This window comes from Streptomyces sp. NRRL F-5630, assembly GCF_000719475.1.
Lineage (GTDB): Bacteria > Actinomycetota > Actinomycetes > Streptomycetales > Streptomycetaceae > Streptomyces.
On record NZ_JOGO01000007.1, the window covers coordinates 1 to 53,743 of the forward strand.

Sequence of the window (53,743 nt, forward strand, 5' to 3'; positions counted from 1 at the left end):
CCGTCACCCCCGCCCCCGCCAAGTTCCCCGCCCGGAAGCGCCGCCGTTCGCGGTCCTCGCCTCACTCCGCGTCGGCGACCTCCCGCAGGTAGCCGCCCAGCCGCTCGATCGCCGAGGGGTTGCGCGGGCTCTCGACGAGGTCGGCGTAGTCCAGCACGTACACGTGCTTGTTCTTGATCGCGGACACGTTCCGCAGCGGCGGGTACGACAGCAGGAAGTCCCGCTTCTTCTTCGCGCTCGTCGCCCCGTAGTCGTTGATGACGATGACGTCCGGGTTCCGCTTCACGACCGTCTCCCAGCCGACCGTCGTCCACGAGTCCTTGAGGTCGTGCGCGATGTTGACGCCACCGGCCTCGCTGATGATCTGCTCGGGCGCCGCGTACCGGCCCGAGGTGAAGGGCTGGTCCTGGCCGCTGTCGTAGAGGAAGACGGAGGGCCGCTTCGCCGGGATCTTCGCGTGGACGCCCGCGACCGTCGCCTTGTACTCCTCGATCAGCTTCGTGGCCCGCGCCTCGACGCCGAAGATCTTCCCGAGGTTCTCCAGGTCGGTGTAGAGCGCGTCGAGCGGCGGCATGATGCCGCGCGAGGTACCGGTACGGGCGTTGCGGCAGGACTCGGTGAGCAGGTACGTGCCGATCCCGGCCTTGTGCAGTTCGTCCGGTGTCAGCGCGTTCTCGTTGAAGCCGTAGTTCCACCCGGCGAAGACGAGGTCGGCGCGCGCGGCGAGCGCGTTCTCCTTGGTGACGCGGTCCTTCGAGATCCACTTCACCTTGGCGTACGCGTCCTTGTACGGCACCTCCTTCAGCGAGCCCTTGTCGTCCGGCATGGCGTACCCGGCCATGCGGTCCTCCAGGCCGAGCGCGAACATCAGCTCGGTGATGCCGATGTCGTTGGTCACGACGCGCTCGGGCCGCTTGTCGTACGTGACCTTCTCGCCGCAGTTGGTGACGGTCACCGCTTCCGCCTTCGCGGCCTTGCCGTCGTCGTGCGCGACCTTCGCGCCGCAGCCGGTCAGCGTGACGGCGGCGGCGAGGCCGAGCGAGGCGGTGGTGAGGAGCTTGCGCACGGGAGAACCTCCGAAGGCAGGGGGCAGGGGGCAGGGAGTCAGGGGGCGAGGGGGTCGAACAGGAACTGGGTCGCGCCCGTCTCGGGGTGGCGCACGCGATGCGCCCGTACGCCGAAGACCTCCGCGAGGAGCGCGGCGGAGAGCACCTCGGCGGGCGGGCCCGAGGCGACCACGCGCCCGTGGTGCAGGACGTGCAGGAGGTCGCAGTGCGCGGCGGCGAGATTGAGGTCGTGCAACGCCGCGAGCACGGTCGGGCCGCTCGCGCGGACCTGGCGCAGGACATCGAGCTGGTGGGCGATGTCGAGGTGGTTTGTGGGTTCGTCGAGGACGAGGAGGCGCGGCTCCTGGGCGAGCGCGCGGGCGATGAGCACGCGCTGCTTCTCGCCGCCGGAGAGCGAGGTGAAGCCGCGCGCGGCGAGGTGCGCGACGCCCGCGTCCGCGAGCGCCCGCGCGCAGATCTCGCGGTCCCGCGCGGCCGAGCGCTCGCGGTGCGGGAGCCTGCCCATCGCGACGACCTCGGCGGCGGTGAAGCCGAAGTCGGCGGCCGTCTCCTGCGGCAGCGCGGCGAGCAGCCGCGCGGCGGCCCGGGGCGTGAGGCGGTGCACGTCCTCGCCCCCGACCCGGACGACCCCCGCGTCCGGCCGCCGCGCCCGGTACACGCAGCGAAGAAGCGTCGACTTGCCGCTCCCGTTCGGCCCGACGAGCCCCACGAAGGCCCCGGCGGGCGCGTCGAGCGCCACCTCGTCGACGAGCCGCGCGCCCGCCACGTCGACCGAGAGCCCTTCGATGTCGAGCCGCATGTCATCTCCTCCGCAGGGGACTTGGAAACGGGGACAGGGGAACGGGGGTACGAGGACAGGGCAGCGGGCCCGGCCCGCTTCGCGGGGCGTCCGCGCTCAGCGCCCCGCGAGCGCGTGCCCGCCGCGCCGCATGAGCAGCAGGAAGGCGGGCACCCCGAGCGCCGCCGTCACGACCCCGACGGGCAGTTCGGTGGGAGCGAGCAGCAGGCGCGAGAGCAGGTCGGCCCAGACGAGGAGCACGGCCCCGGCGAGCGGCGCGACCGCGAGAACCCGCGCGTGCGAGGCCCCGACGAGCATCCGTACGAGGTGCGGCACCATGAGCCCGACGAAGCCGATCGCCCCGCTCACCGCGACGACGCTCCCCGTCACGGCCGCCGTCACGACGAAGAGTTCGCGCCGCAGCCGGTCGGGCGGCACGCCGAGCGCGGCGGCCGTCTCGTCGCCCATCGCGAGCGCGTCGAGCGCTCCCGCCCGTGCGCCGAGCCACAGCAGTCCCGCGAGCACCGTCGCGGCGACGAGCGGCACCTTCGGCCACGTCGCCCCGCCGAGGCTCCCGAGCAGCCACATCATCGCCGAGCGCGCCGCCTCGCCCCGCTCCGCGCCGAACACCATGACCGTCGTGACCGCCTGGAACCCGTAGGCGAGGGCGGTGCCGCTCAGGACCAGGCGCAGCGGGCTGAGCCCGAGCGGGGAGCGGGCCACCGCGTAGACGAGGGCGGTCGCCGCGAGCGCGGAGACGAAGGCCGAGAAGGAGAGCGCCCACACGCCGAGGCCCGCGAGCGCCCCGAAGAGGATGACCGCGTTGGCGCCCACGGCGGCCCCCGAGGAGATGCCGAGCACGAAGGGGTCGGCGAGCGCGTTCCGTACGAGCGCCTGCACCGCGACCCCGACGGTGGCGAGCCCCGCCCCGGCCACGGCCGCGAGCACGACGCGTGGGAAGCGGATCTCCCACACGATCGTGTAGGCCCCCGCCTCGCCCGCGCCCACGCTCCCTCCGCTCAGCCCGGCCCACAGCAGCCGCAGCACCCGCCCCCAGCCGATCCCCGACGCGCCGAGCGCGACCCCGCAGACGAGCGAGGCGAGCAGCGCGAGCGCGAGCCCGAGGAGCAGTGGGGGCACGGGTATGCGGCGGGTGTCCCCGGCGCGGGGCGCGGTGGTGAGGGACATGACGGGCGCGCATCCTCCGGGAGGGCGGCCACCGGCGGAACGCGCAGGGCGCCGGTGGGGCCCGGAGGGGCTTCGTGGCGGTCCCTGCTCGCAGTCCACGGCGAGCGGTCGACGGGGTCGGTACTCCTGCCGCGGGCGATCGGGCTCGCGCGGCCCCCGGGACACCCCCGCGGGCCACGCACACCGTTGCGGGTCAGCGCCGGATTCCCACCGGCTTCCCCCACGAGAGGCCCGTGCAGGCTAACAAACCCCTGTCAGGGGCGAACCGCCGGGGCGGCACTTACCGCCCCGTACCCTCACTTCTCCGGCACCCGCCACCCCCGCTTCCCCGCCAGCTCCAGCGCCGCCGTGGGCCCGAACGACCCCCGCGCGTACGGCAGCGGCACGCTCCCCGCGCCCTGCACGTCCGCGCACACCTCCCACAGGCGCTCGATCTCCTCGGCGCCCGTGAACCACGTCGGGTCGCCCGCGAGCGCGTCGAGGAAGACCCGCGCGTAGGCGGTGAGCGGCGGGTCGTCGGGGAAGGCCGTGCCCTCGTCGAGCATGAGCGGCGCCCGGACGAGCCGGAAACCGGTCCCGGGCCGCTTCCCGTACGCCTCCACACCGAAGTGCGGCGGGTCGGTGAGGTCGAAGACCCACTCCGAGGGCCGGTCGCAGGCCGCGTCATCGGCACCGGGGACCCGCGCCGACTCGCGCAGCCCGATCGTCACCTGCTGCCGCGAGACGCCCATCGCCTTGCCCGTGCGCAGCAGGAACGGCACGCCCTCCCAGCGCGGGTCGTCGATCCAGGCGCGCAGCGCCACGAAGGTCTCGGCGGTCGAGTCGGCGGCGACGCCCTCCTCCTCGCGGTAGCCCTCGTACTGCCCGAACACCGTCTCGGCGGGGGAGAAGGGCCGCAGCCGCCGGAACAGCGCGGTCCGCGCCTCGCGCAGCTCGTCCGCCCCGTACCGCTCCGGCAGGTCGAGCGCGACGATGCCGAGCACCTGCCCGAGGTGCGTGGGGATCATGTCGCGGAAAGTCCCCGTGGACTCCATGAACGAGGCCCGGCCCTCGATGTCGATCTCCTCGGGCACGTCGATCTGCACGTACGCGAGGTGCTCGCGGTTCCACACCGACTCCAGCCAGCCGTTCGCGAGCCGCAGCGCGAGGAGGTTGCGCACCGCCTCCTTGCCGAGGAAGTGGTCGACGCGGAAGACGCGTTCCTCGGGGACGATCTCGTGCAGCCGCTCGTTGAGCGCGCACGCGCTCGCGACGTCCTCGCCGAACGGCTTCTCCATCACGAGGACCGCGTCGTCGCCGAGCCCGGTCGAGCCGATCATGCCGAGCATCCCCGACATGCTCGCGGGCGGCACCGAGAGGTACAGGAGGGTACGGGTGTCCGTGCCGAGCCCTTCGCGGGTCTCGCGCACGGCCCGGGCCAGGTCCTCGCCGTCCTCGGCCGACGAGGCCCGGAAGCGGAAGCGCGCCGTGAACTCGTCGAGCCCGGCCGGGGCCTCGCCGCCGTGCGCCTCCTTCACCGCGTCGGCGACGATCCCCCGGAAGTCGTCGTCCGAGCCGGGGGAGTGCCGCCCCGAGCCGATCACGGCGTACTCCTCCGCCATGAGGCCGCGCGCGTGCAACTGGAAGAGCGCCGGGTACAGCTTGCGCTTGGCCAGGTCGCCGGTGGAGCCGAAGAGGACCAGGAGCAGCGGACGGCCGTCGGCCGGGGAGTCGGAAGCCATGCGGGAAGCGCCTCTCGTACGGGAACGGGCCTGGCCCGGGGGCCGGGGCTGACCGGGGTCGGGTACCCGCTTTCCAGCCTTGTGCGCCTGGCGGCTCGTCACCTCGCCGCCGGGGCCGCTCGGGTGACCGCCGTGCCCCGGCCGGCGGATCAGCGCTGGTCGCGGGCGCGCTCGGGCCTTGTCAGTGGCGGGTGCCAGGATCGGCGGCACACGGCCGCGCGAGGCGCGAGGCCACGGGACGCACGGGCGAGAGGCGGGGCGCGCATGACGAGGACGGGCCGGGACGGGGCGGAGCGGGACGGGGAGAGGATGCCGGACGGTGGTGGTGCGTCCGATGGTGGCGGGGCGCCCGGCCGGGATGCGGAGACCGGGTGGGGCGCGGGCACGGACTGGGACGCGGTCGCGCCCGGGTTCGACGCCGGAGCGGATCACGGGATGCGCGATCCCGCGGTACGGGACGCCTGGGCGAGCCGCCTCACGGCCTGGCTGCCCGCCGCCCCCGCCGACGTGCTCGACCTCGGCTGCGGCACCGGCAGCCTCGCCCTGCTCGCCGCCCGCGCCGGACACCGCGTCACCGCCTCCGACCGTTCCCCCGCGATGCTCGCCGAGGCCCGTGCCAAGCTCGCGGGGACCGGCGCCCGCCTCCTGCGCGCCGACGCCGCGCACCCGCCCTTCGCACCCCGCTCCTTCGACATCGTCCTCGTCCGCCACCTGCTGTGGCTGTTCGCGGACCCGGCCGTCGTGCTGCGCCGCTGGTGCGCGCTGCTGCGCCCCGGCGGGCGGCTCGTCCTGGTCGAGGGCCGCTGGAAGGACGCGGGCCTGCCGCTCGCCGAGGTCACCGCGCTCCTCGCCCCGCTCGCCGAGCGCCTCCACACCGAGCCGCTCAGCGGGGACGCGCGCCTGTGGGGCGGCCCGGTCGACGACGAGCGGTACGCGGTCGTCGCGAGCCCCGCGCCACCCCGCAGGCACAGCGAGATCGTCGACGTCCACCTCTTCCTGCGCCGCGGCGACGAGGTCCTCCTCGCCCGCCGCGCGAACACCGGCTACGCGGACGGCCTGTGGCACGCGCCGTCCGGGCACGTCGAGGAGGGCGAGGACGTACGGACGGCGGTGCTGCGCGAGGCGTACGAGGAGACGGGCCTGCGACTCGCCCCCGAGGACGTCCGCGTCGCCCTCGTCATGCAGCACGCGGCCCCCTCGGGCGGGAGCCGTATCGGCTGGTTCTTCGAGGCCGTGCACCCGGCGGGTGGCGAGCCGCGCAACGCGGAGCCGCACAAGTGCGACGCCCTGGAGTGGTTCCCGCTCGACGCCCTCCCCGAGGGCCTCGTCGCCTACTGCGCCGCCGGGCTCGACGCCTACCGCGCGGGCGACCGTTTCGTCCTCCACCGCCATGCCCCGGACGACCCGGTGGCACGGGTAGCGGGGGTACCGGGGCGGGCGGTGGTGCTGCGGGAGAGCCCGGGGCCGCCGGCCGGGTGAGGCGCGGGGGCGGGGGCCGGTGGGGGACGGGCGGTGCGGGTGCGGTGCGGCGGGCCGGGAACGGGCGCGGCCCGGGGGCAGCGGGCACGGGCGCGGCCCCGGGGTCAGTACGCGAGGAGGGCGCGGAAGGCCGTGCGGTCCCTGTCCCGGTGTGCCAGGGCTTCGAGACCGGCCTGGGCGGCGCGGGCCCGTTCCGCCGCGTGCGGGTCCGCCGTGGGCAGGCCGCTCGCCAGGAACTCGTCCTCGTCGAGGCGGAGGGCGGGGCCCCGGCCCGGTGGCGGGACCCACAGGTCGAGTTCCAGGTCGTCCACCCGTACCGCCCCCTCCTCGCGCACCGCGGGACGGGTCATGTCGCAGTACCAGCCCTTGAGGCCGCCGTCCGACGCCCGCACCTCCTTGACCGCGTACCACGTCGTCGTCCAGTAGTGCTCGGTGAAGACGTCGCCGGGCGCGAAGCGGACGAAGCCGAAGTCGCGCGCCTCGGGCGAGGCCCACGGGGCCACCACCACGAGGTGCGTGCCGTCGTCGGCGAGCCGCCGGGCCGGGTAGCGCTTCTTGACGCGGCCCGCCTTGGTGAGCACGACGGTCAGGGCGTCAGCCGAGGGACTTGGCATGCCGCACCTCCGCGGCCGCCGGGACGTACCCGAACCACCTGTTGATCGCGAGCATCGGCTCGTTCCCCGTGTCGTTGTTCGTGAACGCCTCCGTGAACCCGGCCGCGCGGGCCCGGCTCAGCGAGTCGTGCTTGGCGAGCTTCGCGAGGCCCCGGCCCCGGTGGGCGCGCGCGGTCCCCGTCATCCCCGTGAAGTACCGGCTCGCGCCGTCCGTGTGCGCGAGGCTGAACGCGGCGGGCACCCCGTCCACGAGCGCCACCGTCGTCAGGTCCCGGTCGAACAGCGGGTGTCCCCAGGTGGACGCGAGCCAGTCCTCGTAGTCGTCCAGCGCGGCGCCGACCTCGCTCGGCTCGTCGGCCGCCGCCTCCGCGTCCAGGAGGAAGAGCGGTCGGGGGTCGTCGGCGAAGGCGGAGGCGGGCCGCAGCGCGACGCCCGGCGGGGGCGGCGCGAACGGGAGCAGTGGGGCCGTCAGGTCCAGGCGCAGGAAACGCGCGGAGCGGCCGGGGGACCAGCCCGCCCGGCGCGCGAAGCCGAGGTTCCGCTCCCCGTCGAGCACCCAGCTGAAGGCTTTGCGCGCGCCGATCGACGTCAGGTACTCCTCGGCGGCCGTCACGAGCGCCGTGCCCACGCCCCGGCCCTCGTGCTCCGGATGGACGTACACGTTGCAGAAGGCGAGGCCCGGTCGGGGGCTCTCGTGCGCGAGCCCCGTACTGCTCCGGCCGACCACCCGCCCCTCCTCGTCCTCGGCGAGCAGCAGCCGGTGGCGCTGCGCGGCGGGGGCGGCGGCGGACTGCCACCGCAGCAGCTCCGGGGTCACCAGCATCGGGGGGACGGCGGCCCGCAGGACGGCGGTGACGCCGTCGAGGTCGGCGGGGTCGTCGGGATCGAGGTCACGCACACGAATCGTCATCGGCGCGAACGGTAGGCGGGGGGCGGGGGCGGCGCATCCGAATTGATGCGGCGCCCCGGTCCTGCGGGGCGCATCCGCAGGGGCGGGGCGCCGGGGAGCCACTGGCCTCCGGGAGAGAGCCGCTGACCTGCGCGAGCGGCGCCGGGCTGCCCCACCCCGAACAACCCCGGCTCCGCTCAGCCCGGCACCGGTCCCGCCGCTCACCCCGAGGCGCCCGGCGCCGTGCCTCCCCTCGTCCCCGTCCCCAGGTCCTGGTTGCCCAGCACCCCCGCGAGCGCCAGCCGCTCCGCGTCCGTCGTGCCCGGTTCCGCCGTGTAGACCATGATCCTGAGGTCGCTGTCGTGGACCGTGAGGACGTCGCAGTCCAGGCGGATCTCGCCGACGTGCGGGTGCGCGATGATCTTGCGCGTGCTGAGGTGGGCGCCCACGGCGCCCTCGTCCCACAGCTCCGCGAAGCGCGGGCTGCCGGCGCGCAGCGCGGCGACGAGCGCTGCCGGGCGGGGGTCGTCCGGGTACCGCTGGGCGACCGTGCGCAGGTCGGCGGCCATGCCCGCCTCGAAGGCGGCCCGTTCCGCCGGTGTCATGACCGCGCGCGAGCCCGAGCCGAGGAAGGTGCGCCACACCGCGTTCCGCTCCCGGCTGCCGAGCGCCGAGGAGTCGCCCATGAGCGCCTCGTACGGGCCGTTGGCGAGCAGCAGCGTCCACAGCGCGTCGAAGACCGCGACCGGGACCCCGGCGAGGCGGTCGAGGAGGCGCTGCACGCTGGGCGGGATCCAGCCGGGCACGGTCCCAGGGCCCGGCGGGACGAGCCCGGCGGCGCGGTAGAGGTGCGCGCGCTCCTCGGGGGCGAGCCGCAGCGAGCGGGCGAGCGCCTCGACGACCTGCGCCGAGGGGTGCGTGGCGCGGCCCTGCTCCAGGCGCGTGATGTAGTCGGCGGAGATCCCGGCGAGCTGGGCCAGTTCCTCGCGGCGCAGCCCGGGGGCGCGCCGCCTGCCGCCCGCGGGGAGCCCGGCGGCCTGCGGGGCCACCCGGTCGCGCCAGCGCCGTACCGCCTGTGCGAATTCACCCGTCGCCATAGGGGCAGTGTGCACGCGCGCGGGGGCATCGTGCCTGGTACCGCTGTGCCCAGGAAAACGGGACCACTGGCCGGGGTGCCTCCCCGGCCGCACCGTGGAGACATGACCACTTCACTGATCACCGGAGCCAACAAGGGCATCGGCTTCGAGACGGCCCGCCAGCTGATCGCCGCGGGACACACCGTGTGGCTCGGCAGCCGCGACCCGGAGCGGGGCCGCGAGGCCGCCGAGAGCCTGGGTGCCAGGGCGCTCGTCATCGATGTGAGCGACGACGCCTCGGTGGCCGCCGCCTTCCGCACGGTCGAGGAGGCCGGCACGGGCCTCGACGTGCTCGTCAACAACGCGGGCATCGAGCCGCGCGCCGAGGATGGCGGGCCGCTCGCCGCGCTCGACGCGAGCGCGGACCGGCTGCGCACCGTCTTCGAGACGAACGTCCTCGGCCCGCTGCGGGTCACGCAGGCGTTCCTGCCGCTGCTGCGCCGCTCGGCCTCCGCCGCCGTCGTCAACCTGAGCAGCGGTCTCGGCTCGCTCGCGGCCGGCGGCGGGGCGCCGTACTACCCGAGCGTCGAGTACCCGGTCTCGAAGACGGCCCTCAACATGCTCACCGTCAAGCTCGCCCAGGCCCTGCCGGGCATCCGCGTCACGGCCGTCGATCCCGGCTTCACCAAGACGGACCTCAACCACCACGCGGGCACCCAGACCGTCGAGGAGGGCGCGGCGGCCCCGGTCCGCGAGGCGCTGGCCGGCAACGAGGGCGAGAGCGGCACCTTCGTGTCGGCCGAGGGCCCCGTCGCCTGGTAGCACCCGCGCGGAGCGGCTCCGCCGCACCTCGTACGGCCCGGGGGCGAGTCGTCGCCCGCACCGGCGCCGTGATACCGACCCGATGGAGGCGGCCGGCGTCCGCGAGGGTGCGGACCGCCTCCGGCGCGCCGGGCGCGACCTCGGCGGAGCGACGACGGACGCCGAGGGCCCGTGCTCAGTCCCCGTACGCCGCCCGCACGGCGTCCTCGATCAGCGCCCGCGCCTCGCTCTCGTCGAGCCCGAGGCGCCGGGCCCGCTCCGCGTAGGCGAGCGCCGTCGCCGCCGCCTCCCGGCGCGCGGAGTCCCCGGCGGCGGCCACCACCGTGCCGTGCCTGCCGCGCGTCTCCACGACCCCGTCCGTCTCAAGGGCCCGGTACGCCTTCGCGACCGTGTTGGCGGCGAGGCCCAGCTCCTGCGCGAGACCCCGCACGGTCGGCAGTCTGTATCCGGCGGGGAGCGCGCCCGAGCGCGCCTGTTCGGCGATCTGCGCCCGCAGTTGCTCGTACGGGGCGAGGGCGGAGGCGGCGTCGACCGCGATCTTCAGGCTCACGCCCCGATTCTGCCCCACGTGTCCCTCCGCTGACGGCCGGTCACCGGCCGCCGCACGCGTATCGCCGCGCGATGACGTCGCCTACCGAGGGGCGGGGGACCGCCAGGCGGCCGAAGCGGCAGCGGACACGACCGCGCCGTACTCGGCCGCCGACCGGGCGACCTCCTGGCGTGCGAGCCCGAACTCCCCTTCGACGACTGAGCGGACACCCGGTCGGGGGGACACGTGACCGGGTGGACACCCGACTGAGCGGACGCCTGACCGGGTGGACGTCCGCGTCGCGCCCTCCGCTCGCCCCGTCAAGGGACGTCCACGGCGGGGGAGATGGGGAGACACAGGCTTCTGAAGGCCATCTGGCCCAAGAAGAAGGCGAGTTGAAACCCAGTCCAGGTGAAACTTTCCGCCCGGTAACTTCTTGGCATGCACACTCCCGCGACCCGTCCGCGAGTGGTACGAACAGGAGGGCAGAAATCCTGCTACACGGAGGTCCCATGAGATTCCCCCGCGTCACCGCGATCGTGTCCTCGCTCCTCCTCGCCGCCGGTGCCACCCTCGCCTCGGCCGCCACCTCCCACGCCGCCGCCCCCACGGGCTACGTGGCCCTCGGCGACTCCTACTCCTCCGGGGTCGGCTCCGGTTCCTACGACAGTGCCAGCGGCGACTGCAAGCGCAGTTCCAAGGCGTACCCCGTCCTGTGGAAGAACGCGCACTCACCCTCCAGCTTCAACTTCGACGCGTGCTCGGGCGCTCGTACGGGTGATGTTCTCGCCAACCAGCTCGGCCACCTCAGCGCCTCCACCGGCCTCGTGACGATCTCCATCGGCGGCAACGACGCCGGGTTCGCGGACGTCATGACGACGTGTGTCCTCCAGTCCACCGACACGTGTGTCGCGAAGGTCAACACCGCCCGCGCGTACGTGCAGAACACGCTTCCCGCCGCCCTCGACAACGTCTACGGCCAGATCCGCGCCAAGGCACCGGCGGCGAAGGTCGTCGTGCTCGGCTACCCGCGCTTCTACCAGCTCAACGGCACCTGCGTCGCGGGCCTCGCCGAGGCCGAGCGCTCCGCCATCAACGGCGCGGCCGACCTCCTCGACTCCACCATCGCGGCCCGTGCCGCGAGTCACGGCTTCTCCTTCGGGGACGTCCGCACCACCTTCGCGGGCCACGAAATCTGCTCCGGCGACGCCTGGCTGCACAGCGTCGACTGGCTCAACATCGGCGAGTCCTACCACCCCAAGCCGGCGGGCCAGTCCGGCGGTTACCTCCCGGCCCTGACCAAGTACGCCCCCTGACCGAGCCGGTTCCGTACACGCCGGTACGGACCGGGCCGCCCACGCGCGGACGCTACGCGCGTGGACGGCCCGGTGCGGTTACCGGTCCGCCCGAGCCCCGCAACGCCCGGCCCATGGCGGTCCCGTGCCGCCCCCGGGCCCCGCGTCAGTCCCGTACCAGCACCCAGACCAGCACAGCCGCGGCCACGAGTACCGCGAGCCCCGCGCCGAGCAGCGCGGAGTACGGGGTGGCGCGGCCGTGCCGGGGCTCCTCCGGCGTGATCGGGGCGGGAGTCGTCCCCGAGGGAGCCGCCGCGCCCTCGGCCGTCGCGTCCTCCGCCCCGCGCCCGGGCCCCGGTTCCGCGTCCCGCTCCTCCGCCGGTTCCCTGCCCTCCGCGACCTCGCGCAACTGCCGTGCCGCCCGCTCCGCCGGGAGGCGCAGCGCCGGGTCCTTGCGCAACAGCCCTTCGAGCACGGGCGTGAGCGGGCCGGCCTGCACCGGGTGCGGCAGCGGGTCCTCGACGGCGGCCCGCACGGCCGCGAGCGGCGTCGCCCCCCGGAACGGCGGCCCGCCCTCGACGGCCGTCCACAGCACGACGCCGAGCGACCACAGGTCTCCCTCGGGTCCCGGCTCCGCCCCTTCCGCGCGCTCCGGCGCGAGACTCGCGGGAGAGCCCACGACCTCGCCCGGGAGGGTGAGCCCCCGCGCGCCGCGCAGCGCGGCGGTCCCGAAGTCGGTCAGCACCACGCGGCCGTCGTTGCCCAGGAGGATGTTCGCCGGGGTCACGTCACGGTGCACGACACCGACCGCGTGCGCCGCGCCGAGCGCGTCGAGCACGGCGAGCCCGACCCGCGCCGCGCGCGCGGGCGGCAGCGGCCCTTCCGCTGTGAGCACGTCGGCGAGACTCAGGCCGCGTACGAGTTCCATCACGATCCACGGCCGCCCGTCCGCCACCACGACGTCGTACACCGTGACGATCCCCTGGTGGCCGGAGCGCGCCGCCGCGAGCGCCTCGCGCTCCACCCGCGCGTACTGGCGCTCGCGCTCCGCCGCGTCCACGCCGGCCGGGACCCGTACCTCCTTGACCGCCACCTCCCGCGCCAGGTCCTCGTCCCGCGCCTGCCACACCGTCCCCGTACCGCCCGCGCCGAGCACGGCACCGAGCCGGTACCGGCCCGCGAGCAACCGCCCCGCCGGGTCCTCCGCCCCAAGACCTCCCGCGTCGCGTCCGTCCATCGCCCCGCCTCTCGTCGCGCCGTCCACTGTGACGACCTGTGACGACCGTTCCCGCACCGGACCCGAACTACTCGGCGGTACGCGGGATTCGGGCGGACCGTCCCTATTTCCACCCTCTGGCGGGACTCGCCCCGAAATGCTCCCCACGACGTGAGGATGCGTCAACCCCCTTACGGGGTAGGTGAATCACTTGACCGGGATACAAGGTGTCAGCCGGGGGCGATAGGGTTACCCTGCCCGGGGCCGGGTGCCTGACGACGGGTGGGGAGTGACATGGAACAGATAACGGTCCGCAGCAGGCCGCGCGTGCCTGCCATCACGTACGGGAGCGGTGCGAGCAGTTCACGGCTCGACCGGCACCTCGCGGTGCTCGGTGGTCCCGCCATCCCGCAGCGCGAGGCGGCGGAGGCCACTTCCCTGATGCGTGAGATCACCTCGCGCAAGGCGGCGACCGGGCTCGCGGCACAGCCCGACAGCAGGACGCGGATGAGCAAGGTCTCACTCCTCGCCCCGCTCAAGAAGCTGCGCCGCACCCTCTTCGGCGGGCGCTGACCGGGGCTCCCGCCCCGGCTCGCCACCCGCGCCGCCCACCGCCGGGCCGGCCGCCGCCCCCAGCCGGGCGCCGGCCGGTCCGCAGCCCCGCGCCCCCACCACGCCCCGCCGCATCTCCGGACCGCGCGCCGCGCCCCCGCACCCACCCCGGCCCCGGGCCACCTGGCGCGGTGTCGGCCGCGCGGGGCGCGGTGCGGGCGCCCGCCCGGAGCGGGGCGCTTCTCGCGTTCCGTCACGGAACAGAACACCCGGCCCTCCTCCGGCCCGCGCCCCCGCCTCCGGCCGCCGCCCCCCGCCCTCCTCGGCCGCGCCGCCCCGAACCTGGCGCCCACGCCCCCTGTGACCTGCCCCGATAGGGTGACGAGGACGATTCCGGACTGGCAGGGGACCACCTGGCGGGCACGAGGAAGGGGGCGGCGGATGAGCGGCGGCGGGATTCTGCGCTGGGAGGACTACCGCGCCATGCCGTGGCGCAACGGGGGCGGCACGACGCGGGAGGTCGCCTCGGGCGCGATACCGGGGACGGGGTCCGGCAAGGGGGCGTCCGGGGCGCCGGTACCCGGCGGCGAGGCGTCCGGGCCGGACGCGTTCGACTGGCGCGTCAGCATCGCGGACGTGGACGCGGGCGGGCCCTTCTCGGCGTTTCCCGGGATCGACCGCGTGATCACCCTCGTCGAGGGCTCCGGCATGGTGCTGACCGTGGACGGGGCCGCGCCCCGGCGCGTCGATCCGCTGGACCCCTTCGCCTTCCCCGGCGACGCGCGCACGGACTGCCGCCTGGAGGCGGGGGCGGTGCGCGACATGAACGTCATGACCCGCAGGGGCCGTGCCACCGCACACGTACGGATGCTGCGCGTCGGCGACGGCGGTACGGAGGTCGTGGCCGCCGCCGACGAGGTTCTGCTCGTCCTGGCCGTCACCGAGGGCGTCACCCTCGAAGAGCGGGGCGTCGCGACCCCGTTCGGCCGCCTCGACTGCGCCCGCGCCACACCGCGCGTCTCGCTGCGCGGCGAGGGCAGGGTGGCCGAGATCCGGATCGCCCCGGCCCGCTGAGCGCCGGGGGAGGGCCGGAGAGAGCCCAGGAGACCGAGAGGGGCCGGGGAAGACGGGGGGGAAACGCTCACAGCAGTACGAACTGCCCCTCCGGCCCCTCCTCGCGCGTCTCCAGGACGGTCGCGGGCCGCCGCGCCGCGGGGAGCACGGGGAGCACTCCGGCCGCCCGCAGCGCGGCCCCCCCGATCCCGTGGCCCTCCTCCTCGCCCGCCGCCGCGAACTCCGCGCAGTGCGCCGCCCGTTCGGCGTGCAGCGTGAGATCCGTGAGCAGCCCGAGGAGGTCCGAGGTCCACTCGCGGGGCCACGCGCGCGGCACGACCGCCGCCAGCCCCTTCGCCGCCGGGTCGCTCACACGGGCGCGGAACCACCGGGCGAGAACGCGTTCGCCCTCGTGGTGCGCCTCCCAGGCGGCGGGCGCGACCGGGGCGAGCAGGCCCGTGTCGCCGACGCGCAGGGCCTGGTCCCCCGCCTCGTACGAGAGGGACGGGAGCGCACCGCGCGGTGAGAGTTCCAGCGCCTCGCGCACCCACGGACGGCGGCCTCCCGGCAGCCGGGGGCGCGGCCCCGCGTGCGTCCCGTGGCCCCGCAGCGCCACCTCGCGCAGCCCACGCCCCAACGCGGTGCCGGCCGCCCACTCCTCGTACCTCCCCGGCAGCCGCACCTCCCGGCCGCGGTGGGTGGGGCGCGCCGTGGCGAGCAGCCAGTCGAGCACGTCGAGCGGGGCCACAGGCCGCCCGTAGCGGTCCGAGAGATGGGCGAGGAGGCCGGGGGAGAGGTTGGGCTCCCGGCCGCCGGGGCGGCGGAAGAGCGGGTGGACGCGGCTGCCGGGGCCCGCGCCGAAGGGGAGGAGCGCGGTGACGGCGAGGCCGGTGGCACGCGGGTCGTGCACGAGGAAGAGCTGGGAGGCGTCGGCGACGCGCCACAACTCGGGGCGCGGGGCGTCCAGGAGACGGTGGTCGGGGAGCAGGAAGCGCTCCTCGTAGGGGCCGAAGGCGACTCGTACGGGCTCGGGAGCCGGACCCGACTCGCGCGCGAGCCGCCCCGTCCCCGTGGACTGGCCGGGCAGTTGCGCGACCGTCGTGTGCAGCGTCCTGGCCCGGCTCGGCACCAACAGCGCCTCGCGCGCGCCCTCTTCGCTCGCGGCGAGGAGCGCGGTCCAGCGGGCGCGCGCGGTCGCCCGGTCCGTGGCGAGCGGCCAGTCGCGCCCGGCCCTGGGGGCGGGGACCGACCACGGGAGGACGGCGTTCAAGGGCAGCCGGTCGTCGTCGCTCACACCATCCCTCGCACGGTCGCTCACACGGCCCATCGTAGGCAGCCGCTCGCGCGCGGGCAGGAGGGTGAGCGGAGGCGGGCGGCCGGGCCGGAGGCGACCGGTCTCCATCGCCGCGGCGTCCGGCCCCCGGCAGCGGAGGACGTCCTGTCCCCGGCGCGCGGGCATCCTGCCCCCGGCGCCGGGCGCGTCCGGCCTCTGGCACGTGAAAACTAACGCCGCTAGTTTGGCTTCGGGTTCACCGGGTCACCCGGTGGTCCTGGGCCGGGGAGCGCGAGCGATGTCGAGCGGCACCCCGCGACGCGAGGAACACGAGCAACGCCGAGGAACGGAGACAGACCGTGGTGCGTGCAGCCGTCCAGCCCGCCGTGGGAGCGCCCCTGGAGATCACCCGGATCGACCTGCCCGAACCGGGCCCCGGGCAGGTGAGGGTCCGGCTCGCGGCGGCCGGGGTCTGCCACTCGGACCTCTCGCTCTCCCAGGGCACCCTGCGCGTCCCCCTGCCCGCCGTGCTCGGCCACGAGGGCTCGGGGACCGTCGTGTCCCTCGGCGAGGGCGTCCGTTCGGTCCGCCCCGGCGACCCCGTCGTCCTCAACTGGGCCCCCTCCTGCGGGACCTGCGCCTCCTGCGGGCGCGGCGAGGTGTGGCTGTGCGAGAACGCCCTGACGGGCGCGGGCGCCGCGTACGCCCGTACCGAGGACGGCACGACCCTGTACCCGGGGCTCAACGTGGCGGCGTTCGCCGAGGAGACCGTCGTCTCCGAAGCCTGCCTGCTGCCCGCGCCCGAGGGCGTCGCGCTCGACGAGGCCGCGCTCCTCGGCTGCGCGGTGCTCACCGGCTACGGGGCCGTGCACCACGCGGCGCGCGTGCGCGAGGGGGAGTCCGTCGTGGTGTTCGGCGCGGGCGGCGTCGGTCTCGCGGCGCTCCAGGCGGCGCGCATCGCGGGCGCGGGGAGTGTCGTCGCGGTCGACGCCTCGCCCGCGAAGGAGGACCTCGCCCGCCGCGCCGGAGCCACGGACTTCGTGCGCGCCTCGGAGACCACGGCCAAGGAGGTGCGCCGCCTGACGGGCGGCGGCGCGGATGTCGCGATCGAGTGCGTCGGCAGGGCGGTGACGATCCGTACCGCGTGGGAGTCGACCCGGCGCGGCGGGCGCACGACGGTCGTCGGCATCGGACCGGCCACCGAGGAGGTCCGCTTCCACGCGCTCGAACTCTTCCACTGGGGCCGTACGCTCTCCGGCTGCGTCTACGGCAACAGCGACCCGGCCGCGGACGTGCCCGTCCTCGGCGAGCACGTCCGCGCGGGCCGTCTCGACCTGAGCACCCTCGTCACGGACCGCATCCCGCTCGACGCCGTCCCCGACGCCTTCACGGCGATGCGCGAGGGGAGGGGCGCGCGGGCGCTGGTCGTGTTCTGAGGGTCAGCGCCGGGGCAGGGCTGGGGGCAGCGCGGGGGTCGCCGTCTCCGCTCTCACGGCCGCCCTCACCCCGGCACCTCCACCGTCGACACGACCCGCACCAGGCACGGCCTGCGCGGCGTCTGCGCGAAGCCGAAGCGCGGCGGCGGCGCGAGGGGGCCCGGCGCGCCGAGGTCCGCGCCCTCCCAGCGCGCTCCCGCGGCGGCGAGCCCCCACATGTCGCGCGCCGCGTACCACTCGCGCCGCCCGTTCCCCACCGTGCCGTACGTGCGCACCCCGGGCAGCAGCCGCGCGGGCAGGTCCGTCAGGCGTGCCCAGGCGGGATGTTCGGCGAGCGGCGGCGGTACGGAGCGCAGCAGCGCGCCGAGCGGCGTGCGGTGCCCGGCGCGCAGGCGCAGCCGCAGCGGACCCGCCGTCACACTCCACTCCGGCCCGTCTTTCGCGACCTCGACCGGTACGACGCGCACCTCGTCGAAGCGGTACGTGGCCGCGACGAACTCCGCGACGTCCGCGCGCGGCGCGAGCAGCGTCCGCCGCCCGCCCGGACGCGCCACCATGACGTCGCTGAAGGCCCCGAAGGGGGAGCGCGGCCAGTGCCCGAGCACGAGCCGGGTCCCCGAGGCGGTGCCGAGCCCGGCGATCCAGCCGTCGAAGCGGAGCCGGCGCGGCGGCGCGGTGGGGGAGGGGCGCGGTGCGGTCATGCGGGGAAGTCTGGCGGGCGCGCGGGGCCCGGGACGGGAGCACACGCGGGACCGCGCGCGCTTCAGGCGGTGCGCGGCGGCAGTTCCCCGTACTGCCGCTCGAAGCCGTCGAGCAGTGCGCGCAGCCCCGTCGCGAAGGCGCGTTCGTCGACCGTGCCGCCCCGTCCGGCGAGGAGGTGGGCCTGGCCGAGGTGCGGGTAGTCGGCCGGGTCGTAGGCGTTCTCGTCGGGGACGAAGCCGCCCGCGAAGGAGCCGAGGGCCGAGCCCACCACGTACCAGCGCAGCGCCGCCCCGATCGAGGTCGCCTGCGCGGGCGGCCAGCCCGCCTCCGTGAGCGCCCCGAAGACCGCGTCCGCGAGACGCAGCGCCGCCGGGCGGCGCCCCGGCCCGCGCGCGAGGACGGGGGCGAGGTGGGGGTGGCGGGCGAGCGCGGCGCGGTAGGAGCGGGCCCAGTCGTCGAGCGCGGCGCGCCAGGGGCGGCCGTCCTCGAACATCGACAGGTCGACCTGCGCGCTCACCGAGTCGGCGACGGCGTCGAGCAGTTCGTCCTTCGTGCCGAAGTGGTTGTAGAGCGAGGGCCCGCTCACACCGAGTTCGGCCGCGAGCCTGCGCGTGGACAGCGCCGCGAGCCCCTCCGCGTCGACGAGCGCGCGAGCGGCTTCGACGATGCGCCCCGTGCTCAGGAGGGGCTTGCGCGGTCGGGCCATGCGGCACATAGTAGGGCCGGGACGCTAAAACTAGCGGTGCTAATTAAAGTGCTCGTGGAACGGTGGAGGCACGGCGTGGACCTGCGGCTGAGCGAGGAACAGGAAGCGGCCCGCCGCCTGGCGCGGGACTTCGTGGAGCGCGAGGTGGTCCCGTACGCGCGCGAGTGGGACCGGGCCGAGAGCGTGGACCGCGGGATCGTCGCGAAGCTCGGCGAGGTCGGCTTCCTGGGCCTGACGCTCGACGAGGAGTACGGGGGCAGCGGCGGCGACCACCTCACGTACTGCCTCGTGACGGAGGAACTGGGCCGCGCCGACTCCTCGGTGCGCGGCATCGTCTCCGTCTCGCTCGGGCTCGTCGCGAAGACGCTCGCCGCGTGGGGCGACGAGGAACAGAAGCGGCGCTGGCTCCCGGGGCTGACGTCCGGGCGGTCCGTGGGCTGCTTCGCGCTCACCGAGCCCGGCACCGGGTCGGACGCGGGCGCGCTCACGACGCGGGCCGTGCGCGACGGGGACGACTGGCTCCTGACCGGCGGCAAGATGTTCATCACGAACGGCACGTGGGCCGACCTGGCCCTCGTCTTCGCCCGCTCGAACGACGCGCCCGGGCACAAGGGCGTCTCCGCCTTCCTCGTCCCCACCGACACCCCGGGATTCGAGCGCCGCACCCTGCACGGAAAGCTCGGCCTGCGCGGCCAGGCGACCGCCGAACTCGCCCTCGACGGGGTGCGTGTGCCCGGTTCCGCGCTGCTCGGTCCGGAGGGCAAGGGCTTCTCGGTCGCGATGTCCGCGCTCGCCAAGGGGCGCATGTCGGTCGCGGCGGGCTGCGTCGGCATCGCGCAGGCCGCGCTCGACGCCGCGCTCGGCTACGCCACGCGGCGCGAGCAGTTCGGCAAGCCCGTCGCGGGCCACCAGCTCGTGCAGGAACTCCTCGCCGACATCGCCCTCGACGTCGACGCGGCCCGCCTGCTGACCTGGCGCGTCGCCGACCTCGTCGACAGGGGCGAGCCCTTCACGGGCGCCGCCTCCCGCGCCAAGCTCTTCGCCTCCGAGGCCGCCGTCCGGGCCGCGAACAACGCGCTCCAAGTGCACGGCGGCTACGGCTACATCGACGAGTACCCGGTGGGCAAGCTCCTGCGCGACGCCCGCGTCATGACCCTCTACGAGGGCACGAGCCAGATCCAGAAGCTCCTCATCGGGAGGGAACTGACGGGGATCTCGGCTTTCTGAGCGGCGGCGGCGCACAGGCTGGGCCGCCCCAGGAGGGGCGGCCCCGGAGGGGGGATACAGGCGCCGCACACATCGCCCGCCACGACCCCGCACGGGCGGCCCGCCGGACGCGGGGACACGAGCGGGCCCGGCACGTCCACCCACGCGGTTACGGCGCCCCCGGAGGCGCGGGTACGGGCGCACCGGTCCCCGGCCTCGTGCTCACTCCCGTATGAGTAGCCGCGCGGATGTCCCCCGGGGCTCCGCGCGGCACGCTCGTGCCATGACCGACACACCCGCCAAGGCCGGGCCCACCGGGGCCTATTTCGGCCAGGCCATCGCCTCCTTCGCCGTCGCGCTCGTCGCCACGGCACTCGGTATCCTCCGGCTCGAAGCGGACGCGTGGGTACGGGGTTTCCTCGCCGTCGCCGTCCTCTTCCTCGTCACCTCCGCTTTCACCCTCGCCAAGGTCATCCGCGACCGGCAGGAGGCGGACCAGCTCATCAACCGCGTCGACCAGGCCCGCGTCGACAAGCTCCTCGCGGCGAACGACCCCTTCCACTGAGGCGGGCGGGGGGCGCCCGCTAAGCGCCCGCTCAGCTTTGCGGTTAGGGTGTGTCTCCGTGAAGCGGTTCCGTACGGGAAGAGGTGGGCGATGAGCGCGGCGCGGCGGCCCGAGGACGGACTGTCGGCCGGGGAGACCCCCGCCGGCGAGGCGGAGGACACGCCCTGGTCCGACGTGACGCCCGACGCGGCACGGCGCCTGCTCGTCGCCGCCGTGGAGGCGTTCGCCGAGCGCGGCTTCCACGCCACCACGACCCGCGACATCGCCGGGCGCGCGGGCATGAGCCCCGCCGCCCTCTACATCCACTACCGCACCAAGGAAGAGCTGCTCCACCGGATCAGCCGGGTGGGGCACGACAAGTCCCTCGCCGTCCTGAGCGAGGCGGCCGAGGGGCCGGGCGGCGCGGCGCCACGCCTCGCCGAGGCCGTCCGGGCCTTCGTCCGCTGGCACGCCGCGCACCACACCACGGCCCGCATCGTCCAGTACGAACTCGACGCGCTCGACCCCGGGCACCGCGCCGAGATCGTCGCCCTGCGCCGCCGCACCGAGGCGGTCGTGCGCGGCGTCATCGAGGACGGTGTGCGCAGCGGGGCCTTCGACGTGCCGGACGTCCCGGGGACCACGCTCGCCGTGCTCTCGCTGTGCATCGACGTCGCCCGCTGGTTCAACGCGGCCGGGCGCCGCACCCCCGAGCAGATCGGGGACCTGTACGCGGACCTCGTGCTGCGGATGGTGGGGGCGGCGCCGGGGGAGGGCGGCGAGGAGTGAGCGGCCCGGGGGCGGGCGGCGCGGAGTGAGCGACTGGAGGGCGCGCGGTGCCCCGGAAGTGCCCCGGAGGCCGCCTCAGAGGTAGAAGCGGCTCACCGACTCCGCGACGCACACCGGCTTCTCGCCGCCCTCGCGCTCCACGGTGAAGGCGACCGTGACCTGGAGCCCGCCCGTCACGTCGCTCACGTCCGTCACCGTGCCCGTCGCCCGCAGCCGGGAGCCCACCGGGACCGGGGCGGGGAAGCGGACCTTGTTGGTGCCGTAGTTCACGCCCATCCTGACCCCCGCGAGGTCCATGAGCTGGGGCGCGAAGAGCGGCAGCAGCGAGAGCGTGAGATAGCCGTGCGCGATCGTCGTGCCGAACGGGGACTCCTTCGCCGCGCGCTCCGGCTCCACATGGATCCACTGGTGGTCCCCGGTCGCCTCCGCGAACAGGTCGACGCGCCGCTGGTCGATCTCGATCCAGTCGGTGTACCCGAGCCGCTCCCCGACCGCGCCCTTCAGCTCCTCCGGTGAGGAGAAGACCCTCGGCTCCGCCATGACTGCCACCTTCCGCGAGTATGTCTAAGCGCTTGCTCAGCATTATGGGTGCGGGGCCCGCTGTCAACGGCCGTGGGCGCACGCGCTCCCGTACGCTGGGCCGGGTGCCGCAGATCCCGGAAACCGTGCAAGAACTCAGCGTCGGGCAGCTCTCCGCGCGCAGCGGGGCCGCCGTCTCCGCGCTCCACTTCTACGAGACCAAGGGGCTCATCACGAGCCGCCGCACCTCGGGCAACCAGCGCCGCTACTCGCGCGACACCCTCCGCAGGGTCGCCTTCGTCCGCGCGGCGCAGCGCGTCGGCATCCCCCTCGCCACGATCCGCGAGGCGCTCGCCGACCTCCCCGAGGAGCGCACCCCGACGGAGGAGGACTGGGCCCGCCTCTCGGAACGCTGGCGCACCGAACTGGACGACCGCATCCGCCGCCTCCAGCTCCTGCGCGACCACCTCAGCGGCTGCATCGGCTGCGGCTGCCTGTCCCTGGAGACCTGCGTGCTCTCCAACCCGAACGACGTCTACGGCGAGCGGGGTGCCGGGTCCCAGCTGCTGCGGACGCGGCGGGAGGGGAAGTAGCGCGAGGGGGGCGGGCGAGGGGTGCGCGCGACGCGCTTTCGTCGCCCCGGCGCCACGCTGATCCCCGCCCCGCCGGGCAGGAGGGGGCCGTGTCTCTCTGCCCTGCCCGCGCCCCCCTGTGCGGGCAACTCCCCCTGTCGCGGCGCCTTCCGCCCCCCGTGAGGCGGGCGGCGAACGCGGCGGGCTCTCGCCGGTCAGGGCGGAGGCGACGAGGTGGCCCCCTTCGGCGTCGTCATTCCTTCACCGTGAGCCGTCCGGCCCCCCGGTGGTGCGGTCCGGGGAGGCGAGCCTGTCCCCGAGGACGTCGGCGAGCAGGTCGATCTGCCGCGGGTCGGTGGCATTGCCCACGAAGACGAGTTCGTCGAGTCCGGCCGCTTCGTAGGCGGTGACGACGGCGTGGACCGCGTCGGCGGTGGTGGCCGCTGTGTCGATGACGGTCCGGACGTAGTCGGGGCCGGCGAAGGCGTAGTAGTCGGTGACGGCGCGGGCGAGGGACGGGCGCGCGTGGTCGCCGAGGGCGAACATCGCCGTGGCCCTGATGCGTGGACGTCCTTGCCTCCCGGCCTCCTTCCAGCGGTGGTGGAGGCGGGTGGCGAACGCGAGGAACTCCTCGATGTCTCCGTCGGTCCCGGCGATCCACCCCGTGCCGTGGGAGGCGACACGCCGCAGCGTCGCCTGGGAGGTGCCGCCGAACCACAGCGGCGGCCCGCCGGGGGTGACCGGCGCCGGACCCACCTCCTCCTCGCCCCGCCAGATGGCGGTGACGCGTTCCACCAGCGCGTCCAGGGCACGCCCGCGCGTACGGAAGTCCAGGTGGCTCGCCCGGTAGTCGTCCTCGCGGGCTCCGGGGGCGAGGCCGAGATGCAGCCGACCGGCGCCCGCGATCCGGTCCAAGGTCGCCGCGGCCTTGGCGAACAACGCGGGGTTGGCGTGCAGCGGGGCCAGCAGCACGCTGGTGACCAACCGGATGCGTTCGGTCGCCCCGGCTGCCGCCGCCAGTGTGATCAGGGGATCGGGGGTGGACCAGGCCAGGCGGTCACTGGCGATCAGCGAGGCGAACCCCCGCTCCTCGGCCCGCCGCGCCCACGTCAGCAACGTGCGCTCCTCGACCCCGGTGACGTGCCCCGGCAGCCCTACGCCTATCTCCATGTGCCGCGCCTCTTCCTCGATGACGGCCGGGGTGGCGCGCGCCTTCCACCGCTGCCGCCTGTGTTGCGTCGGCGCGGTGGAAGGCGGCGGCCTCCGGCCTCCTTGACGTGGGTGGGGGGATTCCCGCTTCCGGCTCAGTTCTTGAGCGTGCCGCCGTACTCCTCCGGGACGAGGTCGGCCTGCGCGGCGCCGCTCCTGATCAGTTCGAGGATCGTGTCGGCGGCGCCCTCCGGCGACTGGGGCACCAGGCCGCTGTTGCCCTCCATCTCCAGCGCGCCCGCGACGTCGCCGCGCACCGTCCTGGCGAACTCGGTCTCGGTGATCGCCGGGAACATCATCGACACGGCGATGTTGTCGGCGGCGAGTTCGGCGCGGGCGACAGCCGAGAGCTTGGCGAGGGCGGCCTTGGAGGCGGAGTACGCGCCGGAGCCGGGCAGCGACGACCAGATGATCCCGGAGCCCACGTTCACGATGGCCCCGGCCCCCTGCCCGCGCATGTGCGGGAGGACCGCCTGCGTCACGGTCAGGGGAGCGATCACGTTGAGTTCGAGGACGGCCCGGAAGTCCGCGAGGTCGATGGCCTCGACGGTCGCCTGCAAGCCCTGCCCCGCGTTGTTCACCAGGACATCGATCCGCCCGAACTTCCCGATCGCGGCCTCGACGGCCGCCGTGACCTGGGCCTGGTCCGTCACGTCGCACGGCACGGCCAGGGCCGAGGACTCGCCGAGTTCCTCGGCGAGCTGCCGGATGCGCTCCTCGCGGCGGGCGAGGAGCGCCACCCGGGCACCGGCACGGGAGGCGGCGCGGGCGGTGGCCGCTCCGATGCCCGACGACGCTCCGGTCACGACTACGACGGCTCCGCTGATGTCCATGGGGGTTCCTCATCCATGAGTCGGTGGACTGCCTGAACGACGCCGCGGCCATCGAGGCGCGGGGCGTCCGCTGTTCAATGCTATCAAGTGACAGCTATCAGGCAATAGGAAAGGTATCCTCATGGCATGAGTGATGTCGAAGCCGCCGGCCTCCATGAGCTGGCCGACCTGGTCTTCGCCGTGGGACGGCAGCTTCGGCCGCCCGCGGACCCCGCCTTCGAGCCGTGCACGCCGATCGAGATCGGCGTCATGCGGTTCATCCACAACCATCCCGGCACGTCCGCGCGCGCCGCGGCGGAGGCGACCCTGCTTCCGTCCAGCAACTTCAGCCGGGTGCTGCGCGGCCTGGAGAAGCGGGGGCTCGTGGACCGCGTCGTGGACGACCGCAACGCGCGGGGCGTGCGCCTCTATCCCACCGAGAAGGCCCACCGCAATCAGCGGATCCTCCGCGACAACTGGGACCGGACCCTCCGGGGCATCATCGACGACCCCGCCACCCTCGCGACCGTCAACGCCGCCCTCCGGCGCATCGAGGACGAACTCATCGCCCGGCGCGCGGGAGCGGACGCCGGGGGCGCGTCGACCGGCTAGTGCTCTGACCGCATAGGTTCGCCGGGGTGGCGGTTGGATGTGGGGTGACGTCCGATCCGACCGCTGGAGGCGCGGTGGCCGAGCCTGTCCGTGTGCGCAGACTGACCGACCAGGAAGGGCAGCAGCTGCAGCAGATCGTGCGCCGGGGCAGGACGAGTTCGGTGCGCTACCGGCGTGCGATGATGCTGCTGGCCTCGGCCGGCGGGAACCGGGTGCCAGTGATCGCGCAGCTGGTGCAGGCCGACGAGGGCACCGTCCGGGACGTGATCCACCGGTTCAACGAGATCGGTCCTGCCTGCCTGGACCCTCGATGGGCGGGAGGCTGTCCCCGCCAACTCAGCCCTGATGACGAGGACTTCGTCGTTCAGATGGCCACCACCCGCCCCACCAAGCTCGGCCGGCCTTTCAGCCGCTGGTCACTGCGCAAACTCGTCGCCTGCCTGCGGAAAGTCCACGGCCGGGTGATCCGCATCGGCCGCGAGACGTTACGCGTCCCGCTCGCCCGCCACGGTGTCACCTTCCAGCGCACCAAGACCTGGAAGGAGTCCCCCGATCCGGAACGCGAGGCGAAGCTGGACGGGATCGAAAAGGTACTCGACCGCTTCCCGGACCGGGCGTTCGCCTTCGACGAGTCCGGCCCGCTCGGCATCCGGCCCACCGCAGGATCCGGCTGGGCCACGCGGAAGCATCCCGACCGGGTGCCGGCCACCTGCCACCGCACCCACGGGGTGCGCTACTTCCGCGGATGCCACTCGGTCGGCGACGACCGTCTGTGGGGCGTCAACCGCCGCAGGAAAGGTGCCGCGAACACGCGGGCCGCGCTGAAATCGATCCGCGCCGCCCGCCCGGACGGCGCACCGATCTACGTCATCCTCGACAACCTGTCCGCCCACAAGGGCACCGACATCCGCGGCTGAGCGAAGAAGAACAAGGTCGAGTTGTGCTTCACCCCGACCTACGCCTCTTGGGCCAACCCGATCGAAGCCCACTTCGGACCACTGAGGCAGTTCACCATCGCCAACTCCCACCACCCCAACCACGCCGTGCAGACCCGGGCGGTGCACGCCTACCTGCGCTGGCGCAACGCCGACACCCGCCACCCCGACGTCCTGCCCGCCGAACGTAAAGAACGCGCCCGCATCCGCAGCGAGAAAGGCACCCGCTGGGGCGGACGCTCCCTCGTCGCTGCGGCCTGAACAACCCGGCGAACCTATGCGGTCAGAGCACCAGTGTGATGTCACGATCACCGTACAGCACCGATCACGCGACCCACCATCTCGCGCAGCAACCCTGCAGCAACCCCGCCTCCACGAACGGCACTTCGGGCGCCAGCGCCGACTTCTGCTTCAACGGCCAGGTCAACGCGCGCACCCTCGCGACGCGTGCGGCGTCGAAGTGGACGCCGACGTGACCGAGGCCGCGACCGGCGGCCGAAATCCTGCCCAGGAAGCCCCTCCGATTGCCGTTGACAACCACCCGCGCCCCCCTCCATCATCATTCCACTAATCAAGTAGCGAAATGGTGGTGGTAGTCATGGAGTTCCGCATCGACAGGCGGAACGGAGTCCCCGCCTTCCAGCAGATCGTGCAGCAGACCAAGCAGGCTCTGCGGCTGGGCGTACTGGTGCCGGGCGACCGGCTGCCGACCGCCAAGGACGTCGCCGAGGTCAGCGCGGTCAACCCGAACACCACCCTCAAGGCGTACCGCGAGCTGGAGCGTGAGGGCCTGGTCGAACCGCGACCCGGCAAGGGCACGTTCGTACGCCGCACACTGGCCCGCCCCTCAGCAAGCACCGACTCACCGCTGTACGGGGAGCTGGTGGCGTGGGTGTCCCGGGCGGCCGGGGCGGGCCTGGAGCAGGAGGACGTGGCCGCGCTGGTCGCGTCGGCCATGGAGAAGCAGTACGCCGCCGGTACGGAGACGGCGGCCACGACAACTAGGAGCACTGGTGAGTAACGGTATGTACGCGGGAGACTCGGCGGTTGAGGCGCACGGCCTGGGGATGCGCTACCGGCGGGGATGGGCACTGAAGGACTGTTCCTTCCGGCTCCCGGCGGGACGGATCTGCGGGCTGGTCGGTCCCAACGGGGCGGGCAAGACCACGCTGCTGAGCATCATGGCCCACGTACTGGAACCGACGGAGGGCACGCTCAGTGTGTTCGGCGCGGCACCGGGCTCGGTGGACTCGGGGTGCACCTCGTTCCTCACCCAGGAGAAGCCCCTGTTCCGCGGGTTCAGCGTGGCGGAGACCCTGAGGCTGGGGCAGGAACTGAACCCGGGCTGGGACCAGCGCACCGCCGAGGACATCGTCCGCGCGGGCGATGTGCCCTTCGACGCGAAGATCGGCACCCTCTCCGGCGGCCAGCGCACCCGCGTCGCCCTCGCCCTAGCCGTCGGCAAGCGGCCCGACCTGCTGCTGCTCGACGAGCCGATGTCGGACCTCGACCCGGTCGCGCGTAAAGAACTGACAGGCACCCTCCTCGCCGAGGCTGCCGAGCACGGCACCACCGTCCTGATGTCCACCCACGTCCTGGCCGAACTGGAGAACGTGTGCGACTACCTCGTCGTCCTCTCCGGCGGCGGAGTACGCCTCGCCGGTGACGTGGACGAGCTGCTGTCCGTACACACCATGGTCGCCGGCGCCAAGGAGGGCGAGGACCTGCCCGCCTCCCTCGCGCACCACCCCCTCGTCGAGTCCCGGATCAGCGGACGGCAGTTCACCGCCCTGATCCGCTCCGATAGCCCGGCCACCGGCCCCTGGGAGACGGACAAGCCGAGCATGGAAGAACTCCTGCTCGCCTATCTCCGCTCACCCGACGCGCTCCCTCTGATCACCCCCACCGCCCAGGCCCAGGACCAGGCGTACAACATCCGGACGGTGGCAGCATGAGCTCTCTCGCCAGCACCTCGACGACGACCAAGTCCGGGGCCCCGGGCACCACCGGCACCGGCCGGCTCCCTCAGCTCCGCCAGCCCCTCAACGGCATGACCTGGCTGGTCTGGCGCCAGCACCGCGCCGTGTTCTGGGCCGTCCTCGGCGCCTCCGCGCTCGCCGTGGCGTTCATCGTCTTCCAGCGTTCCCAGCTGCATACCGCCGGGTACGACCCCACGTCCACGGGACTCCGGCTGATGCCGATCCTGCTCGGCGTCCTCCTCGGTGCCCCGCTGTTCACCGGCGACCTGGAGAACGGCACCGCCAAGCTCGTCGCCACCCAGTCCATGAGCCGGACCCGCTGGCTGACCACGAAACTGGCCCTGACCGCACTGGTGGTCGTGGTGAGCACGGTCGCGCTGTCGGTCGCGTTCGGGTGGTGGTGGAACCTCTACGACAAGTCCACGAGCGCGGAGTGGACCTCCGGAGCCACCTTCAACAACACGGGACCCGTGCCCGTCGCCCTCGCCCTCTTCTCCGTCTTCGGCGGGGTGGCGATCGGCGTGGTGCTGCGCCGCACGCTGGTGGCCATGGTGGTCACCCTCGGTTTCACCGTCGTCGTCCAGATTGTCTGGTCCCACTTCCTTGCGCACTTCCTGCTGTCGCTCGCCAACGTCGTCACGATCACGACGAACAAGGGCGTCACGTTCGAAGGCGTGATGCCGACGTTGCCCCCGGGCGCGCACCAGGTGAACTGGTCGAACCCCCCGTACATCACCGGCGACGGGGAACTCCTCGGCTGGGGTACCTGTAATGAAGTGCAGACGGAACAGGCGCATGACCTGTGCATGAAGAAGGCCGATGTCGTGGGCTGGTCGGTCGATTACCTGCCGATCTCCCAGATGAACGGCCTGCAGTGGTTCGGCGCGTCGATCCTGCTGGCCCTGACGGCCGCCGTCACGGTGTTCCTCTTCTTCTGGGGCCGTAAGCGCCTCGTCTGAGACCCGCCCCCGGTCTGTGCGGGAGCTCGGACGGCTCGGGCGTCTCGAGAGGTCACCGTGTGGTCGGCTCGCACCACCAGCACCAGCGAGTCGTCAAGGCAAAGGGCGTTGACGCTCGACGGCGCCGGGCATCGCCGCTCTGCACGGAGGCATCGTGGCCAGGCAGAGCAGAGGCGTTCGCCCGGCGCCCACGAGCGGCAACGCCTCGCCTTACGGTGGTGACCGCGAGGACGCCGAACGCCACCGCTCTGTTGTGAGACGTCGAGGCCAGGGCCTCTTGAGGCGTCCGTCCGACAGCCCATGCGACCACCACCATGACCATCGGGGCCCACACCCCTCCCCTGTGAGGCCTCAACGGCCAGGGTCCGGAAAGGCGTCGCAGCCCTCAGTCTGGCGCGAGTGTGGTCCCCGCTACTGGCGCTGTTAACAAGGGCTTAGGGTCCAGGCAGGCCAGGCCGATCTCGTTGAACCGGTGGATCACATCCCGGACGGTGTCCTCACCGGCCCGCACCAGCTGGGCAACCACCGGCACCCGGTTGCCGCCCGCCGAGGCAAGCAGCAGCATCGCCCGCCGGTAGCGCACCGAACTCGTGCTGCCCCGGCGCACGATCTGCTGCAGCTTCTGCCCCTCCTGGTCGGTCAGCGCACACGGACAGGCTCGGCCACCGCACCTCCAGCGGTCGGCACTGACATCACCCCACATCCAACCGCCACGACCACCGACCCGGCGAACCTATACGGTCACAGCACTGGAACGCGCCGGCGGGGGAGTGTGCGTCAGCCGTCCTCGTCGCGGGCCCGCAGGGAGTGGACCATGCTCCTCAGGGCCCGGAACGCGTCCGCTTGCTCGTCGTCGGTCATGCCGGCGAGCATCCTGGCCTCGACGGCGCGGACCGCGACGGTCGCCTTCGCCAAGCTCTTCCGTCCACTGGCCGTGAGCCGCGCCGGCAGGGCCTTCCCGTGCGGCGCCCGCGCGGGCCTGGTCACGTAGCCGTCCCGCTCCAGATTCTGCAGCAGCACGTTCATCGACTGCCGCGTCACGAAGGCGCCGCGCGCGAGCTCCGAGTTCGACAGACCCGGCCGTTGCGCCAGCAGTTCGAGGCACGAGTAGTGCGTCACGGTCATCCCGAGCGGTCGCAGTACCGCCTCCATCGCCGTGCGCAGCGCGCTCGACGCCTCTTTCAGCAGGTAGCCCAGTGACGTGTCCAGGTCGATGCCGGAATCCTTTTGACTCATGTCAGAAGTCTGACATACGGTGGTGCGTGTCAGGCATCTGACACGAACGAAGGAGTACCGCCATGCCCGCCACAGGCCCCGACTTCATCTCGCTCCAGGTACGCGACCTGGACGCCTCGCAGGCGTTCTACGAGCAGTACCTCGGCCTCGTCCGCTCGCAGGCCGGGCCCCCGCACGCCGTCGTCTTCGAGACGAAGCCGATCGCGTTCGCCCTCCGCGACCTCGTGCCCGGCACGGATCTCGACGCCGTTCCCCAGCCCGGCCTCGGGACGGCGATCTGGCTCCACGCCACCGGTGTCCAGGCCATCCACGACGCCCTCGCCGCCGACGGCCACCCCATCACCTCCGCGCCGGTCGACGGACCCTTCGGCCGCACCTTCACCTTCGCCGACCCCGACGGGTACCGGATCACCCTCCACGACCGCGCCTGACCCTCCCGCCCCGGCGGGAGGCCCGCGGCCGGCCCGCGCGGCGTGTGGCCTGGCGGAGCCGCGGCGGCGGGGGCAGAGTGGACGTGCCCGCGAGCCTCCGCCGCGCGGGTGCGCCCCCGCCCGTCACAGGAGCCCCCATGACCCCCGGCATCCCGCCCGCCCGTCCCCCGCGGCCCCCGCTGTTCCTCAGCGGCGTCGTGCTCGACGCGCCCGACCCGCAGGCACTCGCCGGGTTCTACCAGCGCCTGCTGGGCTGGCCGCTGACGCAGCAGGAGGAGGGCTGGGCGAAGCTCGTCCCCGAGGGCGGCGGCACGGGGATCTCCTTCCAGGCCGAGCCCGCCTACACCCCGCCCGTGTGGCCCGCCGAACCCGGGGCCCAGCAGATGCAGGTCCATCTCGACTTCCAGGTCGACGACCTGGACGCCGCCGAGGCGCACGCGGTCTCCTGCGGCGCCCGCCTCGCCCCGCACCAGCCGGAGGACGACGTCCGGGTGCTTATCGACCCGGTCGGCCACCCGTTCTGCGTGTTCCTCTAGGGTTTGCCCGGTCGATCATGCGCGGAGCCGGATGAGGGCTGCGGCGGTCGCGGTCCCGAGGAAGACGTAGCCGCCGCGTTTGTCGTAGTGGGTGGCCACCGCTCCGGCTGCTTGAGCCGGTTGCTGACCGGCAGGAACACCGCAGCCGTTCCCACTCGGCATCTGTCAGCCAGGGCGCCGCGGTTCCGACCGCGGCGAGCCCAAGGGCGTCATCGATGCGCTCCCGGCCCTCGGCCTTGTACAGGTGCCCCTCGTGGACCTTCGTTGCGCTGCCAGTCGCGCGCGGAAGCCGAGCCGAGAGCAGGGTGGGAGGCCGGCCAGTGGCCGGCCTCCCACAGCTCACCCAGCGAGAGGACAGAACCTATGTCCCACAGGCGGCGGGCCACGACGCGCGCTCATCCGCGAAGAAGCCGGACATCCGCGCGAGGACGTGCCGGGCGCGGGAGTCCTGCGCCGTGGTGGGAACCATCCGGGCACTGTAGGGAATCGCGGTCCCGGCGTCAGAGGACGACATCGGCGACGCGGTGAAGTTCGTCGATGTCGTCGCTGGTCGGGTTGAGGATCAGCTCATCCGCTCCGATGGCCTCGAACTCGCCGACGGTCTTCTTGATCGACTCCGCCCCTCCGCTCACCGCGGACGCGATGAAACCGGCGGTCTCCGCTCCCGCGGTGGAGTAGTAGTCGTAGACGTTCGCGCGGCCGCCCTCGGTATCCGCGACGGCGTAGTAGGCGATGGCGACCAAGTACGGAGAGCCCTCGCGTCCGGCCTCCTTCCATGCCGCGCGCACGCCGTCGAAGGCGCCGGCGATCATGTTTGCCGGTACCGAAGCGCCGACGTAACCGCGGCCGGAGCGCGCCACCCGGTTGTACGAGGCCTGGACCATGCCGCCGAAGAGCAGAGGCACCTCACGGCTGCCCCGGGGCACCAGCGGGTTGTCGCAGCCGGCGGGGGTCTCGCCGCGCCACACGCTCTTGTAGGTCTCGATGTCGCGGTCGAGCCGCTTACCTGTGCCGCGCGGGCCCAGGCCCTCCACGACGAAGTCGTCGGGCCGCCCTCCCAGGCCGATGCCGAGGGTGAGACGGCCGCCCGAGACACCGTCGATGCTCTGCGCCTCCTTGGCCAGGAGGTGGGCGGGCCACACCGGGCCGAGCAGGACGTTGCTGATGAGCCCGATCCTGCTGGTGGCGCCTGCCGCCGCCGCGAGCGCGACCGTGTCCATGACCCCCGGGTAGGCGATACGGCCCACGCTGCCCAGGGTGGAGAAACCCGCCTCCTCGGCGCGCCGTGCCCATTCCGGAATGACGTCCGCTTTCACATCGCGTATTTGATTGGGGATCCCGATACCGATCTTCATGGGCTGTGCTCCTTCTATGAGGGGTGAATGGGTCGGACGGCCATGCACTCCCCACGGGGATCGCCCTCGCGAAGCATGCTGCTCCGCCGGTGACTCGGGCGTGCTGAGCGGTGGGGGTGCGAGACGTCCGGTGAGCCCGGGGCGCCGGCGGAGAACGGCGGCGCGGCGTGCCCGGACTCACGGATCTCTGCGTGCCCTACGGATGCCCCCCGTCGAGGGGCAGGTCGATCCCGTTGGCCAGCCGGTTCTCCAGCAGGAACCGGCAGGCGTCGACGACGTCGGCCATGCGGCCGAGTTCACCGGTCAGCGTCTGCGCCCGGAACGTGGCCAGAGTGCCGCTCAGTTCCGCCTTGCCTTGCCAGAACGGGCTGTCGCCGATCGGCCCGGGGTGGATCGCGTTCACCCGCACCGGCGCCAGCTCGGTGCTCAGTGTCCGCACCATCCCGGTCACGGCGGCGTTGACGGCCGTCAGGGTCGTCGAGCCGGGGTACGGGTAATCCTTGGCGCCACCGCCGAACAGCAGCACCGCCGCGTCCGGTGCCAGGCGTTCCGCGAGAGCGGATACGACGGCCGTGTACCCGACGATCTTGGTCACGGCCAACGTGCCGGCGGCCGCTATGTCGAAGCCGGACAGAGTGTTTCTGTCGCGGACCATCCCGGCCAGGACGAGCCGGTCGAGCCGCTCGACCGGAGCGAGCGCCGCGGCCACGGTCTCCGGGCGGCTGAGGTCAAGTGCCAGGCCGGTGGCCGTGCCGGGCGAGGGCCGGCCCTCGCCCGTGGTGAGGGCCGGTGGACGGCCGGGCGCGGTCGGGGTGGTCTGAGCGGCTTTCCATGCCTCCGCTGCCTCGGCGGTGAGTTCGGAGGCCACGGTCTCGGCCCGGGTGGCGTCGCGCCCGGTGATGACGACATTCGCGCCGTCGCGCAGGTAAGAGGCGGCCAGTTCGCGGCCGGTGCCCTGGGTGGCGCCGACGATGAGGACATTCGTCAACTCGTGTTCAGCCTTTCATCGAGGTGTGTGGTGCTGCGGTCCGTTTCGCCGAGTCACGTCGGCTGCCCACCCGAAGGAGCCGTCACGCCGCCGCTGCCAGCCGACGCTGGTAGCGGGCGTATTCCTGCGGGCCGCTGACGGCGAGCTGCGCGAACAGATCGGGAGGCAAGGAGGCTTCGAGCACCCCGTACAGCTCCGGATCCAGGTCGTGCAGCAGCATGCCGAAGAACAGGGGGTACTGCTCCGGCCGCAGGCTGGCGATCCCGTGCATCCCCACCTCGCCCCACTCCGGCGCGCTCAGGCACGTGTCGATGAGGACGAGGGCGTCGCTTTCCTCGGCTTTCAGGTGCGCCTCCACGACGGGCGTCAGCTCGCGCAGCGCGTCCACGACGGCTTCGCGGTGCACCGCGTCGGGGTTCGCCCGCCAGGACGCGGCCGCGCCGGTGAGCGTGGCCAGCCCGCGGTCGATCCCGGCGTGGTCGGCCTGCATCGCGGCCAGCACGGGCGCGGCGTCTGCCGGGGCGCGTTCGGCCAGCTTCGGCCAGACGAGCACGTCCTCACCCTCGTGATGGGCGTGCAGGATCAGGGCGACGAAGTCGATGTGGTCGGCGACGACCTCGGCGCGCCCACCGTCCCCCGCCCCTGTGGCCGCGACGTACGCGGGGAGATCCGCCAACTCCCGGCGCAGCATCGCGTGGATGGCGTACATGTCCCGGCTGTCGGCCGGTGCGGCGTTGCCGTCCGGCTCGTGGTGGGCGGCGGGCGCGCTGCCGGGTGCGGAAACGGATTCGGGCTCGATCACGGACGCTCTCCAGTGTCGTCATGGAGCCGGCCGCGGCGGACCGGCCGGTCCGCCGCGCGGGCCTGATGCGCAGGCGCTTGCCCACGATCGACCGTGCTATGCGTCACCCGCCAACTTCCCACGAGCAAAAGGAAATCCGTCGTCAATCCGTAGAGGGAGAACGTGCGCTCACCTCCTTGAGACCGGCCGTGCGAACGGGGGCGGTCCTTCTTCCTGGACGACGCGGACCCGGCGCCGATCGAGTCCGAGCGGCGGTCCCGCAACCGCCTTGGCTACGCGGTCCAGCTGACGACCGTGTGCCGTCCGGGGTGTTCCTGGACGATCAGATCGATCCCTGGGCCGAGGGGCCCCTGGTCACGGCTCGACGGGGAGCAGAAGTCCGCCCGTGAGCCGGAGGAGTTCACCGGCAGTGGTCGGGAAGACCGTCCGCGGCGTCCCGGCGGCAGCCCATAGCTGGGGGTAGTCACTCAGGGCCGCGTCGACCACGGTGGGAAGCGCCTGGGGGTGACCGACCGGAGCCACGCCTCCGATCGCCTGCCCGGTGGCCTGACGCACCTGTTCCGGGGTGGCGCGCCGGAGCTTGCCGCGTCCCCACCGGGCGGCGAGTGCTGCGGTGTCCACCTTGTGCCGGCCGCTGGTCAGGACGAGAACGGGTTCGTCGTCGGAGATGAACACCAGGCTGTTGGCGATTGCGCCCACATCGCACCCCAGGGCCTCCGCGGCCTCGGCGGCCGTGCGCGTCGACTCCGCCAACTCGCGTACCTCACCCCCGATACCGGCCTCGGCGAGGATGCGGGCCACCTCCATACTGCGGACGGGCAGGGACGTGCCTTCCTTGGGCGCCATGTGACTCCTTCATCCAACGTCGCACCATCGTGCGTTCCGTATACGGAACGTTCTGTATGTGGAACGATAGATCCCGCAAGAGGCTTCGATCAACCGGCCTCCACGGAGGGGAAGGGACTTCATGGACCTGGCCACCAGCGTCGGCTTGCGCGTGCGGGAGTTGCGCGAGGCGCAGGGCATGTCACTGTCCGAGCTGGCGCGCAGGTCCAAGATCGGTAAGGGGACGCTCTCCGAACTGGAGAGCGGGCGACGCAACCCCACTCTGGAAACGCTCTACGCTCTGACGACAGCGCTCAAGGTGCCTCTGAGCACCGCTCTGAACGATCTCTCGTCTCCCGCCAAGATCTCCGGCCACGCCGTCGAAGCCGTCCTCATCGAGCGATTCGAGGCCGATACCTCCGTCACGGAGACCTACCGGGTTCGCATCCGCTCCGGAGCGACACAGGAGTCCGCCGCCCATTCCCCGGGCACGACAGAGCACATCATCGTCTTCACCGGCATGGCGCGCGTCGGCGGGCTCACCGATCCTGTCCTGATCGGCCCTGGCACGCACGGCAGTTGGGCCGCAGACGTGCCGCACCTGTATCAGGCACCCGCCGGAGACGTCGAGGCCCTGCTGATCGTGCGCTACCCGCAGTGACGCACCCCCGGCGTCGCCGGGCCGACCGCGGTCGGCGCTTGCCGCCGCCGGGCGCGAGGAGGTTCGTGATCTCGGCGATCGCCCCCGGCGAGGGATGGGCGAACCCGGCGTCCGGGCACACGTCGCGCGGGCGGAGAGCGGTACAGGAAACGCACCACCGTCGAACGGGCCTTCAACCGGCTCAAGCGCGCCAGAACGGTAGCCGCCCGCTGCGACAAACGCGGCTACGTCCTCCTCGGGACCGCGACCGCCGCAGCCCCTCGTCATCCGGCTCCGCGCATGAGCGACCGGACAAAGCCTGGCCTCACACCCCCACCAGCGCGCGTCCCTCCCCCCGCGCGCGCCGCACCGCCGCCGGGCTCAGCGTGGGGAGCGGCACCGTGATGCCGCAGCCCGTGCAGAGCGGCGCCACGTCCTCGCGCCACCGCAGCGCCTCGCTCCCGCACACCGGGCACCGCTCGCCCGGCTCCCGCTCCAGGGCCGCGATGAGCCGCCCGAGCACCTCGGGCAGCGGCGCGTCCGGGTGCGTGCCCGGGTCCGCGCACCACGCGATCCCGAAGCCGCCCCACGTGCGCCGGTGCCAGTCGTCCACCGCGCCCGGGCGGCGCAGCCCGGCCCGCTTCTCGGCCCGCCGCCGGGCCGCGAAGTCCCGCTCGTAGGCGAGCCACACCTCGCGCGCCCGCTCCAGCTCGTCCACCGCGCCCCGCAGCCGCACGGGGTCGGGCGCGCGGTCCTCGGGGCCGAAGCCCCAGTGCGCGCACAAGTGGTCCCACGTGGCCCGGTGCCCGTAAGGGGCGAAGATCTCCAGGCACTTGCGCAGGCTCCAGCGCCGCAGCGCCAAATCCGCCCGCGGGTCGCGGGCCTGTCTCGCGAGACTCCGGAATCCGGCCATCAGCCCTGCACCTCCGTCATCCGTACCGGCACCACTCCCGGGGTGCCGTCGTTCCGACGAGGCAGCCCCTCGTTCGGCTCCCTCGGACGAGGGACGGCTTTGCGTCGATCCTGCGAACAGGCCCACCGACCCATCCCCCCGTGGGGCATACCGGCGGTAACCTCCCGTTCACCCTCGTCGGGAGCTTCACCCCTGTCGGGAGCTTCACCCTTGTCGGGAGCGATTGGAGCCAGGATGCGGAGCCGCACCCCCCACCACGGCCGACTCGTCGGCCGCAGCTCGACGCCCAAAGCCCGTACCGCCTCAGCCCGTACCGCCGTCTCGTCCCGCGTCACCCGTACCACGCGAAGAACCACCACCTTCGTCGCCGCCGCCGTGTTCGCGCTCACCGCGGGTCTGCTGAGCCCGCTCGCGGCCGGGACCGCCGTCGCCGCCGGGGACCCGGACGACTACTGCGACCAGCAGTGCGCGGACATCCTGCCGCCGGGAGCCAACGGCAGCGCGACGCTCGCGGAGATCCTCGCCCACAAGGTCTTCGGCACCCAGCCCCAGCACGCGGAGGACCAGCTCGCCGCCTACGACTCCCTGTCGTCCGGGTACCCCTCCCTCACGGACGCACAGCTCGGAGATTTTTTCGACGACGCCTCCTTCGGGGTGAGCAAGGCGGAGACCGAGTCCGTGACCTCGCCGCGCGCGGACGTCACGATCACGCGGGACAAGAAGTACGGCATCCCGCACATCAAGGGCACGACCCGCTACGGCACCGAGTTCGGCGCCGGGTACGCGGCCGGGCAGGACCGCATGTGGCTCATCGACCTCTTCCGGCACATCGGCCGCGGCGAGCTGACCTCCTTCGCGGGCGGCGCGCTCGCCAACCAGGGCCTGGAGCAGGAGTTCTGGCCGCAGGCTCCCTACACCGAGGACGACCTCCAGAAGCAGGTCGACTACATCCGCGCCCACAACGGCGCGCGCGGCGAGCAGGCCATGAACGACGCGCAGGCGTACATCGACGGCCTCAACGCCTACCGCGAGAAGGCGAAGAAGGGCCGTTACTTCCCGGGCGAGTACGACCTGACGGGCAAGATCGACCCGATCACCAACGCCGGTGACATCGAGCCGTTCAAGGTCACGGACATGATCGCGCTCGCCTCCGTCGTCGGCGGCCTCTTCGGCAACGGCGGCGGCGGCGAGGTCGACCAGGCGCTCTCGCTCCTGTCGGCGCAGCAGAAGTACGGTGTCGAGAAGGGCACCCGGGTCTGGGAGTCCTTCCGCCAGCGCGACGACCCCGAGACCGTCTCCACGATCCACGACGGCACCGCCTTCCCGTACGCCGGGAAGCCGGAGAACGCCGCCGGGCTCGCCCTGCCCGACGCCGGTTCGGTCACGAAGGAGCCCCTCCTCTTCGACCGCACCGGCAGCGCCGCGCAGGCGGAGCCCGCGAAGGACCCGGTCGAGGCGCCGAAGGAACTCAAGCCCCTGCAGGGCGTCTTCGACGACGGCGTCCTGCCGAGCGACCTGTTCTCCGGGGACGCGAGCAGGAAGGGCATGTCCAACGCGCTGCTCGTCTCGGGCGAGAAGACCGCGAGCGGCCACCCGATCGCCGTCTTCGGCCCGCAGACCGGCTACTTCGCCCCGCAGCTGCTCATGCAGCAGGAACTCCAGGGCCCCGGCATCAGCGCGCGCGGCGTCTCCTTCGCGGGCGTCGGCATGTACGTCCAGCTCGGGCGCGGCCAGGACTACTCGTGGTCGGCGACGAGCGCGGGGCAGGACATCACGGACACGTACGCGGTCGAGCTGTGCGACACGGACGGCTCGGCGGCCACGAAGGACTCGACCGGCTACCGCTACCACGGCACCTGCACGCCGATGGAGAAGCTGGAGCGCGTCAATTCCTGGAAGCCGACCCTCGCGGACTCCACCGCGAAGGGCTCCTACCGGATGCGGGTCTTCCGCACGCACTACGGCATCGTGACCCACCGCGCGACGGTCGGCGGCAAGCCCGTCGCGTACACCTCGCTGCGCTCCACGTACCGTCACGAGGCCGACTCCATCGTCGGCTTCCAGATGCTCAACGACCCCGGCTACGTCAAGGACGCCGAGAGCTTCCAGGACGCCGCGAGCCACATCGCCTACGCCTTCAACTGGTTCTACGCCGACTCGCGCGACATCGCGTACTACAACTCGGGCTCCAACCCCGTGCGCGCCGCGAACGTCGACGGCACCTTCCCGGTGAAGGCCGAACCGGCTTACGAATGGAAGGACTTCGACCCGGCCGACAACACCTCGGCCCTCACCCCGCCCGAACAGCACCCGCGGTCGGTCGACCAGGACTACTACGTCTCCTGGAACAACAAGCAGGCCAAGGGCTACACGGCGGCCAACCTGAGCCTCGGCTCCGTGCACCGCGCCGACCTGCTCGACGACCGGGTCAAGGCCCTCGCCGACAAGGGCGGCGTCACCCGCGCCTCGCTGACCCGCGCCATGGCCGACGCGGCGGTCACCGACCTGCGCGGCGAGGACGTCCTGCCGACGCTGCTCAAGGTGATCCGCACCCGCCCCGTCACCGACCCGGCCCAGGCCGCCGCGGTCCAGCGACTGGAGTCCTGGCTCGACGACGGGGCGCGGCGCCAGGAGACCTCGAAGGGCTCCAAGAAGTACGGGCACAGCGACGCCGTGCGGATCATGGACGCGTGGTGGCCGCGCCTGGTCGAGGCCGAGTTCAAGCCGGGACTCGGGGACGGGCTCTACTCCTCGCTCACCTCGCTCCTCACCGTGGACGAGTCCCCCTCGGCCGCGCACGGCCCGACCGGGGCGCACGCCGGCTCCGCCTTCCAGTACGGCTGGTGGGGCTACGTCTCCAAGGACCTGCGCGCCGTGCTCGGCGAGACGGTCGAAGGCCCGCTCGGCGCGAAGTACTGCGGCGCCGGCGACCTGAGCGCCTGCCGTACGACGCTCCTCACGACGCTCGCGGAGGCGGCCGCCGTCCCCGCCGGCCAGGTCTACCCCGGGGACGACTCCTGCGCGGCGGGCGACCAGTGGTGCTCGGACGCGATCGTCCACCGCGCCCTGGGCGGCATCACGCACGCCCCCTTCCAGTGGCAGAACCGGCCCACCTACCAGCAGGTCGTGGAGTTCCCGCGGCACCGCTGAGGCACAGCCGAGGCACGGGGGAGGGGCGGCGGCCCGCGCGGGCCGCCGCCCCTCCCCCCAGCGCCTCTCACCTGTACAGGAGGTACTTCCGCCGCGTCCGCCGGAAGCGCGCGAGCTCGGCAGCCCACGCCGCCGTGATCGCGTCCGTGCCCGCCCCCGCGTCGACCATCTTCCGCACGGTCGCGGACCCGCTCAGCCGGTCGATCGCCAGGTCCTCGCGCCAGGCGAAGTCCGGCCACACCTTCTTCGCCGTCACGAGCAGCCCGATGCCGGTCCGCACCGGCTCGAAGACCTCGCGGTCGGTGACGTGCACCTGCACGCCGCCGATCGTCTCGCCCGTGAACTTCGAGAAGGAGGGCGCGAAGTACGCCTCCCGGAAGCGCACCCCGGGCAGCCCCAGCGCGTTCGCCTCCGCCGCCCAGCGCGCGTCGATCCCCTTGGCGCCGAGGAGTTCGAAGGGCCGCGCCGTGCCGCGCCCCTCGGAGAGCGTCGTGCCCTCGAACAGGCAGGTGCCCGGGTAGACGAGCGCCGTGTCCGGGGTCGGCATGTTCGGGCTCGGCGGCACCCACGGCAGCCCGCTCGCGTCGTAGAAGTCCGTACGCCGCCAGCCCCGCATCCGCACCGTCTCCAGGCGCACGGGCTTCGCCAGGAACTCCCCGTTGAAGAGCCCCGCCAGCTCCGCGACCGTCATCCCGTGCTGCTGCGCGATCGGCTCGCGTCCCACGAAGCTCGCGAACTCCTTGTGCAGCACGGGCCCGTGGGCATCCCGGCCGCCCAGCGGATTGGGCCGGTCGAGCACCACGAACCGCTTCCCCGCGAGCGCCGCCGCCTCCATGCAGTCGTACAGGGTCCAGATGTACGTGTAGAAGCGCGCCCCGGCGTCCTGGATGTCGAAGACCACCGTGTCCACGCCGGAGGCCGTGAAGATGTCCGCGAGCTCCCGGCCGCTCTTCAGGTACGTGTCGTAGACGGGCAGCCCGGTCGCCGGGTCGGTGCTCCTTCCTTCCGAGCCGCCCGCCTGCGCCGTACCGCGGAAGCCGTGCTCGGGCCCGAAGACCGCCGTGAGCCGCACGCGCGGCTCGGCGTGCAGGACGTCCACGAGGTGGCGCAGGTCCCGCGTCACGCCCGTCGGGTTGGTGACGAGACCGACCGTTCTGTCCGCGAGCAGTCGGTACCCGTCCTGCGCGAGGACCTCGAAACCGGTGCGGGTGCCACGCGGCGCGGCGGCGGCGGGGGAGCCGAGCGCCGGGGCGAGGGCGCCCGCGCCCGCGAGCCCGCCCGCCGCCAACAGCCCTCTTCTGGACAGGTTCATGCCATGCCTTCCACGATCGCCGGGTACTCGGGTGCCCCGCACGCTAGCCCCTGGCCCCGCGCGTGGCCATGCCCGCCGCGCCCCTGTCGCACCCCTTCCCCCCTGACATACCGACTGGTTAGTCTGCCCGGAACGGAACGCCTTGGAAGCCGAGTCGAAGGAGACCCGCTCGTGGAATCCCTGAAGGACGCCGCCGTCGTCGTGACCGGCGCGGGAGCCGGGATCGGCGCCGCGCTCGCCCGCCGGTTCGCCGCCGAGGGCGCGCGGGTCGCCGTCAACGACCGCGACCCCGAGCGCGCCGCGGCCGTCGCCGAGGAGATCGGCGGGACCGCCGTCCCCGGTGACGCCGGGACCGTGGCCGGGAAGGCGCGCGAGGCGCTCGGCGGACGCGTCGACGTCTACTGCGCCAACGCGGGCGTCGGCGACCCGGGCACCGAGGCCGCCCCGGCCCAGTCCTGGGCCCGCGCCTGGGACCTCAACGTCATGGCCCACGTCCGCGCCGCCGAGACCCTGCTCCCCGACTGGCTGGAGCGCGGCACGGGCCGCTTCGTCTCGACCGTCTCCGCCGCCGGGCTCCTCACCATGATCGGCTCGGCCCCGTACAGCGTCACGAAACACGGCGCCCTCGCCTTCGCCGAATGGCTCTCCGTCACCTACCGCCACCGCGGCCTGCGCGTCCACGCCGTGTGCCCCGAGGGCGTCCGCACGGAGATGCTCGACGCGGCAGGGAGCGCGGGCGATCTCGTCCTGCGCCCCACCGCCGTCGAGCCCGCGGCCGTCGCCGACGCGCTCCTCGCCGCGATGGCCGAGGACCGCTTCCTCGTCCTCCCGCACCCGGGCACCGCCGCCCACTACCGCGCCCGCGCCACGGACCCGGACGCCTGGCTCACCTCGATGAACCACCTCCAGCAGAAGTGGGAGGCCCGGCGGTGACCACCTCGCCCTACGCGGCGAAGCCCTGGCTCGGCCTGCTCAGCGAGGCCCAGCGGCAGCCCGTCGCCCCGCCGCCCTCGACCGTCCACGCCTTCCTCGCCGTCGCCGCCGCCCACCCGGAGCGCACCGCCCTCGCCTACTTCGACGGCCGCCTCGGCTACGCCGAGACCGAGGCCCTGTCCGCCTCCGTCGCGGGGCACCTCGCCGCGCGCGGCATCCGCCCCGGCGACCGCGTCGCGCTCATGCTGCAGAACACCCCGCACTTCGTCCTCGCGCTCCTCGGCGCCTGGCGCGCGGGCGCCGTCGTCGTGCCCGTCAACCCGATGTACACGACCGGCGAGGTACGGCACGTCTTCGGCGACGCGGGCGTGAGCGCCCTCGTCTGCTCCGACCGCGCCTGGGAGGAGTACCTGCGCGAAGCCGTCGAGGGCAGCCCGGTGCGGTTCGCGCTCACCGCCGACGAGCACGGCTTCCAGACCCGTGAGGACCGCCGCGTCCTCACCTGGGAGGCGCTGCCGCGCCCCGAGGACACCGAGGACCTGGAGGCGGTCGCCCGCGCCGGGCACCCCGCCCCGGACCTCGTACTCCCCGGGGGCGCCGACACCGCGCTCATCAGCTACACCTCCGGTACGAGCGGCACGCCCAAGGGCGCCACCAACACGCACGCGAACATCGCCTACAACGCCGAGCGCCAGCGCACCGGGTCCGGCATACCCGAGGGCGCCGGCTACTTCGCGCTCGCGCCGCTCTTCCACATCACCGGCATGGTGTGCGAACTCGCCGCCTGCCTCTTCAACGCCGGCACGCTGATCCTCACCCACCGCTTCGAGCCCGGCACCGTGCTCGACGCCTTCGCCGAGCACCGCCCCGCCTACACCGTCGGCCCGGCGACCGCCTTCATGGCCCTCGCGGCCCGCCCCGAGGCGACCCGGGACCACTTCGCCTCCTTCACCTACGTGGCTTCCGGCGGCGCCCCGCTCCCGCCCGCCCTCGTCGACGACTTCGCGGACCGCTTCGGCCCCTACCTCCACAATGGCTACGGCCTCACCGAGTGCACCGCCCCCTGCGCCTCCGTGCCACCGGGCCGCCGCGCCCCCGTCCACGAGGAATCGGGCACCCTGGCGGTCGGCGTGCCGGGCCCCGAGACCGTCGTGCGCATCCTCGACGACGAGGGCCACGAGGTCCCCCTCGGCCGCAGCGGCGAGATCGTCGTGAGCGGTCCGCAGGTCGTCCCCGGCTACTGGCAGCGCCCCGAGGCGACCACGGAGACCTTCCCGGGCGGCGAACTGCGCACCGGGGACATCGGCCTCATGGACACGGACGGCTGGCTCTACGTCGTCGACCGCAAGAAGGACATGATCAACGCCTCGGGCTTCAAGGTGTGGCCGCGCGAGGTCGAGGACGTCCTCTACACCCACCCGGGCGTGCGCGAGGCGGCCGTCGTCGGCGTCCCCGACTCCTACCGGGGCGAGTCCGTCAAGGCGTACGTGAGCCTGCGCCCCGGCAGCCCGGCGGACGCCGCCGCGCTCGTCGCGTACTGCCGCGAGCGCCTCGCCGCGTACAAGTACCCGCGCGAGGTCGAGATCCTGCCGGAGCTGCCGAAGACGACGAGTGGGAAGATTCTGCGGCGGGAACTGCGTTCCCGCTAGGGCGTGTCTTCAATTTCGCCTCGTCGCCCGCAGGGGGCCGTGCGGCGTCCGGTGCGGCGAGAGTGCGTACCGGGCGTCGCACGGCAGAGGCGAGAGTGAAGACAGGCCCTGGAACGAGCGGGAACGGAACGCGAAAGGCGGCGGCAGCGGTGGCCAGGACGACGGAGGGGGACGGCACCCCCGTGCCCCAGCGGCTGCTCGCCGCCGCGACGCGGCTCTTCGCCGAGCAGGGCTACGACCGCACCTCGGTGCAGGAGATCGTGGAGGCGGCGGGGGTCACCAAGGGGGCCCTCTACCATTACTTCGGGTCGAAGGGGGACCTCCTCCAGGAGGTCTACGCCCGCGTCCTGCGCCTCCAGCAGCAGCGCCTCGACACGTACGTGAACGCGGACGGGCCGGTCGCCGACCGCCTGCGCGCAGCCGCCGCCGACGTCGTCGTCACCACGATCGACAACCTCGACGACGCCGCGATCTTCTTCCGCTCGATGCACCACCTGAGCCCCGCCAAGAACAAGGAAGTGCGCGCCGAGCGCCGCCGCTACCACGAGCGCTTCCGCGCCCTCGTCGAGCTGGGCCAGCGCGAGGGCGTCTTCTCCACGGCGACCCCCGCCGACCTCGTCGTGGACTACCACTTCGGCTCGGTCCACCACCTCGCCACCTGGTACCGGCCGGGCGGCCCGATGGGCCCCCAGGAGGTGGCGGACCACTTGGCGGACCTGCTGCTGAGGGCGCTGCGGCCGTAGCAAGCCCGCGCCCGTTTCGAGCCTGTCCGGCCCTTGAGGACACCGCGCGCAGCGCGAGAGGGGCCCGCCCCGCAGGGGCGGACCCTTCTCCGTACGGCTCACGCGAACCGTTTCAGCTCCCGCCGCGCGAGCGACCGCTGATGCACCTCGTCCGGCCCGTCCGCGAGCCGCAAGGTCCGGGCGGCGGCCCACAGTTCGGCGAGCGGGTAGTCCTGGCTCACCCCGCCCGCCCCGTGCAACTGCACCGCCCGGTCGAGGATCTCGACCACCGCGCGCGGCGTCGCGATCTTGATCGCCTGGATCTCGGTGTGCGCCCCCCGGTTCCCCACCGTGTCCATGAGCCACGCCGTCTTCAGCACGAGCAGCCGCAACTGTTCGACGGTCACGCGCGCGTCCGCGATCCACTCGCCCACGACGCCCTGCGCGGCGAGCGGCTTCCCGAAGGCCGTACGGGACAGCGCGCGCTCGCACATGAGGTCGATCGCCCGCTCGGCCATCCCGATGAGCCGCATGCAGTGGTGGATGCGCCCGGGGCCGAGCCGCGCCTGCGCGATCGCGAAGCCGCCGCCCTCCTCGCCGACCAGGTTCCCGGCCGGGACCCGCGCGCGGTCGAAGACGACCTCCGCGTGCCCGCCGTGCGCGTGGTCCCCGAAGCCGTACACCGACATCGCGCGCCGCACCTCGACGCCCGGCGTGTCGCGCGGCACGAGGATCATCGACTGCTGGCGGCGGATGTCGGGCCCGTCGGGGTCCGTCTTTCCCATCACGATGAAGACGGCGCAGTCCGGGTTCATCGCCCCGGAGATGTACCACTTGCGGCCCGTCACGACGTAGGCGTCGCCGTCCCGCTCGACGCGCGTCTCGATGTTCGTCGCGTCCGAGGAGGCCACGTCCGGCTCGGTCATCGCGAACGCCGAGCGGATCTCGCCCGCCAGCAACGGCTCCAGCCACCGCTTCTTCTGCTCCTCGGTGCCGAACTGGTGCAGCACCTCCATGTTCCCCGTGTCGGGCGCGGCGCAGTTCGTCGCGAGCGGCGCGAGGTGCGGGCTGCGCCCGGTGATCTCGGCGAGCGGCGCGTACTGGAGGTTCGTCAGCCCGGCCCCGTACGCGCTGTCGGGCAGGAACAGGTTCCACAGTCCCTGGCCTCGCGCCTCGGCCTTCAGTTCCTCGATGACGGCCGTCGTGCGCCACGGCGAGTCGAGCGCGGCGCGCTGCGCGGCGTCCGTCGCCTCGGCCGGGTAGACGTGCGCGTCCATGAAGGCGAGCAGTCGCGCCCGCAGTTCCTCGGTACGGGCGTCGAAGCCGAAGTCCATGGTTCAGCCCTCCTTGAGGGTGGTGAGGCCGTGGTGCAGGAAGACGGGGACGAGTTCGCCGATGCGGTCGAAGCCCGCGCCGACGGTCTGCCCGCGCGTGTAGCGGTAGTGGATGCCCTCCAGGATCACGGCGAGCTTGAACCAGGCGAAGGCCGTGTACCAGGGCAGTGCCGAGACGTCCCGGCCCGAGCGGGCCGCGTACCGCTCGATCAGCTCGCCGGCCGACGGGTGCCCGGGCGCGGACGCGCTCGTCGAGATGGGCGAGCCCGGCAGCGCGAGCGGTGTGCTGTACATCGCGAGGAGGCCGAGGTCGGTGAGCGGGTCGCCGAGCGTGGACATCTCCCAGTCGAGCACGGCCGTGATGCGGTCGTCGGCGGCGACGAGGACGTTGTCGAGCCGGTAGTCGCCGTGCACGACCGTGGGCGCGGGGGAGCGGGGCAGCCGGGCCGCCAGCGCCTCCTGGAGCTGGTCGGTCCCCGGCAGCTCGCGGCTGCGCGAGGCGTCGAGCTGCTTGGCCCAGCGGCGAAGCTGCCGCTCCAGGAAGCCGTCCGGGTGCCCGAAGTCGCCGAGCCCCACCGACGCGGGGTCCACCGCGTGCAGGTCCACGAGCGTGTCCACGAGCGAGAGCACGGTGGCGCGCGTGCGCCCGGGGCCGAGCCCGGCCAGCTCGTCGGCGGTGCGGTACGGGGTGCCCTCGACGAAGTCCATGACGTAGAAGGGCGCCCCGAGCACCGCTTCGGCGCTCTCGCCCTCGCACAGCAGCACCGTCGGCGGCACCGGCACGGGCGTCCCCGCGAGCGCCGTCATCACGCGGTACTCGCGGCGCATGTCGTGCGCCGTCGCGAGCACGTGGCCGAGCGGCGGGCGGCGCACGACCCAGCGGCGCGTCCCGTCCGTCACCGCGTACGTCAGATTGGACCGGCCGCCCTCGATGAGCCGCGCCCGCAGCGGCCCCGCCACGAGACCGGGCCGCTCCCGGTCCAGGTACGCGCGCAGCCGCCCGGGGTCCAGGCCCGGCGGGGGGTCCTCACTCATGCTCGACTCCTTCACTCGCTTCGAGACCGGGGCCTCGGGGTCCGGGAACATCAGACGCGGGTCAGCGGGCCCGGGTCCTCGGGTCCGGGTCATCAGGCTCCGGGGTCATCATGCCGACTAGTCGGTATGTCGTCCAGGGGTGGGGGATGAGCGACCGCCTGATCCGCCCCACGAGCCCGTACGGGCGGGCGTCAGCGCTCCTGCCCGAGCAGCGCGTCGAGCCGCGCCGCCTGCGCCCGCACCGTGCCGCGCGGGTTGCGCGGGCGCGCCGGGTCGTCGCGCGTCAGCATGAGCAGCCAGACCAGGGCGATCAGCCGCCGGCACTCCAGGAGCCTGACCCGCTCGCCCGCGTCCAGCGGCACGAGACCGAGGAACTCCTCCGCGTCGAAGACCGTGCCGGGATCGACCCACGAGCCGACGTGCTCGGTGATCTCGGCGAGTTCGAAGGCCCGGTCGCTGCGCCCCGACTCCTCGAAGTCGACGACGCGCACCCGCTCCCCGTCCCACAGGAAGTTGGCGAGGTTCCCGTCGCCCTGCCCGAGCACGGGTTCGAGCCCCGCCTCCTCGGCGACCGCGGGCCAGGGCCGCTCCAGCCACCGCATCCCCTCGGCGAGCACGGCCGCCACGGCGGGCTCGCGCGCCGCGGGGGTGCGGCGCGCGTACCACTGCCGGACGCGCGCGGTCGCCTCGGCCCGTCCCGCGCGCCGCTCGGGCAGCGCGGCGGCGGCAGCGGGGGGCACGGCGTCGAGCAGCCGGGCCACGGAGTCCGCGAGCGCCACGAGCGGGGCGCCCACCACGGCGGTGCCCCGCAGGGGCTCGCCGGGCAGCCGGGTCATGACGAGGTCCGGATGCCTGCCCGGGGTCCGGCGCAGCGGGCGCGGGGCGAGGCCGGGCGCGTGCCGCTGGAGCAGGGCGAGGGCCCGCCACTCGCGCTCGGCGGGTTCCGCCTGCGTGTCGTGGTACCGCTTGGTCACCTCGTCGGTGCCGAGCCGAAGTTCATGGGTGTGCCACCGGGGCGTCGTGCGCCGTACCCGTACCGTCACACTGTCAGAGGATCACAGGAACCGCCGCGAGCGCCAGGGTTCCGGCGCAGCAGGCGGCGAGAAGGGCCGAGCGGGGCGAGAGGGCGGCCGGACGCGGTGCCGCGAGGGCCCGCGCGCGCCGCGTCGCGAGGGCGAGGAACACCAGCACGGGCACGACGCAGGCCACCCACGCGAGGGGCACCCCGTGCGCGAGCGCCGCCTTGAGCGCGAGGACCCCGGCGACGGTCGCGGAGAGCACGGTACGCCGCCAGGCGAGGCGGGTCCGCTCGGGCTGGAGCCCGGGATCGCGCGCGAAGCCCGCGTCGCCGCCCGCGCCCCTCCCGTTCAGCCCGCTCACCCCGCGAGGCCGAAGACCACGACGACGACCATCACGACGGCGACCGCCGCGATGACGAGGCCGAGCAGCACGGGGAAGCGCGTCACCGGCAGGTCCTCGCCGTGCCGCATCGCGCGCTCGCAGCGCAGCCAGTGCACGACCGCGCGCAGCGCGCACAGCACCCCGCAGCCGAGCAGCGCGAGCGCGAGCCCGACGCGCCACCCCCAGCGCAGGTCGGGGAGGAACTGGTCGACGGCGAAACCGCCGCCGACGAGGGCGAGCGAGGTGCGCAGCCAGGCGAGGAACGTGCGCTCGTTGGCGAGCGAGAACCGGTAGTCGGGCGTGGTGCCCTCGCGGGTCACACCGGCCGGGGAGAGGAGGCGCCGCAGCAGTCCCTCCCGCTGCTCAGCGGCCATCGTGCGCCCGCAGCCGGTGGTACGCGGCGAGACCGTCGGGCACCCAGGGCCATTCCCCGAGCCTGGCCTCCAGTTCCTCGTCCGTCAGGAAGTCGTGCCAGGCGACCTCCTCGGCCTGCGGTGCGACCGGCAGCGCGCAGCGGACGTCGTAGACGGCCGACCACCAGGAACCGGTCGAGGCGTCCTCGTACAGGAAGCGGAAGAGCGGTTCGGGCCGGTCGAGCCCGCTCACCCCCAGTTCCTCCTCCGCCTCGCGCAGCGCGGCCTCGTCGTAGGACTCGCCGGCCCCCACGACACCGCCGACGAACATGTCGTAGTACGAGGGGAAGACGAGCTTGCCGGGCGTCCTGCGGTGCACGAAGATCCGCCCGCGCTCGTCCCTGACCCGGATGAACACGCAGCGGTGCCGCAGGCCCCGCGCGTAGACGTCCCCGCGCCGGGCCTGCCCGGTCACGCGGTCGTCCGGGTCCACGACGTCGAGGATCTCGTCGGCGGGGTCGGCGGGTGTCTGATGCACGGAAGCCATGGAGCCATCCAACCACCGCGTCCGGGGGCGCGTGGGGAGAGGGAGGCCCGCGCGGGCGAGTCCCGTGCGGGGCCCCGCACGGGCGTGGTCTCGTCGGGCTCGTCAAGGGGCTCCCTCGGAATGGCCGGGCAGTCGCCTCCGGCCTCCCGTGGCGGCTCCGGCCTCCCCGAAGCACTCCGGCGCCCGAGGGGTTCCGGTTCAGCCCGGTTGCAGGTCCCTCTCCGGTTGCGGCGGTTCCGCGTTCCCGGAGGGCATCGCGGGGTGCCGGCCGAGGAGCACGATGCCCACCACGATCGCCGCGAGTCCCGCCGCCTCGCCCGCGAGCGCTCCCGCGTCCATGCGGAGCTGGTCGCCCAGGAAGCCGACCCCGCAGACGATCCCGGCGAGCGGCTGCGTCGCCGAGAGCGCGGGCAGCGAGGTGCGCAGCGGGCCCGCCTCGAAAGCGCTCTGCACGAGGACGAGCCCGCTCACGCCGAGCGCCACGACGACGTACGGCTCCCACGTCAGGACGAGCGCCCCGAAGCCCCCCGTGCCGAAGACCTCGCCGCTCACCCGGGTGAGCGCGTCCTGCACCCCGTACAGCAGGCCCGCGCCCGTGGCGAGGAGCGCGGGCGCGGCGGTGAGGCGGGAGCGGCGCGCGTACGCGGCGAGGAGCAGCGCGATCCCGAGCATGAGCCCGATGATGAGCCAGCGCCGCAGCGGGTCGGTGATCGCGTCGCCGCCGCGCGGGCGTCCCGAGAGGATGAACGCGGCGACCCCGCCGGTGAGCAGGACGAGCCCGCCCCAGCCCTGCCGGCCGAGCGGCTGCCCCGTCTGCCAGCGCGAAAGGGCCATCGCGAAGAGGAGGTTGGTGGCGAGGAAGGGTTCGACGAGGGAGATCTCGCCGTCGCCGAGCGCGAGCGCGCTGAGGACCATGCCCGTCACCATGAGCCCGATGCCCGCGAGCCAGCGCGGCTTGCGGACCAGGACGAGGAGGATGCGCGGCGAGAGGAAGGCCCCGGGCGGGGCGTGCTGCGCGGCGTTCTGCTGGAAGACGAAGCCCGTGCCCAGGCAGAACGCGGCGGCCACCGCCAGGACCAGGACCAGTACGGACACGTCGCGCACCTCAACACCGGGTGGGGGGTGGCTGCCGAGGCGACGATATCGCCCCGTCGCCCCTTTCGCCCGACGGGTACCCGCTTCCGGAGGGTTGACGCGAACGCTTCCGGACGCTTGAGGCGGGGCCCTCCGGACGGTTGACGCGACCGGGTGGCACGGCCAGGATCGGACGGGAACTGACTCACCGGTAACCCTGGCGGAGCCGGCGGGAGGCGCCGCCCCGTACGGACTCCCCGCGCCCGCGGGCCTCACAGGACAGGAAGAGCCGCATGGCCTACGACGCGGACGTCATCGTGATCGGCGGGGGACTGGCGGGGCTCGCGGCGACCGCCGAACTCGCCGACGCGGGACGCAAGGTGATCCTCCTCGACCAGGAGCCCGAGCAGTCGCTCGGCGGCCAGGCGCACTGGTCCTTCGGCGGGCTCTTCCTCGTCGACTCGCCCGAGCAGCGCAGGCTGCGCATCCGCGACAGCCACGAGCTGGCGCTCCAGGACTGGATGGGCACGGCGGGCTTCGACCGCGAGGAGGACCTGTGGCCGCGCCGCTGGGCCGAGGCGTACGTGGACTTCGCGGCCGGTGAGAAGCGCGCGTGGCTGCGCAAGAGGGGAGTGCGGCTCTTCCCTGTCGTCGGCTGGGCCGAGCGCGGCGGCTACGACGCGGGCGGCCACGGCAACTCCGTACCGCGCTTCCACATCACGTGGGGCACGGGCCCCGGTCTGCTCGCGCCCTTCGTGCGGCGCGTGCGCGAGGCCGCGGCGCGGGGGCTCGTCGAGTTCCGCTTCCGGCACCGCGTCACCGGGCTCGCGCGCCGGGCGGGCAGTGTGGACACGGTGAGCGGGGAGGTCCTGGAGCCGTCCGGCGTCGCGCGCGGCACCGCGAGCAGCCGCACCGTCACGGGCTCCTTCGAACTGCGCGCCCAGGCGGTGATCGTCACGACGGGCGGCATCGGCGGCAACCACGACCTCGTGCGCGCGGCGTGGCCCCCCCGGCTCGGCACCCCGCCCGAGAAGCTGCTCTCGGGGGTGCCCGCGCACGTCGACGGGCTCATGCTCAAGGTCGCGGGCGACGCGGGCGGCCACCTCATCAACGGCGACCGCATGTGGCACTACACCGAGGGCATCCAGAACTGGAACCCGATCTGGGCCAAGCACGGCATCCGCATCCTGCCGGGCCCCTCCTCGCTGTGGCTCGACGCCGAGGGCAGGCGCCTCCCCGTGCCGCTCTTCCCCGGCTTCGACACGCTCGGCACGCTCGACCACATCATGAGCACCGGGCACGGCTACACGTGGTTCGTCCTCAACCAGCGCATCATCGGCAAGGAGTTCACGCTCTCGGGCTCCGAGCAGAACCCGGACCTCACGGGCAGGTCCGTGCGCGGCGTCGTCGAGCGCGCCCGCGCGGCGGTCCCCGGCCCGGTCAAGGCGTTCATGGACCACGGCGCGGACTTCGTCGTGGAGAAGGACCTCGGGGCGCTGGTACGGGGCATGAACGCGCTCACGGACAAGCCCCTCATCGAGGAGGAGGCCCTGCGCCGGGTCCTCGTCGAGCGCGACCGGGAGATCGCCAACCCCTTCACGAAGGACCTCCAGGTCACGGCGATCCGCGGTGCGCGGAAGTTCCTCGGGGACCGCCTCGTCCGCGCCGCCGCGCCGCACCGGGTCCTCGACCCCGCGGCGGGCCCGCTCATCGCGGTGAAGCTGCACATCCTGACCCGCAAGTCCCTGGGCGGCCTGGAGACCGACCTCTCCTCGCGCGTCCTCACCGAGGCGGGCGACCTGCTCCCCGGCCTCTACGCGGCGGGCGAGGCGGCGGGCTTCGGGGGCGGGGGCGTCCACGGCTACCGCTCCCTGGAGGGGACCTTCCTGGGCGGCTGCCTCTTCTCGGGCCGCACGGCCGGCCGGGCGGCGGCGAAGGCGGTCTCCTGAACGGACGGCGGCACGGCCGGCTGGGCCGCACGCGTGAGGGGCGGGCCCGTACCTCCGGGCCCGCCCCTCACGCACGTCCGCGCGTCGCCGCTACAACACCAGCGACAGCAGCAGGACCATCACCAAGCCCATGACCGACAGGATCGTCTCCATGAACGACCACGTCTTGACGGTCTGGCCCACGTCGAGGCCGAAGTAGCCCTTCACGAGCCAGAAGCCGGCGTCGTTGACGTGGCTGAAGAAGAGCGAGCCCGCGCCGATCGCGAGGACCATGAGCGCCACGTGCGTCGTGGACATGCCGTCGGCGAGGCCCGAGGCGAGACCGGCGGCGGACACCGTCGCGACGGTCGCGGAGCCGGTGGCGAGGCGGATGATGACCGCGATGAGCCAGGCGAGCAGGAGCGCCGGGATCGACCAGTCCTTGGAGATGTCGAGGATCATCTGGCCCACGCCCGCGTCCACGAGCACCTGCTTGAAGCCGCCGCCGGCGGCGACGATGAGGAGCACGCCCGCGATCGGCATGAGCGACTTCTCGACGGTCTCGGAGAGCCGGTCCCGCGTGAAGCCGGCCGCGCGGCCCAGCGTGAAGAGGCCGAGCAGGCAGGCCACGAGGAGGGCGAACATCGGGTTGCCGATGACGTCGAAGACGCGCTGCGTCAGGTCGGCCGGGTCGTCGACGATGATGTCGACGATCGCCTTGAGCAGCATGAGGACGACGGGCAGGAGCAGCGTCGCGACGGTGGCGAAGAAGCCGGGGGTCTTCTCCAGGTCGTCGCTCGCGCGCTTCGGCGTCATCGCCTCGGGGGCCTTCACGTCGACCCAGCGGGCCGCGTACCGCGCGAAGAGCGGGCCCGCGACGATCACCGAGGGGATCGCGACGACGATGCCGAGCGCGAGCGTGATGCCGAGGTTGGCGTGGAGGGCGTCGACGGCGACGAGCGGACCGGGGTGCGGCGGGACGAGACCGTGCATGACCGACAGACCCGCGAGCGCCGGGATGCCGATCCGCATGAGCGAGTAGTTGCCGCGCTTGGCGACCATCAGGACGACGGGGATCAGCAACACGATGCCGACCTCGAAGAAGATCGGCAGACCGATCACGGCCGCGATGAGCACCATGGCCCACGGCATCTTCTTCGGGCTCGCCTTGGCGATGATCGTGTCCACGATCCGGTCGGCGCCGCCGGAGTCGGCGAGGAGCTTGCCGAGGATCGAGCCGAGCGCGATGAGCACGCCGGTGCTGGCCACGGTCGAGCCGAGGCCGGTGGTGAAGCTGGTGATCGCCTTGTCGAGCGGGGCGCCGGCCACGGCGCCGAGCACGAGCGCGCCGATCGTCAGCGCCAGGAAGGCGTGAAGCTTGAACTTCGCGATGAGGACGACGATGACGGCGATGCCGAGCACGACGGCTATCCCGAGCTGGGCGTTGCCCGCCGAGGTGATCGGCTCGGCGTCCGCTGCCAGCATCTCGACGCTGAGACTGGTCACGGTCTTTTCCTTGGGGGAGTGGGGATGGGGAGAGGAGGGGTGTGGGGGAGGGGCGGATCAGCCCATGGGGGGAAGGCGTTCCGGGGCACGGCGCGCCCGGTCAGGGCGCGGGTTCGGGGGCGGGCGCGGAGGCCGAGGGTCCGAGGGCCGCCACGGCGCGCGCGGCGATCTCCTCGGGAGTGCCGCGCACGTCGACCTCGACCCCGTTCTCGTCGGGACCGAGCGGCTGGAGCGTCGCGAACTGCGAATCCAGGAGCTTGGTCGGCATGAAGTGGCCCTGACGGTGCCCCATGCGGTCCGCGATGAGCGCCCGGTCCCCGGTGAGGTGGAGGAAGACGAGCCCGGGGGCCTCGGCACGCAGCCGGTCCCGGTAGGAGCGCTTGAGCGCGGAGCAGCTGACCACTCCGCCCCGGTCCGCCCGTCCGTGCGCCCAGCGTCCGATGGCGTCGAGCCACGGGGCCCGGTCCGCGTCGTCGAGCGGGGTCCCGGCGCTCATCTTGGCGATATTCGCCGGGGGATGGAAGTCGTCGCCCTCGGCGTA

The 53,743-nt window shown here is 73.6% G+C and carries 55 protein-coding genes, 2 pseudogenes and 1 riboswitch (1 of these 58 cut by a window edge); of the genes and pseudogenes, 25 read left to right on the top strand and 32 right to left on the bottom strand.

Annotated elements, in window-relative coordinates:
• Positions 1 to 61 precede the first annotated feature (61 nt).
• From IF99_RS0104980 to IF99_RS0104995, 4 genes are all read right to left on the bottom strand, one after another.
• Positions 62 to 1,066 (bottom strand): ABC transporter substrate-binding protein, encoded by a 1,005-nt coding sequence (locus IF99_RS0104980; protein WP_030995096.1) that lies wholly within the window; start codon positions 1,064 to 1,066, stop codon positions 62 to 64.
• Between the two features lie 38 nt (positions 1,067 to 1,104).
• A complete protein-coding gene (locus tag IF99_RS0104985) occupies positions 1,105 to 1,866 on the bottom strand; it encodes an ABC transporter ATP-binding protein (protein WP_030995097.1) in 762 nt (253 codons plus the stop codon).
• A 96-nt stretch (positions 1,867 to 1,962) separates the two neighbouring features.
• A complete protein-coding gene (locus tag IF99_RS0104990; protein ID WP_030995098.1) occupies positions 1,963 to 3,033 on the bottom strand; it encodes a FecCD family ABC transporter permease in 1,071 nt (356 codons plus the stop codon).
• A 116-nt stretch (positions 3,034 to 3,149) separates the two neighbouring features.
• A riboswitch (cobalamin riboswitch) is annotated at positions 3,150 to 3,283 on the bottom strand.
• 46 nt (positions 3,284 to 3,329) lie between these two features.
• Positions 3,330 to 4,754: a glucose-6-phosphate dehydrogenase gene (locus IF99_RS0104995; protein WP_030995099.1), complete on the bottom strand. Its 1,425-nt coding sequence runs from the start codon at positions 4,752 to 4,754 to the stop codon at positions 3,330 to 3,332.
• A gap of 264 nt (positions 4,755 to 5,018) precedes the next feature.
• Between IF99_RS0104995 and IF99_RS0105000 the strand changes: the two genes are divergently transcribed.
• Positions 5,019 to 6,233 (top strand): methyltransferase domain-containing protein, encoded by a 1,215-nt coding sequence (locus IF99_RS0105000; protein ID WP_324604361.1) that lies wholly within the window; start codon positions 5,019 to 5,021, stop codon positions 6,231 to 6,233.
• A gap of 104 nt (positions 6,234 to 6,337) precedes the next feature.
• Here IF99_RS0105000 and IF99_RS0105005 read toward each other — a convergent pair whose 3' ends face one another.
• The 3 genes from IF99_RS0105005 to IF99_RS0105015 form a co-directional block, all read right to left on the bottom strand.
• Positions 6,338 to 6,847 carry a DUF402 domain-containing protein gene (locus IF99_RS0105005; protein WP_030995101.1) on the bottom strand — a complete coding sequence of 170 codons (510 nt, stop codon included), beginning with the start codon at positions 6,845 to 6,847 and terminating at the stop codon, positions 6,338 to 6,340.
• The gene (locus IF99_RS0105010) at positions 6,828 to 7,757 is read right to left on the bottom strand and encodes a GNAT family N-acetyltransferase (protein WP_030995102.1); all 930 of its coding nucleotides are present in this window, start codon (positions 7,755 to 7,757) and stop codon (positions 6,828 to 6,830) included. The genes IF99_RS0105005 and IF99_RS0105010 overlap by 20 nt, the downstream gene beginning before the upstream one ends.
• A gap of 200 nt (positions 7,758 to 7,957) precedes the next feature.
• The gene (locus tag IF99_RS0105015; protein ID WP_030995103.1) at positions 7,958 to 8,833 is read right to left on the bottom strand and encodes a helix-turn-helix transcriptional regulator; all 876 of its coding nucleotides are present in this window, start codon (positions 8,831 to 8,833) and stop codon (positions 7,958 to 7,960) included.
• Positions 8,834 to 8,935: 102 nt separating this feature from the next.
• On the opposite strand from IF99_RS0105015, the gene IF99_RS0105020 reads away from it, so the two are divergent.
• Positions 8,936 to 9,634, top strand: a complete 699-nt coding sequence (locus tag IF99_RS0105020; protein ID WP_030995104.1) for an SDR family NAD(P)-dependent oxidoreductase — start codon at positions 8,936 to 8,938, stop codon at positions 9,632 to 9,634.
• A 175-nt stretch (positions 9,635 to 9,809) separates the two neighbouring features.
• On the opposite strand, the gene IF99_RS0105025 is transcribed toward IF99_RS0105020, so the two are convergent.
• The gene (locus tag IF99_RS0105025) at positions 9,810 to 10,184 is read right to left on the bottom strand and encodes a GntR family transcriptional regulator (protein ID WP_030995105.1); all 375 of its coding nucleotides are present in this window, start codon (positions 10,182 to 10,184) and stop codon (positions 9,810 to 9,812) included.
• A 491-nt stretch (positions 10,185 to 10,675) separates the two neighbouring features.
• Between IF99_RS0105025 and IF99_RS0105030 the strand changes: the two genes are divergently transcribed.
• Positions 10,676 to 11,479, top strand: a complete 804-nt coding sequence (locus tag IF99_RS0105030; protein ID WP_030995106.1) for an SGNH/GDSL hydrolase family protein — start codon at positions 10,676 to 10,678, stop codon at positions 11,477 to 11,479.
• Positions 11,480 to 11,624: 145 nt separating this feature from the next.
• Here IF99_RS0105030 and IF99_RS0105035 read toward each other — a convergent pair whose 3' ends face one another.
• Positions 11,625 to 12,695, bottom strand: coding sequence for a serine/threonine-protein kinase (locus tag IF99_RS0105035; protein WP_030995107.1), 1,071 nt, complete (start codon positions 12,693 to 12,695; stop codon positions 11,625 to 11,627).
• Positions 12,696 to 12,968: 273 nt separating this feature from the next.
• Here IF99_RS0105035 and IF99_RS0105040 point away from each other — a divergent pair, with 273 nt between their 5' ends.
• Positions 12,969 to 13,247, top strand: a complete 279-nt coding sequence (locus IF99_RS0105040) for a hypothetical protein (protein ID WP_030995108.1) — start codon at positions 12,969 to 12,971, stop codon at positions 13,245 to 13,247.
• A gap of 420 nt (positions 13,248 to 13,667) precedes the next feature.
• Positions 13,668 to 14,300 (top strand): HutD family protein, encoded by a 633-nt coding sequence (locus IF99_RS32050; protein WP_030995109.1) that lies wholly within the window; start codon positions 13,668 to 13,670, stop codon positions 14,298 to 14,300.
• Positions 14,301 to 14,367: 67 nt separating this feature from the next.
• On the opposite strand, the gene IF99_RS0105050 is transcribed toward IF99_RS32050, so the two are convergent.
• Positions 14,368 to 15,606 carry a type ISP restriction/modification enzyme gene (locus tag IF99_RS0105050; RefSeq protein ID WP_051703380.1) on the bottom strand — a complete coding sequence of 413 codons (1,239 nt, stop codon included), beginning with the start codon at positions 15,604 to 15,606 and terminating at the stop codon, positions 14,368 to 14,370.
• A 305-nt stretch (positions 15,607 to 15,911) separates the two neighbouring features.
• Here IF99_RS0105050 and IF99_RS0105055 point away from each other — a divergent pair, with 305 nt between their 5' ends.
• Positions 15,912 to 16,988, top strand: a complete 1,077-nt coding sequence (locus tag IF99_RS0105055) for a Zn-dependent alcohol dehydrogenase (protein ID WP_030995112.1) — start codon at positions 15,912 to 15,914, stop codon at positions 16,986 to 16,988.
• A gap of 65 nt (positions 16,989 to 17,053) precedes the next feature.
• On the opposite strand, the gene IF99_RS0105060 is transcribed toward IF99_RS0105055, so the two are convergent.
• Both IF99_RS0105060 and IF99_RS0105065 read right to left on the bottom strand, forming a co-directional pair.
• Positions 17,054 to 17,689, bottom strand: coding sequence for a hypothetical protein (locus IF99_RS0105060; RefSeq protein ID WP_030995113.1), 636 nt, complete (start codon positions 17,687 to 17,689; stop codon positions 17,054 to 17,056).
• Between the two features lie 62 nt (positions 17,690 to 17,751).
• Positions 17,752 to 18,396, bottom strand: coding sequence for a TetR/AcrR family transcriptional regulator (locus IF99_RS0105065; RefSeq protein WP_030995114.1), 645 nt, complete (start codon positions 18,394 to 18,396; stop codon positions 17,752 to 17,754).
• A 75-nt stretch (positions 18,397 to 18,471) separates the two neighbouring features.
• Between IF99_RS0105065 and IF99_RS0105070 the strand changes: the two genes are divergently transcribed.
• The 3 genes from IF99_RS0105070 (at position 18,472) to IF99_RS0105080 (ending at position 20,935) form a co-directional block, all read left to right on the top strand.
• A complete protein-coding gene (locus tag IF99_RS0105070; RefSeq protein ID WP_030995115.1) occupies positions 18,472 to 19,623 on the top strand; it encodes an acyl-CoA dehydrogenase family protein in 1,152 nt (383 codons plus the stop codon).
• Positions 19,624 to 19,885: 262 nt separating this feature from the next.
• Positions 19,886 to 20,167: a YiaA/YiaB family inner membrane protein gene (locus IF99_RS0105075; RefSeq protein WP_007828872.1), complete on the top strand. Its 282-nt coding sequence runs from the start codon at positions 19,886 to 19,888 to the stop codon at positions 20,165 to 20,167.
• Between the two features lie 90 nt (positions 20,168 to 20,257).
• The gene (locus IF99_RS0105080) at positions 20,258 to 20,935 is read left to right on the top strand and encodes a TetR/AcrR family transcriptional regulator (protein WP_030995116.1); all 678 of its coding nucleotides are present in this window, start codon (positions 20,258 to 20,260) and stop codon (positions 20,933 to 20,935) included.
• A 75-nt stretch (positions 20,936 to 21,010) separates the two neighbouring features.
• Here IF99_RS0105080 and IF99_RS0105085 read toward each other — a convergent pair whose 3' ends face one another.
• The gene (locus IF99_RS0105085) at positions 21,011 to 21,475 is read right to left on the bottom strand and encodes a MaoC family dehydratase (protein ID WP_030995117.1); all 465 of its coding nucleotides are present in this window, start codon (positions 21,473 to 21,475) and stop codon (positions 21,011 to 21,013) included.
• A gap of 104 nt (positions 21,476 to 21,579) precedes the next feature.
• Between IF99_RS0105085 and soxR the strand changes: the two genes are divergently transcribed.
• Positions 21,580 to 22,047 carry a redox-sensitive transcriptional activator SoxR gene (gene soxR, locus IF99_RS0105090; RefSeq protein ID WP_030995118.1) on the top strand — a complete coding sequence of 156 codons (468 nt, stop codon included), beginning with the start codon at positions 21,580 to 21,582 and terminating at the stop codon, positions 22,045 to 22,047.
• A gap of 240 nt (positions 22,048 to 22,287) precedes the next feature.
• Here the strand turns inward: soxR and IF99_RS0105095 are convergent, their stop codons facing one another.
• Both IF99_RS0105095 and IF99_RS0105100 read right to left on the bottom strand, forming a co-directional pair.
• Positions 22,288 to 23,196 carry an LLM class flavin-dependent oxidoreductase gene (locus IF99_RS0105095; protein WP_051703376.1) on the bottom strand — a complete coding sequence of 303 codons (909 nt, stop codon included), beginning with the start codon at positions 23,194 to 23,196 and terminating at the stop codon, positions 22,288 to 22,290.
• 134 nt (positions 23,197 to 23,330) lie between these two features.
• A complete protein-coding gene (locus IF99_RS0105100; protein ID WP_030995120.1) occupies positions 23,331 to 24,068 on the bottom strand; it encodes an SDR family oxidoreductase in 738 nt (245 codons plus the stop codon).
• Between the two features lie 126 nt (positions 24,069 to 24,194).
• Between IF99_RS0105100 and IF99_RS0105105 the strand changes: the two genes are divergently transcribed.
• The 6 genes and pseudogenes from IF99_RS0105105 to IF99_RS0105130 all read left to right on the top strand — a co-directional run bounded on the left by IF99_RS0105105 (position 24,195) and on the right by IF99_RS0105130 (position 28,532).
• A complete protein-coding gene (locus IF99_RS0105105) occupies positions 24,195 to 24,659 on the top strand; it encodes a MarR family winged helix-turn-helix transcriptional regulator (RefSeq protein ID WP_030995121.1) in 465 nt (154 codons plus the stop codon).
• A 74-nt stretch (positions 24,660 to 24,733) separates the two neighbouring features.
• A pseudogene (locus tag IF99_RS30545) lies at positions 24,734 to 25,855 on the top strand (IS630 family transposase).
• 38 nt (positions 25,856 to 25,893) lie between these two features.
• Entirely contained in the window at positions 25,894 to 26,070 is a 177-nt protein-coding gene (locus IF99_RS33890) for a hypothetical protein (RefSeq protein WP_158716579.1), read from the top strand.
• A 107-nt stretch (positions 26,071 to 26,177) separates the two neighbouring features.
• Positions 26,178 to 26,615 (top strand): GntR family transcriptional regulator, encoded by a 438-nt coding sequence (locus tag IF99_RS0105120; RefSeq protein ID WP_030995123.1) that lies wholly within the window; start codon positions 26,178 to 26,180, stop codon positions 26,613 to 26,615.
• Positions 26,608 to 27,549 (top strand): ATP-binding cassette domain-containing protein, encoded by a 942-nt coding sequence (locus IF99_RS0105125; RefSeq protein WP_030995124.1) that lies wholly within the window; start codon positions 26,608 to 26,610, stop codon positions 27,547 to 27,549. Before IF99_RS0105120 ends, IF99_RS0105125 begins: the two co-directional genes overlap by 8 nt.
• Positions 27,546 to 28,532 carry an ABC transporter permease gene (locus IF99_RS0105130; protein WP_030995125.1) on the top strand — a complete coding sequence of 329 codons (987 nt, stop codon included), beginning with the start codon at positions 27,546 to 27,548 and terminating at the stop codon, positions 28,530 to 28,532. Before IF99_RS0105125 ends, IF99_RS0105130 begins: the two co-directional genes overlap by 4 nt.
• Positions 28,533 to 28,965: 433 nt before the next feature.
• Here the strand turns inward: IF99_RS0105130 and IF99_RS0105135 are convergent.
• Together IF99_RS0105135 and IF99_RS0105140 are read right to left on the bottom strand one after the other, a co-directional pair.
• A pseudogene (locus IF99_RS0105135) lies at positions 28,966 to 29,198 on the bottom strand (helix-turn-helix domain-containing protein); the annotation flags it as partial.
• 111 nt (positions 29,199 to 29,309) lie between these two features.
• The gene (locus IF99_RS0105140; RefSeq protein WP_030995127.1) at positions 29,310 to 29,768 is read right to left on the bottom strand and encodes a MarR family winged helix-turn-helix transcriptional regulator; all 459 of its coding nucleotides are present in this window, start codon (positions 29,766 to 29,768) and stop codon (positions 29,310 to 29,312) included.
• A gap of 62 nt (positions 29,769 to 29,830) precedes the next feature.
• Between IF99_RS0105140 and IF99_RS0105145 the strand changes: the two genes are divergently transcribed.
• Together IF99_RS0105145 and IF99_RS0105150 are read left to right on the top strand one after the other, a co-directional pair.
• Positions 29,831 to 30,199, top strand: a complete 369-nt coding sequence (locus tag IF99_RS0105145; protein WP_030995128.1) for a VOC family protein — start codon at positions 29,831 to 29,833, stop codon at positions 30,197 to 30,199.
• A 137-nt stretch (positions 30,200 to 30,336) separates the two neighbouring features.
• The gene (locus tag IF99_RS0105150) at positions 30,337 to 30,735 is read left to right on the top strand and encodes a VOC family protein (RefSeq protein WP_030995129.1); all 399 of its coding nucleotides are present in this window, start codon (positions 30,337 to 30,339) and stop codon (positions 30,733 to 30,735) included.
• A 500-nt stretch (positions 30,736 to 31,235) separates the two neighbouring features.
• Here IF99_RS0105150 and IF99_RS0105160 read toward each other — a convergent pair whose 3' ends face one another.
• From IF99_RS0105160 to IF99_RS0105170, 3 genes are all read right to left on the bottom strand, one after another.
• Positions 31,236 to 32,090 carry an LLM class flavin-dependent oxidoreductase gene (locus IF99_RS0105160; RefSeq protein ID WP_030995130.1) on the bottom strand — a complete coding sequence of 285 codons (855 nt, stop codon included), beginning with the start codon at positions 32,088 to 32,090 and terminating at the stop codon, positions 31,236 to 31,238.
• Between the two features lie 196 nt (positions 32,091 to 32,286).
• Positions 32,287 to 33,078, bottom strand: coding sequence for an SDR family NAD(P)-dependent oxidoreductase (locus IF99_RS0105165; protein ID WP_030995131.1), 792 nt, complete (start codon positions 33,076 to 33,078; stop codon positions 32,287 to 32,289).
• Between the two features lie 82 nt (positions 33,079 to 33,160).
• Entirely contained in the window at positions 33,161 to 33,880 is a 720-nt protein-coding gene (locus IF99_RS0105170; protein ID WP_030995132.1) for a hemerythrin domain-containing protein, read from the bottom strand.
• Positions 33,881 to 34,117: 237 nt separating this feature from the next.
• Between IF99_RS0105170 and IF99_RS35690 the strand changes: the two genes are divergently transcribed.
• Positions 34,118 to 34,333 (top strand): hypothetical protein, encoded by a 216-nt coding sequence (locus IF99_RS35690; RefSeq protein WP_420705643.1) that lies wholly within the window; start codon positions 34,118 to 34,120, stop codon positions 34,331 to 34,333.
• Here the strand turns inward: IF99_RS35690 and IF99_RS0105175 are convergent.
• Positions 34,235 to 34,726, bottom strand: coding sequence for a YbaK/EbsC family protein (locus tag IF99_RS0105175; RefSeq protein WP_030995133.1), 492 nt, complete (start codon positions 34,724 to 34,726; stop codon positions 34,235 to 34,237). The two genes, IF99_RS35690 and IF99_RS0105175, sit on opposite strands and share 99 nt — an antisense overlap.
• A 121-nt stretch (positions 34,727 to 34,847) precedes the next feature.
• On the opposite strand from IF99_RS0105175, the gene IF99_RS0105180 reads away from it, so the two are divergent.
• Entirely contained in the window at positions 34,848 to 35,366 is a 519-nt protein-coding gene (locus IF99_RS0105180) for a helix-turn-helix domain-containing protein (RefSeq protein WP_030995134.1), read from the top strand.
• Between the two features lie 304 nt (positions 35,367 to 35,670).
• On the opposite strand, the gene IF99_RS0105185 is transcribed toward IF99_RS0105180, so the two are convergent.
• Entirely contained in the window at positions 35,671 to 36,258 is a 588-nt protein-coding gene (locus tag IF99_RS0105185) for a hypothetical protein (protein WP_030995135.1), read from the bottom strand.
• A gap of 234 nt (positions 36,259 to 36,492) precedes the next feature.
• Between IF99_RS0105185 and IF99_RS0105190 the strand changes: the two genes are divergently transcribed.
• Positions 36,493 to 39,408 (top strand): penicillin acylase family protein, encoded by a 2,916-nt coding sequence (locus IF99_RS0105190; RefSeq protein ID WP_030995136.1) that lies wholly within the window; start codon positions 36,493 to 36,495, stop codon positions 39,406 to 39,408.
• 67 nt (positions 39,409 to 39,475) lie between these two features.
• Here the strand turns inward: IF99_RS0105190 and IF99_RS0105195 are convergent, their stop codons facing one another.
• On the bottom strand, positions 39,476 to 40,720 hold the full coding sequence (locus IF99_RS0105195; RefSeq protein WP_030995137.1) for an exo-beta-N-acetylmuramidase NamZ domain-containing protein: 1,245 nt from the start codon (positions 40,718 to 40,720) through the stop codon (positions 39,476 to 39,478).
• 171 nt (positions 40,721 to 40,891) lie between these two features.
• Between IF99_RS0105195 and IF99_RS0105200 the strand changes: the two genes are divergently transcribed.
• The 3 genes from IF99_RS0105200 to IF99_RS0105210 all read left to right on the top strand — a co-directional run bounded on the left by IF99_RS0105200 (position 40,892) and on the right by IF99_RS0105210 (position 44,045).
• Positions 40,892 to 41,653 carry an SDR family oxidoreductase gene (locus IF99_RS0105200; RefSeq protein WP_030995138.1) on the top strand — a complete coding sequence of 254 codons (762 nt, stop codon included), beginning with the start codon at positions 40,892 to 40,894 and terminating at the stop codon, positions 41,651 to 41,653.
• Positions 41,650 to 43,302 carry a class I adenylate-forming enzyme family protein gene (locus tag IF99_RS0105205; protein ID WP_030995139.1) on the top strand — a complete coding sequence of 551 codons (1,653 nt, stop codon included), beginning with the start codon at positions 41,650 to 41,652 and terminating at the stop codon, positions 43,300 to 43,302. Before IF99_RS0105200 ends, IF99_RS0105205 begins: the two co-directional genes overlap by 4 nt.
• Before the next feature lie 149 nt (positions 43,303 to 43,451).
• On the top strand, positions 43,452 to 44,045 hold the full coding sequence (locus IF99_RS0105210; protein WP_030995140.1) for a TetR/AcrR family transcriptional regulator: 594 nt from the start codon (positions 43,452 to 43,454) through the stop codon (positions 44,043 to 44,045).
• 98 nt (positions 44,046 to 44,143) lie between these two features.
• On the opposite strand, the gene IF99_RS0105215 is transcribed toward IF99_RS0105210, so the two are convergent.
• The 7 genes from IF99_RS0105215 to IF99_RS0105245 all read right to left on the bottom strand — a co-directional run bounded on the left by IF99_RS0105215 (position 44,144) and on the right by IF99_RS0105245 (position 49,798).
• The gene (locus tag IF99_RS0105215) at positions 44,144 to 45,358 is read right to left on the bottom strand and encodes an acyl-CoA dehydrogenase family protein (protein WP_030995141.1); all 1,215 of its coding nucleotides are present in this window, start codon (positions 45,356 to 45,358) and stop codon (positions 44,144 to 44,146) included.
• A gap of 3 nt (positions 45,359 to 45,361) precedes the next feature.
• Complete coding sequence (locus tag IF99_RS0105220) at positions 45,362 to 46,393, bottom strand: phosphotransferase family protein (protein ID WP_030995142.1); 1,032 nt, start codon at positions 46,391 to 46,393, stop codon at positions 45,362 to 45,364.
• Positions 46,394 to 46,584: 191 nt separating this feature from the next.
• Entirely contained in the window at positions 46,585 to 47,436 is an 852-nt protein-coding gene (locus IF99_RS0105225; protein WP_030995143.1) for a phosphotransferase family protein, read from the bottom strand.
• A gap of 4 nt (positions 47,437 to 47,440) precedes the next feature.
• On the bottom strand, positions 47,441 to 47,773 hold the full coding sequence (locus tag IF99_RS0105230) for a DUF202 domain-containing protein (RefSeq protein WP_030995144.1): 333 nt from the start codon (positions 47,771 to 47,773) through the stop codon (positions 47,441 to 47,443).
• Positions 47,770 to 48,168 (bottom strand): YidH family protein, encoded by a 399-nt coding sequence (locus IF99_RS0105235; RefSeq protein WP_030995145.1) that lies wholly within the window; start codon positions 48,166 to 48,168, stop codon positions 47,770 to 47,772. The genes IF99_RS0105230 and IF99_RS0105235 overlap by 4 nt, the downstream gene beginning before the upstream one ends.
• Entirely contained in the window at positions 48,158 to 48,694 is a 537-nt protein-coding gene (locus IF99_RS0105240) for an NUDIX domain-containing protein (RefSeq protein ID WP_030995146.1), read from the bottom strand. Before IF99_RS0105240 ends, IF99_RS0105235 begins: the two co-directional genes overlap by 11 nt.
• Positions 48,695 to 48,892: 198 nt before the next feature.
• A complete protein-coding gene (locus IF99_RS0105245; RefSeq protein WP_078654994.1) occupies positions 48,893 to 49,798 on the bottom strand; it encodes a DMT family transporter in 906 nt (301 codons plus the stop codon).
• Between the two features lie 263 nt (positions 49,799 to 50,061).
• Between IF99_RS0105245 and IF99_RS0105250 the strand changes: the two genes are divergently transcribed.
• Complete coding sequence (locus tag IF99_RS0105250) at positions 50,062 to 51,717, top strand: FAD-binding dehydrogenase (protein ID WP_030995148.1); 1,656 nt, start codon at positions 50,062 to 50,064, stop codon at positions 51,715 to 51,717.
• 90 nt (positions 51,718 to 51,807) lie between these two features.
• Here IF99_RS0105250 and IF99_RS0105255 read toward each other — a convergent pair whose 3' ends face one another.
• Entirely contained in the window at positions 51,808 to 53,202 is a 1,395-nt protein-coding gene (locus IF99_RS0105255; RefSeq protein ID WP_030995149.1) for a GntP family permease, read from the bottom strand.
• 100 nt (positions 53,203 to 53,302) lie between these two features.
• A protein-coding gene (locus IF99_RS0105260; protein WP_030995150.1) for a gluconokinase crosses the window boundary here: on the bottom strand, positions 53,303 to 53,743 show its 3' portion. The gene runs 93 nt beyond the window's last position; the window shows 441 of its 534 coding nt (coding positions 94-534); its start codon lies beyond the right edge, outside the window; it ends in the stop codon at positions 53,303 to 53,305.

What these genes read in the sequence shown, in the direction of transcription:
- IF99_RS0104985 (WP_030995097.1), bottom strand. Translation starts at nt 1,866, where the DNA reads ATGCGGCTCGACATCGAAGGGCTCTCGGTCGACGTGGCGGGCGCGCGG.
- IF99_RS0104990 (WP_030995098.1), bottom strand. Translation starts at nt 3,033, where the DNA reads ATGTCCCTCACCACCGCGCCCCGCGCCGGGGACACCCGCCGCATACCC.
- IF99_RS0104995 (WP_030995099.1), bottom strand. Translation starts at nt 4,754, where the DNA reads ATGGCTTCCGACTCCCCGGCCGACGGCCGTCCGCTGCTCCTGGTCCTC.
- IF99_RS0105000 (WP_324604361.1), top strand. Translation starts at nt 5,019, where the DNA reads ATGACGAGGACGGGCCGGGACGGGGCGGAGCGGGACGGGGAGAGGATG.
- IF99_RS0105005 (WP_030995101.1), bottom strand. Translation starts at nt 6,847, where the DNA reads ATGCCAAGTCCCTCGGCTGACGCCCTGACCGTCGTGCTCACCAAGGCG.
- IF99_RS0105010 (WP_030995102.1), bottom strand. Translation starts at nt 7,757, where the DNA reads ATGACGATTCGTGTGCGTGACCTCGATCCCGACGACCCCGCCGACCTC.
- IF99_RS0105015 (WP_030995103.1), bottom strand. Translation starts at nt 8,833, where the DNA reads ATGGCGACGGGTGAATTCGCACAGGCGGTACGGCGCTGGCGCGACCGG.
- IF99_RS0105020 (WP_030995104.1), top strand. Translation starts at nt 8,936, where the DNA reads ATGACCACTTCACTGATCACCGGAGCCAACAAGGGCATCGGCTTCGAG.
- IF99_RS0105030 (WP_030995106.1), top strand. Translation starts at nt 10,676, where the DNA reads ATGAGATTCCCCCGCGTCACCGCGATCGTGTCCTCGCTCCTCCTCGCC.
- IF99_RS0105035 (WP_030995107.1), bottom strand. Translation starts at nt 12,695, where the DNA reads ATGGACGGACGCGACGCGGGAGGTCTTGGGGCGGAGGACCCGGCGGGG.
- IF99_RS0105040 (WP_030995108.1), top strand. Translation starts at nt 12,969, where the DNA reads ATGGAACAGATAACGGTCCGCAGCAGGCCGCGCGTGCCTGCCATCACG.
- IF99_RS32050 (WP_030995109.1), top strand. Translation starts at nt 13,668, where the DNA reads ATGAGCGGCGGCGGGATTCTGCGCTGGGAGGACTACCGCGCCATGCCG.
- IF99_RS0105050 (WP_051703380.1), bottom strand. Translation starts at nt 15,606, where the DNA reads ATGGGCCGTGTGAGCGACCGTGCGAGGGATGGTGTGAGCGACGACGAC.
- IF99_RS0105060 (WP_030995113.1), bottom strand. Translation starts at nt 17,689, where the DNA reads ATGACCGCACCGCGCCCCTCCCCCACCGCGCCGCCGCGCCGGCTCCGC.
- IF99_RS0105065 (WP_030995114.1), bottom strand. Translation starts at nt 18,396, where the DNA reads ATGGCCCGACCGCGCAAGCCCCTCCTGAGCACGGGGCGCATCGTCGAA.
- IF99_RS0105075 (WP_007828872.1), top strand. Translation starts at nt 19,886, where the DNA reads ATGACCGACACACCCGCCAAGGCCGGGCCCACCGGGGCCTATTTCGGC.
- IF99_RS0105080 (WP_030995116.1), top strand. Translation starts at nt 20,258, where the DNA reads ATGAGCGCGGCGCGGCGGCCCGAGGACGGACTGTCGGCCGGGGAGACC.
- IF99_RS0105085 (WP_030995117.1), bottom strand. Translation starts at nt 21,475, where the DNA reads ATGGCGGAGCCGAGGGTCTTCTCCTCACCGGAGGAGCTGAAGGGCGCG.
- IF99_RS0105095 (WP_051703376.1), bottom strand. Translation starts at nt 23,196, where the DNA reads ATGGAGATAGGCGTAGGGCTGCCGGGGCACGTCACCGGGGTCGAGGAG.
- IF99_RS0105100 (WP_030995120.1), bottom strand. Translation starts at nt 24,068, where the DNA reads ATGGACATCAGCGGAGCCGTCGTAGTCGTGACCGGAGCGTCGTCGGGC.
- IF99_RS0105105 (WP_030995121.1), top strand. Translation starts at nt 24,195, where the DNA reads ATGAGTGATGTCGAAGCCGCCGGCCTCCATGAGCTGGCCGACCTGGTC.
- IF99_RS33890 (WP_158716579.1), top strand. Translation starts at nt 25,894, where the DNA reads ATGTCACGATCACCGTACAGCACCGATCACGCGACCCACCATCTCGCG.
- IF99_RS0105120 (WP_030995123.1), top strand. Translation starts at nt 26,178, where the DNA reads ATGGTGGTGGTAGTCATGGAGTTCCGCATCGACAGGCGGAACGGAGTC.
- IF99_RS0105130 (WP_030995125.1), top strand. Translation starts at nt 27,546, where the DNA reads ATGAGCTCTCTCGCCAGCACCTCGACGACGACCAAGTCCGGGGCCCCG.
- IF99_RS0105140 (WP_030995127.1), bottom strand. Translation starts at nt 29,768, where the DNA reads ATGAGTCAAAAGGATTCCGGCATCGACCTGGACACGTCACTGGGCTAC.
- IF99_RS0105145 (WP_030995128.1), top strand. Translation starts at nt 29,831, where the DNA reads ATGCCCGCCACAGGCCCCGACTTCATCTCGCTCCAGGTACGCGACCTG.
- IF99_RS0105150 (WP_030995129.1), top strand. Translation starts at nt 30,337, where the DNA reads ATGACCCCCGGCATCCCGCCCGCCCGTCCCCCGCGGCCCCCGCTGTTC.
- IF99_RS0105160 (WP_030995130.1), bottom strand. Translation starts at nt 32,090, where the DNA reads ATGAAGATCGGTATCGGGATCCCCAATCAAATACGCGATGTGAAAGCG.
- IF99_RS0105175 (WP_030995133.1), bottom strand. Translation starts at nt 34,726, where the DNA reads ATGGCGCCCAAGGAAGGCACGTCCCTGCCCGTCCGCAGTATGGAGGTG.
- IF99_RS0105180 (WP_030995134.1), top strand. Translation starts at nt 34,848, where the DNA reads ATGGACCTGGCCACCAGCGTCGGCTTGCGCGTGCGGGAGTTGCGCGAG.
- IF99_RS0105185 (WP_030995135.1), bottom strand. Translation starts at nt 36,258, where the DNA reads ATGGCCGGATTCCGGAGTCTCGCGAGACAGGCCCGCGACCCGCGGGCG.
- IF99_RS0105190 (WP_030995136.1), top strand. Translation starts at nt 36,493, where the DNA reads ATGCGGAGCCGCACCCCCCACCACGGCCGACTCGTCGGCCGCAGCTCG.
- IF99_RS0105195 (WP_030995137.1), bottom strand. Translation starts at nt 40,720, where the DNA reads ATGAACCTGTCCAGAAGAGGGCTGTTGGCGGCGGGCGGGCTCGCGGGC.
- IF99_RS0105215 (WP_030995141.1), bottom strand. Translation starts at nt 45,358, where the DNA reads ATGGACTTCGGCTTCGACGCCCGTACCGAGGAACTGCGGGCGCGACTG.
- IF99_RS0105220 (WP_030995142.1), bottom strand. Translation starts at nt 46,393, where the DNA reads ATGAGTGAGGACCCCCCGCCGGGCCTGGACCCCGGGCGGCTGCGCGCG.
- IF99_RS0105235 (WP_030995145.1), bottom strand. Translation starts at nt 48,168, where the DNA reads ATGGCCGCTGAGCAGCGGGAGGGACTGCTGCGGCGCCTCCTCTCCCCG.
- IF99_RS0105240 (WP_030995146.1), bottom strand. Translation starts at nt 48,694, where the DNA reads ATGGCTTCCGTGCATCAGACACCCGCCGACCCCGCCGACGAGATCCTC.
- IF99_RS0105250 (WP_030995148.1), top strand. Translation starts at nt 50,062, where the DNA reads ATGGCCTACGACGCGGACGTCATCGTGATCGGCGGGGGACTGGCGGGG.